The organism is Pseudomonas neuropathica, from assembly GCF_015461835.1.
Lineage (GTDB): Bacteria > Pseudomonadota > Gammaproteobacteria > Pseudomonadales > Pseudomonadaceae > Aquipseudomonas > Aquipseudomonas neuropathica.
Genome location: NZ_JACOPX010000017.1, coordinates 56,412 through 113,260, shown reverse-complemented (window position 1 = coordinate 113,260; position 56,849 = coordinate 56,412). Strand labels below are relative to the sequence as shown.

Genomic DNA, 56,849 nt, shown 5'->3' with positions numbered 1-56,849 from the left:
CGCACAAACGTGCCGATGATCCGCTCGATCACCTGCGGCACTTCCGCGGCACTGAACGACGGGCCGATGACTTTGCCCAAAGCGCTGTTTTTTCCCTGGGCGCCGCCGAGGGTGATCTGATACCACTCGCTGCCGTTCTTATCGACGCCGAGGATGCCGATATTGCCGATGTGGTGATGGCCGCAGGCGTTCATGCAGCCAGAGATGTTCAGGCTGATATCGCCCAGATCATGCAGGTAATCGAGGTTGTCGAAGCGCGCCTGAATCGCCTGGGCGATCGGGATCGACTTGGCGTTGGCCAGTGCACAGAAATCGCCACCGGGGCAGGCAATGATATCGGTGAGCAGGCCGACGTTGGCGCTGCCCAGATCGTGTTTGCACGCCAATTGCCACAGCGCGTAGAGGTCGCTTTTCGCCACGTCGGGGAGGACGATGTTCTGCTCATGGGCAATACGGATCTCGCCAAAACCGAAACGCTGCGACCAGTCGGCGACTGCGAGCATCTGCGCGCCGGTGACATCCCCCGGTGGCGAAGCCATGCCCGGTTTGGTCGACAGCACCACACTGGTGTAACCCGGCACCTTGTGCGGCTGCACATTGCGCGCAACCCAACGGGCGAACGCCGGGCTTTCGGCCAGGCGCGTGCCGAAGTCCAGATCGGTGTCGGCCAGGGTGTGATAGACCGGCGGCACGAAGGCACTGGCGACCCGTTGGTATTCGGCCTCGGTCAACTGCGCCGGGCCGTCCTTGAGGTGTTGCCATTCCTCTTCGACTTCCTTGGCGAACGCCTCGATGCCCAGCGCCTTGACCAGAATCTTGATCCGCGCCTTGTACTTGTTATCGCGCCGGCCATGACGGTTGTACACCCGCAAAACGGCCTCGACGTACGACAGCAAATGCTCCCACGGCAAGCCTTCGCGGATCTGCAAACCGAGAATCGGCGTGCGCCCCAGACCTCCGCCGACGATCACTCGCAGGAGCATCTGCCCGTCGCGTCCGGGGTAAAGGTACAGGCCGATGTCGTGCATCATGATCGCCGCGCGATCCTGCTTCGCCGAACAGATGGCGATCTTGAATTTGCGTGGCAAAAACAGGAATTCCGGGTTGATCGTCGACCACTGCCGCAGGATCTCGGCCAGCGGGCGCGGGTCGATCAGTTCATCTGCCGCCACCCCGGCGAACGCCTCGGTGGTGATGTTGCGCACACAGTTGCCGGACGTCTGGATCGCATGCATGTTGACCTGCGCCAAGCGTTCGAGGATGTCCGGCACCTCGGCCAGTTCGATCCAGTTGAACTGCATGTTTTGCCGCGTGGTGAAGTGGCCGTAGCCACGATCGTAGTCGCTGGCGATGCTCGCCAGCGTGCGCATCTGTTCGGCGCTCAAGGTGCCGTAGGGAATCGCCACCCGCAGCATGTAGGCGTGCTTCTGCATGTACAGGCCGTTTTGCAGACGCAGCGGCAGAAACTCCTCTTCGCTCAGTTCCCCGGCCATGAAGCGTTCGACCTGATCGCGAAATTGCGCAACACGCTCGAACACCAGCGCCCGGTCGTAATCATCGTATTGATACATGCCACTGCCACCTCATCAGGACGCACACAATTCCTGTAGGCCTTCGCCTGCTCGCGATAGCGGTGTGTCAGGCAACTGAGATGTTGACTGACACACCGCTATCGCGAGCAGGCGAAGGCCTACAGATTTTCCCAGACTATGGCCGAACAGCGCAGCACGTTACAGATTCACCTGAGGCGATAAAAACCATATCAGCACGCGGCAGAACGCCGCAGTCAGCCCTTCAATCTGATCCGCACAAATCAAAGATTCCTGAGCCTGTTTTGTTTCTGACGGGGTTTCTACAGTGCAGCTCATGCCAGACCGGGTGGCCTGGCAAGACTTTGCAACCGTGGATGAATTGACCATGAGCACAGCAACAATCGGACAGGCTTACAACTACAAGGTCGTCCGCCAATTCGTCATTGCCACAATTTTCTGGGGTGTGGTGGGCATGGCGATGGGCGTGTTGATCGCCTCGCAACTGGTATGGCCAGAGATGAATCTGGACCTGCCGTGGACCACATTCGGCCGTCTCAGACCGCTGCACACCAGCCTGGTAATTTTCGGTTTCGCCGGCAGCGCGCAATTCGCCGCCAGTTACTACGCGGTGCAGCGCACCTGCCAGGTGCGGCTGTATTCAGACAAACTCGCCGCGTTCACCTTCTGGGGCTGGCAATCGGTGATCGTGATCATGCTGGTCACCCTGCCGCTGGGCTACACCACCACTAAGGAATACGCCGAGATCGAGTTCTCCGGCGCGGTGTGGATGGCCGTGGTCTGGGTCGCTTACGCGATCGTGTTTTTCACCACCGTGGTGCAGCGCAAGACCAAACATATCTACGTTGGCAACTGGTTTTTCGGCGCGTTCATTCTGGTAATCGCCATGCTGCATGTGGTCAATCACCTGTCGATTCCGGTGGACTGGTTCAAATCCTATCCGGTGTACTCCGGCGCCACCGATGCGATGGTGCAGTGGTGGTACGGGCACAACGCGGTGGGCTTCTTCCTGACCACCGGGTTCCTCGGGATGATGTATTACTTCGTGCCGAAACAGGTCAATCGGCCGGTGTATTCGTACCGGTTGTCGATCGTGCATTTCTGGGCGCTGATCACCCTGTACATCTGGGCCGGCCCGCATCATTTGCACTACACCGCACTGCCGGACTGGGCGCAGTCGCTGGGCATGGCCATGTCGCTGATCCTGCTGGCGCCAAGCTGGGGCGGGATGATCAACGGCATGATGACCTTGTCCGGTGCCTGGCATAAGTTGCGCACCGACCCGATCCTGCGCTTCCTGGTGTTGTCGCTGGCGTTCTACGGCATGTCGACCTTCGAAGGGCCAATGATGGCGATCAAAACCGTCAACGCCCTCTCCCACTACACCGACTGGACCATCGGCCACGTCCACGCCGGCGCGTTGGGCTGGGTGGCAATGATCACCTTCGGCGCGACCTATCACATGGTGCCGAAAGTCTTCGGCCGCGAGCAGATGTACAGCACGCCGCTGATCAACCTGCACTTCTGGCTGGCGACCATTGGCACGGTGTTGTACATCGCCTCGATGTGGGTCAACGGCATCACCCAGGGCTTGATGTGGCGGGCGATCAACGAGGACGGCACGCTGACCTATTCGTTTGTCGAGGCGCTGCAGGCCAGTCACCCGGGGTTCATCGTGCGCTTTGCCGGCGGGGTGTTCTTCCTCACGGGCATGTTGCTGATGGCCTATAACGTGTGGCGTACGGTGCGGGTGGCGGACGTGGCGCTAGCCCACCGTGAAGCGCAGATCGCCTGAGGCAGGGAGCCCAACGTGATGGAGATTTTCTTTGATGTGCTGGGCGTGGTGTTTCTGTGGCTGGCGGTGGAGTACTGCTTGCGGCGGGAGACGGCGGACAGTCTGGATGAGGCGAGCATGGTGCCGTTTGCCGATGACCCCGAGGTGGCTCGGCGGGTGGAGCAGGCCACGGGGAAAGCCGTGAAAACAGTGGCGCCGGAGGTGGCGAAGCCGGGGTGGATGAATCTTGATATGTGAGGGGTATCTGTCGGGCTGCCCTCACCCTAGCCCTCTCCCAGAGGGAGAGGGGACTGACCGAGTGGTTTGTTCGAGTTACGCCGATCTGAAATATCGAGTCGAACTCAGGTTTTGAACAACACTCGGTCTGCTCCCTTTCCCCCTCGCCCCCTTGGGGGAGAGGGCTGGGGTGAGGGGGTAGCTCTTGATCTTAACTACGATCGCGAGGAATCAGACTCTGCAACTGCTGGGCAAGGAAATTGGCGTCGAAGGCAAACGTATCCGGATCCTTCAAACCATTGGTCTTGCGCCACTGCCACGTGCCGTCCGACAATCCGACCAGCGAAATGCTGCCATAACGCGCCGCCGTCAGCCCCATCACCGCCAATGAAATCTGCCCGCCACTGCCCATCACATCCGGCACGAACTCCACCGGTTTGCCGGCAATCACAATGCTCAGCTTCTCGGTCTTGAAGGTCGAGGTCTCCACCGGTGTGCTCGGCCCGAACGCGACATAGGCCTCGCGACTCACCTCCAGCAGATTCGGCGCCTGCACGGGTTCCAGCCATTGCTGAATCTCCCCGAACAGCGCGGTAATTCTCGTGGCCCAAGCGGCCGATTGCGTCTCGAACAGTTGCTTCTTGTGCGCTTCGCTCTCGGCGTAATGACGAAGCATCTCGCCCAGTTGTTGTACGTCGTCCATAGCGGTGTTCCTCGGAAAAGGACCTGCAAAGGTCGATAGTGGCAGATACCAGCCCCGGCGTACGTTTAACCTGCACCAGGCCCGATGAAGCACCATGACACTTGCGTGAAAGATCAGCAGTACAGTCATTAGTTGCTGGCATCGACGCCTGAACAAAAGGAAACTCCGGGCAGACCTGAACACTCGACATTGTCATTTGCCTGAGGACATCCAATGCGCACCATCGGCCTGATCGGCGGCATGAGCTGGGAATCCAGCGCCGAATACTATCGACTCATCAATCAGCAAGTCCGTGACCGTCTCGGCCCGCTGCGCTCGGCGCAGTTGCTGATGCACAGCGTCGACTTCGGCCCCGTCGAGCAGGCCCAACACGCCGGGCGCTGGGACGATGCCGCAGCGATTCTGGTGGACGCCGCGCGCAGGCTCGAAGCCGGTGGCGCCGAATGCGTCGTGCTGTGTACCAACACCATGCACAAGGTCGCCGAACAGATACAGGCAGCGATCAGCATTCCGTTTCTGCACATTGCCGAACCGGCCGCTCAGGCGGCTCTGGACATTGATGCCCGCACCGTCGGCCTGCTCGGCACGGCATTCACGATGGAACAGGACTTTCTCAAGCAACGTTTGATTGCCCAGGGTTTGACGGTATTGGTGCCGGACGAAGCCGAGCGCAAGGACGTGCACCGGATCATCTACGACGAACTCTGTGTCGGCGTGATCAGCGATCAGTCGCGAAAAATCTATCAGCGGGTGATCGAATCCCTCACCGCACGCGGCGCGCAGGCGATCATTCTCGGCTGCACGGAAATCGGCATGTTGATCAAACCCGAACACAGCGCCCTGCCCCTGCTCGACACCACCGAACTGCATGCTCAGTCGGCGGTGGCGTTCGCATTGGGCGACTGAGTCAGGGTTTCGGGCGATTGCGCAGACGGGCCATGCTCAGGGTGTCGACCCATTGCCCGTCGCGCACGGCGTAATCACGAAACAGGCCTTCGTCCTCGAAACCGAATTTGCGGTAGAGCGCGATGGCCGCTTCGTTATCGGCATACACCGAGAGTTCGACGCGGTGCAGATTCATCCAGTTGTCGGCGACGTCCAGCGCCGCCGCCAACAGCTTCGACCCCACGCCTTTGCCCTGCCACGCGACCGCGACCCCCATGCCGATGCTGCCGGCGTGGCTGCGACGAACCCGCGAATAGTTTTCCAGCCCCAGATGGCCGATGACCTGGCCCTGATGCAGCGCGACCAGCTTCAACACCCGTTCATTTTCCGCCAGCAGCCGTTGGCGCCAGACGTCGACGGACTGAAACGGCATCTGCAACACCTGCCGGGTGACAGCCCGTTCGTTGTAGAGCGCAGTGACAGCCTCGAGGTGCGATTCGCTGAAGCGTTCGATGTGAATGGCGGCGTTGTGATCGGGCATGGCGGATCCTTCCTGGATCGATGTTTGGCTGACCACTCTAAACCGCACGCAACCCGTCTGGCGAGAGCGAAAATGGCAGGAGTGAACACGCTTGCGAGAGCGATTTTTCAGTCGCCGGCTCATTAAATGACAAGAACATGTGACCGCCTCACTCCCTTACCATCCGTCGGATTTCGGCCCGCACCTGTCAGATCTGACAGGTGCGCAAATCCTTTTAAAGCGCTTTGATTGTTCCTGTCCAAACACAATGCAGGAGCTTGAACATGACGACTAACAATGAGCCGCAAACATCTGCCGTCGCACTAACGCTAACGTCGACCAAAGTTTTGCCCAACGGTATCGAAGTTCGCCAGCTAGAAGCCACATCAGAAAAAGCCGTTGTCATAGGCGATACCAGAGCCAACGGCTCGGGCGCAGAATCGGAAGCAAGATCACTGACCGGGGTTCCCGAACTCGTAGTGGACGTCTCCCCGATCAAATTATATTGGATAACACTGTCGATCGCTGGCACCGGATTACCGTGGACACCGACCGGCGCAATACCTTCTCTATCCCGGACGGTCAGAAAAGCTACAGGTGGTACACCCCCTATCACCTACACATCATCCAGGCCTGAAATTGCAACGGTCAATGGTAATGGCGACATCAGAGGACTCCTCACAGGTACTGCCACGATCACGGTTCAGGATTCAGTGGGTCAAACCAAGGTGATCGATATTACAGTCGACAACCCGAGACGCAGGGTGCTTTGGAATAAAACGCAGATGACCCATGCACAGGCCCTGGCATGGGCAAAAACAAACCCCGGATTTAACCCGTTCTTCCGCGCATCAAACACAATAGACGATTATGACGGATACGAGGATATTCATAATTTTTATGCGGGATTCGAGCCTAACCCTGCTGGATGCGATGGTGTTACGACAAGACAAATCATATGGTATCTCCTGGATGGGTCGATGTGGGGCGGTTGCGTTTCGCCGTCAACTTTGGGCACTTGCATTATTACCGTCCCCGACTGAAAACGCTGGCTGGACGAAGACGCCCCCTGAGAGATCTCCGATTTTTCGTGAACAAAATCAACAAGCTGGAATATTTGAAGAGACCTGCATGAGAAGGTACTGGACGGCGGATCCCGTTGCGGGTTTGAGGCTGGATCTGAGAATTCTACCTTGCGCCCTTTCATTCAGGTTTCGCAGCGGTTGATCGGGCGGTTTCGCTAGCAGGTTAGCTCCTACAGTTTTCCAGGGTGCTCACAAAATCCGGACTCATTACAAATCCCTGTGCGAGCTGGCTTGCCAGCGATGGCGGCGGATCAGTTGATATCAATACCGGTGGCCAGACCGCTTTCGCGAGCACGCTCGCTCCCACAGGAAAATGCGTCAGGACTGAAACCATTCGTGGCGCTCGGAGAAAGTGTGATGAATGAGGTCCGTGAGGGTCAGCACTTCGGCCACATTCTGTGACTCGGCGTTCACCGCCAGCCAAGCCTGCAATTGCATGGGTTCCTCGAACAACCCCGGCAGTGCGATCAGACCACGATCAAACCGGCTCATGTACGCCGGCAACAACCCTATGCACGCGCTGCAACGGATCATCTCCAGCATCAATTCATAAGACTGCATCTGCACCACCCCGGCCAACCGCTGTTCAACCAACTCATTCCACGGACGAAAGCTGTCGATCTGTCGATCATGCTGCCATTGCACGAGCATGAAGTCGGCGAGGTCGTCGGGGGTGTCCGGGCGGGCGGTGACGCGGGAGTAGCGTTTGGCGATGTGTGGCAGGTAGTCAAGGCGCGCCAGCGCTTGCGGGTCGCTGGTGGCGAAGGTCGGGCCGGGGTGTGGGGTTTCGCCGTGGGCGAGCCAGAGGACGATGTCGGCGCTGACCGCACGCAGCGACAGTTCGCTGTCCAGCGCGATGATTTCCAGGCGCACGCTGGCGTTGCGCCGCAGCAGTGCAATCAGGTCGCGGCCGAGGATGTCGTGGAGGATCGATTCGGCGACGGCGAGGCGGATCAATGGTTGCTCGATCACCGGCAGTTTGCGTTCGTTGGCCAGCGCTATCAGTTTGGCCTGTAACTGTTGACCTTCGCGGGTGAGGCTTAGGGCGCTGCCCTGAAAGCTGAACAGGGTGTGTTGCAGTTCTTGTTCGAGCTGGGCCAGTTGTTTGCGCAGCAAGGTCGAGCGCACGTTGAGGCTGCGCGCGGCTTGCATGAAGCAGCCGCAGCGGGCGCTGACGAGGAAGTATTGGGCGACGTCGGCGTCAATCGTCGCGGCGTGTGCGAGCCACGGTTCGCTGTGGTCGTGCGGCCAGTGGTAATCGTGGTTGCCCTGTCGTCCTGCGGGTTCGGTGAATGACATCGATGACTCCCTGTCGATCTTTGTAGTTGTCTTAACGCAGTTCCCTGTAGGAGTGAGCCTGCTCGCGATAGCGGTGTGTCAGTGGACATTTCTTAACCTGACACACCGCTATCGCGAGCAGGCTCACTCCTACAGGGGATTTGTGGTGAAACTGGGATCAGCGTTTTTCCTCGAGGACTTTGTTGAGTTCAGCGCCGTCGATGCTCAGCGTCGCGGTGGTGAGCATGCCGTCAAGATACGCCTGGGCGATTTGTTCCTGGCGTTGCGCACGCAGGGCCTGGGTCAGTTGATCGCGCAGTTCGTCGAGGGTCGCCAGACGCGCCGGTTGTTGCTCGGTGAGTTTGATCACGTGGAACCCGGCGGCGCTCTGGACGGGATCAGAAACCGCGCCAACCTTGAGTCGCGCCACTGCACCACGCACTTCCGGCACCAGTTGCTGCAACGGTTGCAGACCGGTATCGCCACCACGTTCAGCGGTGACGCGATCCTGCGAATATTGTGTCGCCAGTGCAGCAAATTCTGCCGGCGTCGCCTGCGCTTTTTTGCTCAATTCAAGCGCCTGCTTGCGCACCGATTCAAGATTCTGCGGATCATTTACGCCGAGGAAAATCTGACTGACCCGATACAACGCCGGGGTCTGCCAGTTGGCTTTGCCCGCGTCATAAGCCTGCTGCAGTTCAGCGGCACTCGGGTAATCCGCCGGCACCTGGCTGACCGAACGCAAGTAATCACGGAAGACGATCTGCTCAGTCGCCGCCCGGGTCTGCCGCGCAACCTCGGGACGCTGCGCCCAGCCCTGCGCATCGGCCTGCTCGAGCACCGCTTTCTCGGCCAGACGCGTGCGAATCCAGCGCTCCAGCGCCTCACGATTGCCGCGCAGTTGTTCGCGGGTTTCCGCTGGCACCGTCGCCAGCAACGTCTGTAGTTCCGCAGGGGTTACCTGCTGATTACCCAACCGCGCCACCGCCGGCCCCGTTGCAACCGCCGTCACGGACGACGATTGCTGGGCGGCGACCGGGTCACTGCCCGGCCGCACCACCAGCGCCACGGCCACCACCAACAACGCCACCGCTGCGGCGCTGATCACCATGGCAGGCTTTTTCACAGCGCGACTTCCTCTTGCTCGGCGACAGCCGCTTTAGAAGTGGATGCTTGCGCTGCCTGAGTGAAGTCACGCAGATAAACGATAAATTCCTGCAACAGGCGATCCCACAATTCCAGGTTGCCGCGCAGGTGATCGTTGCTCACGCCCGCCGCCACGACCACATCCATTTCCATCACCAGAAACTCGCCCTGCAACGACAACCGCGCAAAACGACGGCTGGCGTTCCACTGCTCGGCCACACCCTGTGGCAACTCACCCTGCACCCGCAGCGCACAGCTGAAAGTGAAATCGACGTAGCTACCCTGCTCCACCGCCGGATTACCAAAACGCACCGCGTAGCCGATACCCTGACTGGCGCTGAGCAACTGGACGATGCCGTTCTGCTCGGTTTCGTTGACGCGATAACCGGCGGCTTGCAGGACTTCGGTCAGGGATTTTGGCGATACGTGGCTGATCAATTGAGTCATTGTTTCTTCCTTGTTTGTCAGTGCGTGAGCGCAGCTTGCGGCGCGTCGAATTGAGTCTTGTAGAGGTCGTCGCCAAACCCCTGGGCCAGTTCATCGAACTTGACCCGGGCACTGCCCGCGAAGGGCTGGCGGATCTTCATCACCTCGGCCACGTCGATGTTTTCGTAGGCAGTGAGGATCTGCTTGGCGACGCCGTACATCTGCTGATTCTTGACTGAACATTGCTGCACTTGTGTGTCACGTTCAGCCAATTGCGCTTGAAGCTTAGACCGTTCTGCTTCTTTGGCACGGGCCAGCACCAGCAACTCGTCATAGGCCTTTTTGAACTTGCCGGTCTGCTCGGCGCTGGCCGCCACTTGCGCCTGCGCCTGGCTGTGCAGGCTCTGTTGCTGCCCGGCCAATTGCTCGGCGAGGCCTTTGGCCTTGGCCAGTTCAGCGCTCAATTGCTTGATTTGCGCCTGCGCAGCCTTGGCTTCGCTTTGCGCCGCCAGTTGCGCGGCGCTGGCCTGGGCCTGCTGACTTTGCAGGGCCTGCAACTGTTGCGTGGTGCTGCGCAATTGCGTGCGCAGGCGTTCTTCCATGCCTTCGGCATTCGCCCCGGTGGCAATCAACATGCCGAGCCCCAGCCATAAAAAGCGGATTTTCATCACCCTCTCCCGGCGCCTTAGAAGCGCGTGTTGATCTCAAGCTGCAAGACGTCGATGTCGAACGGCGCGCCGTACACCGCTTCGGTGCTCATCCAGCGACCGGTGGCGTAAACGTTCTTCGCCAGTCCGTAGTTGCCGCCGATGAAATAACCCTTGGCGTTGGTGCCGCCGAGGTGGAACGACGAGTCGTTGAAGCCATCAGGCAAGGCATCCGGCTGGATGTATTTGTAGCCAGCGAACATGTTCCAGTCGCCCTGCTTTTTCAGGTCAAGGGCGCTGCCGAGGGTGAATTGCACCATCCACGCGTTGGCGCCGCTTTCGATGTCGCCGTTGCTGTCGAGGTTGTTGACGATCTGCCCGGCCGAACGCTTGCGCATGTCGCCTTCGTCGTACGCGAGGTTGTGGATGTAGTTGCCCTGGCTGCGCAGTTTGAAATCTTCTGGCAGGTCGGCATCCCACACCACGTTCAGATCGAGCAGATTGAATTCCGAAGCAAGGCCAACAAACTGAGGCTGCGGCGTGGTCGTCGGGTTGAGCGGGTTCGGCGTGATGTCGCGCAGCAGGAACACGCTGTTGCCCTTTTGCATGAACGCTGCGCGACTGCCATCGCTGTCGCAACCTGGCGCGCCGGCCCACGGTTCGCAAGGGCTGGAACGCTGGCCTTGAATGTCGTCGAAGCGGTAGTACGCCAGTGCGCCTTTCAAACGGTTGTTGCTGTTGATCGCCCACTTGGCGCCGATCTGCGCACCGTACAGCCACTTGTTGTCGCTCTCTTCCTTGTCGAAGCCGTTGCTGCTGGCGGTGTCGTTGGTGTAATCCACCGGGAACGCGCCGACGGTGCCGAACACGCCCCAATCGCGATTGAGTTTGTGGTCGAAAATCGCCGCCACGCCGTCGAAGTTCAAGTCGTTGGAATAGAGCATGTCGGTGGACATGAACGGATTGGCGAAGCGCCCGCCGGTCAGGGTCAATTCATCCGTAGGCTTCCAGTTCAGGTAACCCTGATCGAGCCAGATGTCCTTTTTGGCGAAGCCGCCGCCGAGGCTTTGCGTGGTCGATACCGGGTTGTTGTCCGAGCCGGTGCCGATGCGAATGCCGGCAGTCCATTGCGGCGAGATCTCCGCTTTCATGCCCAGTCGCGCACGGATGCGGAACTGGTTGGTGCGGTCTTCGCGGGTGTTGAGCAGCGGCGGCAAATTGGTGCTGCTGTTCGGGTTTACGTCGTACGGGCCGTTGTTGTTGAGCTTGGCAAAGTCGACGATCTCGTTGCTGTTGCTGTCCGAGTAGTAGCGCGATTCGTCACGCAGACGAATGTCGCCGTCGAAACTGATGCGCGCCGCCCATTCCGGGAAGCTGTTGGGCGCGGCCCAGTTTTCCTGTTTGGCGGTGGCCATGACTTCGGCTTTGACCTGGTCGCGGATCTGGTCGCGCACCGCGGCCGGCACGTATTGCACACGCACGTCACCCGGCGCAGCGACCGGCCCGGCCGCGACTGCGGTTGATGCGGCGGCCTGTTTGGCCTGCGCCGCTTCGTTCTGCGCCTGAGCGATCAGCGCATCAGCCTTGTCCTGTTTCAGAATGCCCTGCTCGACCAGCAAGCGGATCAGATTGATCGTGGCGTTCTCCGAGGGCGCAGGCGCTGCCACGGCCTGACCGACCAGGGTCGCAATGACCATGCCGACCGCCAGGGACAATCGATTCACGTTGGAAATCATCTGCACACAACTCCTTTTGGCAAAGCGTAAATAAGTGAATTAACCCGGACGCCGCCCTTGCAGGGACAGGCGCACAGGCAAGGTGATGGAGGCCGGTGGCCGTTCGCTGAGGGCCGGCGCACCGCGTAACGCGGCCAGCACTTGCGTATCAATTTCGGGGTTACCGCTGGACTTGATCAGCTCGACCCGGGTGATCTCGCCAACGCTGCTCAGCCAGACATCGGCCTGCAGCGAGAACGCGAGGTTGCGCAGCTCGGGGTTCTCGCGCAGCAAGCGCTGGAAGGTGAACGCCAGAAACTGGCTGTACGTCCCCGTGCCCAAGCGCCCGCCGCCGTTACCGGCCATGCCGCCGCCCTTGCCCGCGCCGATGTTGAATGCGTCGTTGCCGGACTGCGCATCGCCGTCCATTTGCATTGGGTTGGCCAGATCGTCCGCCGGCGATGGCGGCGCCTCTTCCTCAGGCTTGACCTCTTCCGGTTCCGGCGTTGGCTCGGGCTCGACGACTTTCTCTTCCACCGGGGTTTCCGGTTCCGGCGGTTTCTCCGGCGGTGGTGGTGGCGGCGGTGGCAACGGAATGATCGTCGGCACCTTCGGCGCTTCGCGGCGGATGCCGCTCATGTCGTTGGCCCACTGCCACAGAAACCACGCGGCGAGCGCGCCGATCAGCAAGCCAGCGCCCCACTTCGCATAACGCAGCGCTGGTTTTTTTACCGGCAGCGGCTCGATCGGGAGTTGTGCGGTCATGACTCAGCCCTGACTCGGTTTGCCGGTCACAAGACCGACCTGGGACAGTTCGAGCCGGCGCAACAGATCCAGCACTTCGATGACTTTCTGGTATTGCACGGTCGCGTCGCCGCGCACGATTACCGGGAAATCCGGGCTCTGCGCTTTCTCGATGCGCAAGCGTTCTTCCAGTTCGGCCAGGGTCACCGGATAAGCATCGAGGAACACCTGGCCGCCGTCGTTGACCGAGATCGCCTTGGTCTTGGCCTCGGACAGCGACACCGAAGCGCTGGCCTTGGGCAGGTTGATCTGGATTCCGGAAACCTGCGCGGTGGCGGTGAGGATGAACATCACCAGCACCACCATCAGCACGTCGACCAGGGGCGTGATGTTGATGCTGTCCACCGCGGCATCGTCATCATCGTCGTGGGAGGCATTTACAGAAGCCATGTCGGTGCTCCTCAGGCCGGTACGGAGTGGTTGGCGTGATGGCCGCGATGCGACGCTTCACTGAACTGGCTCTCGCCGTGCATCTCCGCCAGACGGGTGATGAACTCGTCGACGAACACGCGCATGTCGGCGCTGACTTCTTTGTTGCGGGTGATCAGGCGGTTGTAGCCAAACAACGCCGGGATCGCGACGAACAGGCCCATGGCGGTGGCGAGCAAAGCAGCAGCCATACCGGGAGCGATGGCGTTGATGTTGACGTCGCCGGCCATCGCCGTGCCGAGGAACACCACCATGATCCCCAGCACGGTGCCGAGCAGGCCGATGTACGGGCCGCCGGCGATGGCGTTGGACAGGGTCGAGAGTTTCGAACTCAATTGCTGGTTTTCGCGGGTACGCACACCGTCCATGGAGCAGCGGATGGCTTCGATGGTGGCCGCTGACACCGACGAGGTATCGGCGCCCTGCTCGCGACGGGTGCGGATCTCTTTGACCGCCACCAGGTACAGGCGCCATAGCGAAGAATGCTGCAGGCGTTGGGCGAGTTGCGCGTCGTCGGCGAACATCTCCAGACGCGTGCCGACCTTGGCGAACTGCACGCGGAAGTCTTCGTTGGCGGCAGTGACGCGGCTGAGGCTGCGGTTCTTGCGCAGCATGATGATCCACGACTGGAGCATCATCAGCACCAGCACGGCGATGATCACCCAGGCGTCGATCGGCACCGCGTTGAGCAGGAAACCGAGGCTGCCGAAACCGAAACCGGACTGTTCTTCGTCGACACCGTAAGCCACCAGTTTCGACTCGGCACCTTGCGAAGTCGCGTCGGCCAGCAACAGCGCTGCCGGGCGTGAAACCTTCGACAGGCGCAATTCATCGATAGCACCCACGAACGGCTGGAACGGACCTTCGTGCACGTCAGCGCCGATGGCCATGACCGAGTTGAAGGCCGGCATCGCCTGGGCCAGCGTCGCGCCTTCGCGGCCATTGATGTACAGGGTCACTTTGGCGCCTTCGGCGGTCAGCGCGACGTGTTGCCATTGGCCTGGATTCAGCGCTTGCGTGGCGACGGCACGTTGGCCGTCGATTTCCACGAACGGCACGCCTTGGTTTGCACCGATCAGCAGGCTGTAGGCGCCTTCGCGACGGGCGAGAATCAGTTGCTCGCCATTGGCCTGATCCAGACGCAGCCAGGCACTGAAGGTGAACGCACTGCCAGCGTTGTGTTGCAGCGAAGGACTGGCCGGCAGCAACAGCGGCTGACCGCTGAACTGCAAGGCGCGCCCGACTACGCCGTCAATCGCCGCGCCGGTGGCGCTTTGCGCGGTGTTGCCGTAGGCCGTGGTGTCTTTGGCCGGGGTGCCGGTGGCGCCATCGAAGTGATACAGCGCGGTGTAATTCGGATCAAACGTCAGTTGGCCGTTGCCGGTCGCCGGCGCCTTCTGATTGCCGTAATACATCCAGATGTCCTGGCGCTGAGCGCCCTCGACATTCGGCACATCAACCCAGATCAGCGCCATGCCCATCAGCGCGTCGAAGCTTTCGATCTGGTGGTTGAGCACGGTCTTGTCGTCGGCGGCGACGAAGCGCAGGTCCGAGCCGTCCTCTTTCACGCCGTCGAAGGCGAAGTTGCCGGTGTGCAGGCGCACCAGCAGCGCGGTGCGGCCGAGGGCCTGATTGATCGCTGCACCTTGTGGCGTGGTGTCGACGGCGATCTGTTTGCGGTAGTGCCAGTCGTCCTGCCACCAGGCCTGAGCCGTGGCCGGGAGCACGAAGCCCAGGCAGATAAACAACGAAAGAATGAGGCGCTGCATGAACGTGCTCCTTGTCAGAAAGTGGCTTGAAGGTTGAAGTGCAGGCGCGATTCCTGTTTCGAGGTGTTCGGCCCTTCGAGTAGCGGGTAGCCCCAGTCGAGGCTGCCGGACAGCCATTTGCTCAGGCTGGCGCGGGTGCCGAGGCCGACGCTGGCCAAGGCGTAATTGGCGTCCTGGTCCGGCAGTTCGTCGCGCAGGTAAAGTTGTGCGCCTTCGGCAAAGGCGTAGAAGCGCCAGTCCTGCATCCATGTACCGGCGTACTTGGCCAGCGATGGCGTGCGCAGTTCCTGGCTGAGCAGCAAGCCGTCATCAGCGGTGCGTTCGGCGGCCAGATAGCCGCGCACCGAAGTCGCGCCGCCGGCGGAGAATTGCTCATTGGAAACCAGTGGCCCGGACGCCAACTGGAAAGCGGCTTTGCTTGCGCTCTGCCAGTCGCTGTCGAAGGTCCAGGTGTAATTCGTGTCGCCCTTGAGCACGGCGAAACTCGGTTTGGCGCGGTAGCGTTTGTAGTCGAAATCTTCGTCGGAACTGCCGTAGCCGAAAATGCTGCGGGTCGCGGCAACCAGACTCAGACCCAGGCCGAGCTGGCTTTTTTCGCTGTAGCGATAGCCGTTGTAGGCGAAGGTGAACGGTGCGTATTGCAAAGGGACTTTGTCGCTCTCGCCGGACAGGGTCAGGCGTTCGTCGAAGTCCTTGAAGTCGATGCCGGCGGACAGCGAATTCGACCAGTTGCCGCTGGAGGGCAGCGTGTAGATCGCCGAGACGCCATAGGAGTGGCCCTTGCCGAGCACGTTGCTGCCGCCGATGGTGGCGACGTTGCTGTCGGACTGGTAACCGGAGAACTGCACGCTCCAGCGATCGGTCAGCGGCGCGGTGTAGGAACCCGACCAGACCTTGGCGTTGTCGGTTTCCTGCGGCGCAGTGAAGAACGTCAGGTTGACGCTATGGCCGAGTTGCCAGAGGTTGTTGTAGCCGAGGCTGGTGACGGTGCGCAGCTTTTCGGTGTCGGCGCTGTAATCGTTGTTGAGGCCAACACTGGCGGTCCACGGGTTCTGGTCTTCGACCTGCAAATCGACGTCCATGGTGCCGGGGCGCTGACCTTCGCGCACCAGCGGCATCACTTGCCGGCCCGGGGTTTTGTTGAGCTGCGCCAGTTCGCCCTGGACCTTGGCGAAGTCAGGCACCTCGCCTTCTTTGAGCGCCGGGACGTCGTCGCGGATGTCCAGCGGCGAATAGTGTTTGGCGCCGACCACACGCACCCGGCCGACCTTGGTTTCGCTGACTTGCAGGTAGACGATGCCGTCGGCGACGGCTTGTTCCGGCAACTCGACGAACACCGATTGATAACCGCGCTCCTGATAAGCCTTCTGCAATGCGTCCCGAGCACCTTCGATATCCGTGAGGGCTTTTTGCGGGCCGAGAAACGGGTACACCGCCTCTTCAATCGCGCGTGCATCGAGCACGGTGTTGCCGCGAACGAAGTATTCGTTGACGTCGACCAGACGCTGGGCTGCTGCGTTGCTGGCAGCCTCTTCGGCCAATGCCGGCTGCACGCCCGCCGTCACCAGCAGCCAGCCCCACAGCGCCAGCCGTGACTTGAAAATCGGTTCCACACTACCCCCTGAATTCGCGATGACCTGTTGGCGTTTCGAACGCCGCGTGTATGGCGTCAATTGCTGGCTGTCGAGGCGCAGGCGTGTTTGCCCAGCCACGTGTGCAAAAGCGCGAAGTTCAAGGAGAACTCGGGCATTTGCAGCAACGCGCCGCAGAACACTTCGCCGATGATTTTTTGAATGAGCAGCACCGCACGGGGCTCGTTGAGCAACGTGGCGATGTCGCGACTGAGGGCGTTGAAGCTCCAGACTTTCTGGTTCAGGCCCAGGCCAACGAACCAGCGGAACAGCAGGTTGTAATTGAGCTGTTCATACAGTTGCTGTTCGCTGGGCACCGAATACAGCAGTTGCAGGAGCAGGATGTGCATCACCGTTTGCGCGGGAATCAACATGCCCGGCTCGGCATTGAGGTCGTGCAGGAGTTCGCGGTGGGCCTCGAACAAGTCGTCGATCTGCGGGCGCAGCAACACCAGCGAATGGCCCGGCGGAATGTAGCTGGAGACCTCTTTCAAGGCGCCCTGCCAGTCATCCTGCGAGACGATCCAGACCCACGGCGCGCCGTAGCGATACACCGAAACCGGCTTCTTGCGCGCGGCCTCGACGATCTTCGACAGGCGTTGATCGAGTTCCTGCATGCCCACTTTCGAGTAGCGTTCCATAGTCCCCATTGCCTCACTCCCGGCGTCCCGCCTCGGCTTGTGAAAAGCGCCCCATTGGGCCCCTCAAGCGCGTTACATAGGCATGACCGGACTGGCGATGTGCTACCGAACTTTTGTCATAAAAGCTTCATTACCGGGGGTGGGCAGGCGGGTGTTTTCAGGCATACATAAAAAAATGTGGGAGCGAGCCTGCTCGCGAAGGCGGTGTGTCCGTTGCCATCTAACTGGCAGGCCCTGTAAGGTGCGATCAGCAATAACCGCTGCTCAATTTCATTTCCAAATTAAACTATCACTTTCAAAAGCAAAATAATTTAATGCAGCGCCATCTGCACTTACGACGACTGTCCAGTATGGCGCTACCACCCTGCTTAACTCGTCAGAACTTTTAAAACGACTGTCTTCGACGACAGGACTATAGTTCTTTCAAATCAAACGTTCCGAAAATCCTGACATTTACAGGACCCTGCGGGGGTGGACTGCCGACTAAACGCCCCTTGACATCAATCTCGCCCGAGGCTTGCCGGGGTGAGTCCTGATACTTTACTTTGACAGAACCACTTTCGGGGACGAACTCATAACTATGCCATTCGGAATAATCATGGTATGCAAAACGTTTCAGTTCTTTGACATCGTATTTCGCGATGGCCGTTTTATTGGGGAACTCTATAAAAAGGAACCTTGTCGGCGGCATGTTTCCCGGAGGATCGTCTCTGACCCCAACCTCAAAACCGTCACCCTGTTCCGAAAGATAGATATCAAGCTGTTCGATCTTGCCGTACCCTTCCACTTCTACTTCAAATTTACCCGTAGCTGTTGACTTGGTTTTAACAAGTTTTTTGTAATCGCTGCTCATCGTTCTTCACCTCATTCGACAAAGTATTTTTTACAGCGCAATTTTATTTAAGATCACACTGTCGAATTTATTAATATCCCTAGGCGTGACAAGTTGTCCACTGTCAAACCTGACAGTTGACAAATCAGAAACCGTCTATATGCAGAAAAGAATTAATTCATGAATAAACTGCCCAAACCTCGACAATCCTGCCACCCCGCACCGCCAACAAATCCCCAAACTGCAACAGCACTGCTTCAGTCTGCGTCGGGCGCAGGAAGACTTGATCTTCTATCGTCAGGCCGACGGCGTTGGAGCCATTGACCATCTCTTGATTGGAGCTGCGTCCGTAGACGCTGTTGCTCTGTAAACCCTGGGGAGATTCGAACTCGGCCATCCAGTTACCGCCGTAGATGAAATAGGTCTGGCGCTGATTCTGGTCCCACCACGAAAACATCTTCGACTTGTCATCCAGCGCCGGAATATTCACCGCACCGGTGCTCTTTAAAACAGGCGTGGCGATGTAAGTCGCGGGCACATGCTCGGTCAGCGACGGCAAATCGTAGTGCGTCGGTTTGAGCATCGCCGTGCCCACGGAAACCTCGGTACTCAGTTTCTCGTTTTCGTGAATGCGGTAACTGGGGCTGCCAGCAGTGTTCAGGCACAAACCGTCATGCCACAACGCGGGAAAATGCTGCCGGGTGAAATCGACGCAACGCTGATAAATCACCATGACCTTGGCGAACAGTTCCTCCGGTGAGCCGAGAATCCCCGGCACGCCCATGCCCACGAACGGGTCGTAACCCATGAACCCGGCAAATTCCAGATGCTGCGGGTTGGCGCTGATCAGCGTGAGCATCTGCCCAACGACATTCACATCACTGACCCCGCCACGATGCAGACCGACGTCCAGTTCGATGTTGATGCGCATCCGCGTGCCCAAACCCTGCGCCAGCGCAAGGTATTGCTGCAAACGCTCCGGCCCGTCGAGCAGCCATTGCAGTTGCTTTTCGGGATCGAACGGACCTTTGTGGGTTTGGTAGAACAGCTCTGTCGAACGCACCGGCAATGGCTTGCCGAGCAGGATGTCGGACTTTGGAAAAACCTGCGCATCGTGATTGAGAAACGGCTGATGAAACGACATCAGCCTCTGCGTTCCGGCACGCTGTGCGATGTAGCTCAAAAGTCCCGGTGCTGGCAGCGACTTCTCCACCAGACGCAATTGTTTGCCGCCGCGCTTGACCGACTGCATCACCACATCAATGTTGTGATCGAGCCGATCCAGGTCGATCAGCAGCACCGGGCGCATAGGCCCCTTTTCCTTCAATTCCTGGTTCAGCGCCCGGAAGTATTCGCTGTACGGCGCGCCGCGATCGCCCGGGCGCAACCACGCGCCGACACCGACCAACAGAGCACCGACACCCAACGTACCGAGCAGAAATTTGCGCCGATCAATGGCCATCAGCTCACCCCCAATATCGACGCCAGATGCGCATTGAGAAAGCGTCCGCTCGGATCAAGCGCCTGACGCACGTCGACAAACTCGCGCCAGCGCGGATACAGCGGTTGCAGGTTCTTCGCGTTGAGCGTGTGCAACTTGCCCCAGTGTGGCCGGCCGTTGTACTTCCAGAAAATCGGTTCGACCGCCGCGAAGAAGTTGTGATGATCCATCTGATAATGCTGGTGTACCGAGATCGAACAGCTGTCGCGGCCCTCGAACATACTCAGCGGAATGTCGTCAGCCTTGACGTAGCGGTACTCGATGGGAAACCAGGTGCGCAGATCCTTATCCTGAATCAGCTTGAGAATCTCACGCAGGCACGCCGGGCCGTGTTCGGCGGGCACCGAGTATTCCATTTCGTTGAACCGCACCGTTCGCACATTGGCGTAAATGTCGAACGAGTCGCCGACGCGATCATCGAAACTGGCCAGATGCCGCAGGCTGTTGAGCAGCGTGCGGCGCAGGTCGGGGAAGTCGCTGCCGTACTTGTCGATCTTCTCGATCAGGGTGACGAACGCGTTGCCGCCCTCTTCTTCCGGGCTGATCGGCGGCGTCGCCGGGTCGTCGGTTTCGTTGAGGGCGATGGACAAGGCGTAGTCGGAATGCGTGACGACGAGCATTTCCCAGTGTTGGTTTTCACTTGTGTTCTTTTCGAGGTCCTCGAGCAACTCTTCGGTCTTGGCGATCCATTGGCGTTCGCGCAAGCGGTATGCCGGGCGGTTTTGCAGGCGAATTTTCGTGGCGACACCGAGCGCACCGAGGGAGACGCGGGCGGCGTTGAACACCTCGGGATGGCGCTGGCTGTCGCAGTCCAGCACCTCGCCATTGGCCGTGACCAATTGCAGGCCGCAGACATGCGCCGAGTAGGACTGGAAGTTCTTACCGGTGCCGTGGGTCGAAGTGGCAATGGCTCCAGCAAGGGTCTGGTAATCGATGTCAGCCATGTTTTGCAGGGCCTGGCCGATGTCTTTCAGCGGTACGCCCATGCGTGACATCGGTGTGCCGGCGGCAAACTCGGCTTGCAGGGTGTTCGCATCGTGATCAAGCAGACCGTTGAAATAGCTCAGCGACAACAGCGTGCCGTCGGTGGGCACCAATGCACTAAAAGAATGCGCCGAGCCGACCGGGCGAATCTTGCCCTGTGCCTGTTTGATGACGGCTGTCAGTTCATCGAGATTCTTTGGCGCCAGTCGCGCCGCCGGCAGGCAACTCTGCCCGCCCGACCAGTTGCGCCACGGAATCAGCCGTGGCGCGCGCAGCAATTGACCCAACGCCGGATGACTCGCCAACGCACTGAACGCGCCGACGATGCTTGCCCGTTGCAACAACTGACGCCGTGTCAGATCCATCGTCATGCCGGGCACCTTATTGTGGGAGCGGCTGGTCGGCCATGAAGCCGATCAATTGCAGGAATTGTTCTTCCGAGCACTCGACGCACTGGCCCATCGGCGGCATGCCGTTATAGCCGTTGATGGCGTGATCGAGCAGCGTGTCGGTGCCCTGCTGGATGCGCGGCTCCCAGGCTTTGCGATCACCGGTGAGTGGTGCGTTGGCGGCGGGATTGGCGTGGCAGAGCTGGCAGCTGTTGGCGTAGATCTGCGCCAGTGCCGGGTCTTTGGGGATGGCGTTGCTGGTGACTGAGGGCTTCGGGTCTTCGCCGCAGCCAGGCAGAGCCATGACCAACGCCAGTATTAGAGTGAGTCGGATTGCCCGCATAACGGCCTCGCTTATTGTTGTGTTCACACCTTAAGGCAGCGGCTGCAACGGGTTGAGGGCATTGCCGGACAGTGAGGGGGGCAAACGGGGCCAGCTCTCCCCCCCCGATGCTCGTTCCCACGCAGAGCGTGGGAACGATCATCAAGCCAGTCCGCTCTGCTGTGCGCCTTTGCGTGACATTCGGGTGACATTTGCGGGTTTAAATTCCGGCGCATTCAGGCGTATAACCTGTGAAGGCTTTTTGATCTGCATACGGACATCAACACGGGGTAGCGACATGACCACAGCAAACATCCTTGGCAACCTGTTCCCTTCTGTCGGCGACATCCCGGAAAAATACCGCCTCGACGCTCAGGTCGAGCAACGCGAATACCTGGTCGACGGCCAGTTGCGCCGCTGGGACGGCCCGCTCGCCACGGTGCGCAGTCCGGTTTATCTGAAGGGCGACAACGGCGACGAACAAGTCATCCTCGGCAGCACGCCATTGCTCGACGCCGACACCGCGCTCACTGCCCTCGACGCCGCCGTGCGTGCCTATGACCGGGGCCAGGGCCTGTGGCCGACCATGCGCGTGGCCGAACGCATCCAGCACGTCGAAGCCTTCCTCGGCCGCATGCGTCAGCAACGTGACGCAGTGGTGAAGCTGCTGATGTGGGAAATCGGCAAGAACCTCAAGGACTCGGAAAAAGAGTTCGACCGCACCTGCGACTACATCGTCGACACCATCAATGCGCTCAAGGAACTCGACCGCCGTTCCAGCCGTTTCGAGCTGGAACAGGACACCCTCGGGCAGATCCGCCGCGTACCGCTCGGCGTCGCCCTGTGCATGGGCCCTTACAACTATCCGCTGAACGAAACCTTCACTACGCTGATTCCGGCGCTGATCATGGGCAACACCGTGGTGTTCAAACCGGCCAAGCTCGGCGTGCTGCTGATCCGTCCGCTGCTCGAAGCGTTCCGCGACAGCTTCCCCACCGGCGTTATCAACGTCATCTACGGCAGCGGCCGCGAAACCGTCAGCGCGCTGATGGCCAGCGGCAAGATCGACATCTTCGCCTTCATCGGCACCAACAAAGCCGCCAGCGACCTGAAAAAACTCCACCCAAAACCACACCGTTTGCGCGCGGCGCTGGGCCTGGATGCGAAAAATCCGGGCATCGTCTTGCCGGAAGTCGATCTCGACAATGCCGTCAGCGAGGCTGTCACCGGTTCGCTGTCGTTCAACGGCCAGCGCTGCACCGCACTGAAAATCCTCTTTGTCCACGAAGACGTGGTCGACAGCTTTATCGAGAAATTCAACGCCAAACTGGCCACACTGAAGCCGGGCATGCCGTGGGACAGCGGCGTGTCGCTGACGCCGCTGCCGGAGTCGGGCAAGGTCGATTATCTGCACGGCCTGGTGGCGGATGCGCGCAGTAAAGGCGCCGAAGTGGTCAACCCCAATGGCGGCGAATCGCGCGAATCGTTCTTCTACCCGGCAGTGCTGTACCCGGTGAACCCGCAGATGCGCGTCTATCAGGAGGAGCAGTTCGGCCCGGTGGTGCCGATCGTGCCGTACCGTCACCTCGATACCGTGATCGATTACGTGCTGGAGTCGGACTTCGGCCAGCAACTGAGCATCTTCGGCACCAACCCGGTGGCGGTCGGTCGTCTGGTCGACACCTTTGCCAACCAGGTCGGGCGGATCAACCTCAACGCGCAGTGCCAGCGCGGCCCGGACACTTACCCGTTCAATGGTCGCAAGAACTCGGCGGAAGGTACGCTCTCGGTACACGATGCATTACGGGTGTTCTCGATCCGTACGCTGGTGGCGACCAAGTTCCAGGACAGCAACAAGGATCTGATCAGCGAGATCATTCGCGGGCGTGATTCGAGCTTCCTGACCACCGATTACATCTTCTGATCCGCTGTCACGCGGATCGTGAATAAGCAAGAAGGCGACCGCATGCGGCTCTGATCCAAAGTCGCCAAGCGCCCGGCAAATCAGTGTCTACACTGATCCCAGCACTGTGCTGGATGCCGGGAGCTTGACCATGCTGGATTACTTTGCGCTAGGGGTTTTGGTGTTTGCCGGGCTCGTGCTGTTTTACGGGATCATCGTGTTGCACGACATTCCCTATGAAATTGCCGTCCATCGAAACCATCCGCATCAGGATGCAATCCATGCCACTGGCTGGGTCAGTCTGTTCACACTGCATGCGCTCTGGCCTTTCCTGTGGATCTGGGCGATGGCCTATCGAGAAGATCGCGGCTGGGGCTTCGGTGACGGTAAATCCGTGCAAAACCATGTCGTTCGCCTGGAGCAACAGGTGGTCGAACTGCAAGGACGCCTCGAGCGACTCGAAGCGCTGAATGCCACTGCTCCCCACAACGGGGAGGGCTGAACACCATGGATTTGCTCCTTATCCTGACTTATGCCGCGATCTGCGTCGCAGTGTTCAAGATCTTCCGTATCCCGCTGAACAAATGGACGGTGCCCACCGCCGTACTGGGCGGCATCCTGATGATCGGCGCCTTGATTTTCACCATGAACTACAACCACCCCTACTCCGAGGTGGCGCGCACTTACTTCGTTTCCGTGCCGGTCATCCCCATCGTCAGCGGCCAGGTGATCGACGTGCCGGTGAAGGGGAACGAACCGCTGGAAAAAGGCGATGTGTTGTTTCGCATCGACCCCACACCGTTTGAAAACCGGGTGAAGTCGCTTAAGGCGCAACTGATCGCCGCCAAGGGTGATCGCTACCGCATCACCGAATTGATCCGGCGCAACTTCGGTACCCAGCGTGAACTGGACGCCGCCATCGCCCGCACCGACGATCTGCAGGCGCAACTCGACAACGCTCAGTTCGAGCTGGACAACACCACCGTTCGCGCGCCAAGCAAAGGCTTCGTCACCCATGTTTCGCTACGGCCGGGAATGATGGCGAGCAAGTTGCCGCTGCGTCCGTCGATGGTGTTCATTCCAGAAGAGGGCCAATACTTTGCCGCGTGGATGCGCCAGAACAGCCTGCTGCGCCTGACCGTCGGCGATGAAGCAGAAGTCGCGTTCGATGGCATTCCCGGCAAGGTGTTCGCCGGCCGGGTAAAAAACGTCATCGGGGTGATTGCCGAAGGTCAGGTGCAACCCTCCGGCACGCTGATCGGCTACACCGATTCGCCGCCGGCCGGGCGTGTGCCGGTGATCATCGAAATCACCGATCCGGCCTTCGCTCAATACAGCAAGATGATGCCGGGCGGTGCTTACGGGCAGGCCGCGTTGTACAGTCAGCACTTCCATCACATTGGCACGATGCGCAAAATCCTCCTGCGTATGGCAGCATGGATGAATTACATTTTTCCTTTCCATTGACCTGAAACCCAATCACGAGAGGCCCGCACTGAGTACTTACAGCACCCATCGACTTCCGCCCTTGCTGCGCCGTGTCCTGCGTCCGTTGCTTGATCCTTATCGACGTTACCGGCAAGCGCGGCTGATCCATGCGGTGCGCGTTGCCCTCGGCTTGCTGGCGACGATCCTGCTGACCACCGGCATCAATCTGCCCCACGGTGAATGGGCCTCGGTGACCATGCTGGTGGTGATCGGTGGTTTACAGCACCACGGCAACATCGGCAAAAAAGCCGCCGAACGCGCCACCGGCACGTTGATCGGTGCTGGCGTCGGTTTGCTGCTGGTGGCGCAACAGGCGTGGCTCGGCATGCCGTGGCTGACGTATTTTGCGATGGCGGTGGTCTGTGGGTTCTTCTCTTATCACGCGATTGGCAAGGGGGGTTATACGGCCCTGCTCTCAGCGATCACCGTGTTCATTGTCGCCGGGCATGGCGACAACCCGATCACCGATGGCTTATGGCGCGGGGTCGATATCTTGATTGGTATTGCGCTGGCGCTGGCCTTCTCGTTCGCCCTGCCGCTTTACGCGGTGTATTCGTGGCGCTACAACCTTGCCGATGCCCTGCGCGACTGCGCCACGGTGTATGGGCGAATCATCGGCGGCCAACCCGTCAGCGCTGACGAGCATTTGAAGCTGATGGGGCGACTCGGCGCAGTGATGGTGCAATTGCGCTCGCTGATGCCGTCGGTGTCCAAGGAAGTGAAGATTTCCATGACCGAACTTGATGCCATCCAGCGCAACCTGCGCATGTGCATCAGCACACTGGAAATTCTCGGCAACACGCGACCGGATGCCAATGACCCAGAGGCCATGGCTCACCTGCAATCAGCGTTGAAAACCGAGCATCGGCAGATTCGCGTGCAACTGATCGGCATGGCCCGGGCGTTGAAAACCGGCGCATCGCAGCGTCTGGACAGGCCGGTGGAGTTACCGGAGGCAAACCTCGACGCGCCGGTTTACAGCGCGCTGGATGGCTATCGTTTGTTGACCCGGCAACTGGCGGCGAACGTTGCCGAGATGCGCCAGCGCCTGGCGAAAACCGCACCGCGCTGGAACATCTGAGGGTTACTGCGCAGCCAGCCGCCGGGACTTCAGGCCCCAGCCTTGTTGCATACCGGCGGCGGCCAACAGAATCGCCGCCACGCCGAGCCATTGCAGAATTTCCAGACGATGACCGAACGCGAACCAGTCGACGAAGATCGCCGCAATCGGGTAGATAAACGACAGCGCGCCGGTCAATGCGGTCGGCAATTTCTGGATGGCGCCATACAGCAGCACATACATCAGACCGGTGTGAACGATGCCCAATGTGACCAGGCTGGCCCAGGCACTCGGCGCTTGCGGCAATGCGCTGAAATGCGCAAATGGCGCCAGCAACAGAACCCCGGTGCAGACCTGAATCAGCGCGATCAAATGCGGTGGCGTGCCGGTCAGGCGCTTGATGATCAACGCGGCAATCGCATAGAGAAACGCCGCACCCAAGGCCAGCGCAATGCCCATCAGATAGTCATTGCCGCTTTCACTCTGGGTACCATGGGCACTGACAATCGCCAACATGCCCATGAACGAAATCGCCAGCCAGAACAGCTTTTGCAAGGTGATTTTCTCGCCGAGAAACAGCGCCGCCAAACCGACCAGCATGAACGGCTGCACGTTGTACACCGCCGTGCCGATGGCAATCGAAGCCCTTGAATAGGAGGCAAACAACAACACCCAGTTACCGACAATCGCCAGCCCGCTGAGCACCGCGAGCAGGAAGGTGGTACGGGTCAGAATGCCCGGGCGCAGGAAACCGAATACCGCGCAGATCAACAGCAAGGTGCCGGCGCCGAACACGCAGCGCCAGAACACCACGTCCAGCACCGGCTGGCCGGATACCAGCACGAACCAGCCGATCGTCCCGGATATGAGCATGGCGGCAGTCATTTCGAATGAGCCGCGCCGCAGGGTCTTGTCCATCATCAATCTCCTCAACAATTGAACAAAGTATGCCAAGGCGTCCCGGCGGCGCTCCAGAGCAAAAAGCAGGCTAAACTCGCTATCTGCCTTTTTTATCGCGGGTGGTTTTCGTCAATCACCTAATACTGGAGATTTTTATGACTGACGATATTGACCAGATCCTCATCGGCGCATTGATGGAGGATTCGCGGCGTTCGCTCAAGGCGCTGGCGCAGATCAGCGGCTTGTCGTCGCCGAGTGTGGGCGAACGCTTGCGCCGGCTGGAGGAACGCGGTGTGCTCAGGGGCTACACCGTGGAAATCGATCCGAAGTTTTTTGGCTATCAGTTGCAGGCAATCGTCCGGGTTCGGCCGCTGCCGGGACAACTGCAGGAGGTGGAGCGGCAGATTCTGGCGATTCCCGAGTTCACCGAGTGCGACAAGGTCACCGGCGAGGACTGCTTCATCGCTCGCCTGCATGTGCGCTCGATGGAACAACTGGACACCCTGCTCGACCGCCTCAATACCCTTGCGGAAACCAATACTGCGATCGTCAAGAAGACGCCGGTCAAGCGCCGTTTGCCACCGATGGCCTAAGTGCTTTTTCAACACGTTTGACGTAGATTGAGGTTTTTCCGACGAAGGATTGGCGGTATGAAGGTTCAGGCAATGATGCTGAGCGCATTGGTGTTGAGTGGTTGCGGGACAGTGCAAACGGTCATGCGCGACGACCAGGTCGCCGTGGACGATTTGAGATCGAACAAATCCTATTGCGGGGCGGTGCCGAGAATCTACAGCGGCGTGATGTATGACTTCTGCAGTCTGCATGCGCCGATAGACCAAGGTAACAAGTACAATGCCGCCCTGCCCGGCTGGGCGATTGATGCTGTGGCGTCCGGGGTGCTCGACACGTTGTTGTTGCCTTACACCATTTACAAACAGCAGACTGATGGCAGCATCCTGATCAACTGAAAAAAGCCTGCGCACACCGAAACGTGCGCAGGCTTTTCGCTGCTTACTCCAGCAGTTGCTGCAGGCTCGGGTCACGAATGACTTTCTGCAATGGCTTCGGCGTGGCGTTGTTGGTGGAATTGAGCATTTTCAGTTTCACGTCCGACGCTTTGCTGCACGCGTTCTTGCCGTCAGCGTAGATGCCGCTCATGTCGCATTTCCACTCGAAGTAATTCACCAGACCACCGGACAACTGCAGGCTGTAGTCAGTGCTTTGAGTGCCCGGCGTGAAAGCATGGCCGGCCGGAATGTTCTGGAACCACTTCATCCATTCAGGCGAACCCGGCTTCGGCGCATTGGCCTGGAACGTTGGATTCATGATCGCCACTTGCGGCGTTTCGGCGGTCGCATGACAGCTCAGGCAGGAACTGTTGGGGTTGTCCACCGGACCATTGAGGCGACCGTTCCAGCCCAGATGAGTGGGTGGCAACTCCTGGGTCTTGGCGTTGATCGCGGTCTGTTGCAACGCGGGGTTGATCTTGGTCTGCGTCGGTTGCGGGTTGGTGAAGTCGTTGCCGATTTCTTCCGGATCGTTGCCCCACATGATCCCTACCGGGACGAGGTTGTCCCAGCCAGGCTTGCCGGTTTTCGCGCCGTTGTACTGAAAGGTGCCGAAGATCCAGCCGGTGGCGCTCATGCGCTTATCGCGCACGGCGATGTCCATCTGGATCAAGGCGACATCCTTGACCTTGCGATTGGCCGAGGTGAACGTCTCGGTGACGTAGCCCTTCCACAACACCGGGTTCACCAGGAACGGCACGGTGCTGCGATCGATATCGGCGAACAGAGCTTTGCAGACTACGGTGCCGTCGGGGAAGCTGTTGGGCGCCGATGTGTATTTCGGATCAGGGTTGTTCGGGTCTTTCCAGACCTCTCCGATGGTATAGGCACCGATGTCGTTATAGATGCCCACCGCGTATGTCTGGCCAGTAGCGGTCTGCGTGGGGGCGAGTTGCTTGACCTGGATCTGCGCCTCTTTGGTCAGGCCGTGAATCCCTTCGCGTCCCAGCGGGCCGTAGTGCTGCCACGGCATGTGATACCACTGACGTTTTTTATTGTTCTGCACGTACCAATCAGCCTCGACGTTGCCTTCAAGGCAATAGGTTTTGACTTCCTCCATGTACGCACGCCAAGTCTCAAAATTGTTATCTGGCTTGGTCGGTAGATTCTTGAAAAAACCGGGGAGTGGTACTTTCGGCGCTGTTGCCGGGTAATTCTGGCTCAACTCAAACAGTGGGCCTGTGTATTGGCTGGAAGGTGGTTGATAACCGAAGTCAGGATAGACGCCGGCGAGGGTTGACGCGCTGAACAGCGCGGTGGTGACGGCCAGTACAGCCAGTTTTCCTTGGGGCTGGTTCATCGATGATCTCCTTGATTGGGACAACGCCTGCAATGGCAGGGCCTCCATTATTTTTTTCTGGTATCAGGGCCCCGGTCGTTCGCCGGGATACGGTCACGGTGCATGGCATTTGGCGTGGTTCACCTCCCGGTTTTCACTGGACGAACGAATACAGTCGCTCTCGACCAAAAGGCCTGGCGATCAACAGCAAGGGAAGTGAATGCGAGGGACGCAGGAATTAAACGAGGGGTGCTGGTTACCGACTCCTGTCGATCAGGCTACTGCTCTTCCTTGGTAATTAGGTGTAGGTGATTTCCAAAAAGACGCCACTATTTTCAGATCATTTTGTAAGTAAAAGGCCACTACGCTTTTCGGCGAGCAACAAAAAACCCGCCGAAGCGGGTTTTTTGTTGAAACGACTAACGATCAGTCGTCGCGGCTCATGATGCCGAAGATCTGCAACAGGCTGATGAACAGGTTGTAGATCGATACATACAGGCTGATGGTCGCCATGATGTAGTTGCGCTCACCACCGTGGATGATGGCGCTGGTCTGGAACAGGATGCACACCGAAGAGAACAGCACGAAACCTGCGCTGATCGCCAGTTGCAGGCCGCTGATCTGGAAGAAGAAGCTCGCCAGCGTTGCACCCAGCAACACGAAGAAACCAGCGGTGATGAAACCGCCGAGGAAGCTCATGTCCTTGCGGGTAATCAGCACGTAGGCCGACAGACCACCAAACACCAGCGCAGTCATCGCGAACGCCGAGCTGACCACTTCAGCGCCGCCCTGCATGCCCAGGTAACGGTTGAGGATCGGGCCGAGCAGGAAACCCATGAAACCGGTCAGCGCAAAAGCGGACACCAGGCCCCAAGCGGAGTCACGGAGTTTGTTGGTGAGGAAGAACAGCCCGTAGAAGCCGATCAGCACCACGAAAATGTTCGGGTAGCCAACGCGCATCTGCTGAGCAACGAAAGCCATGACGCCGCTGAATGCGAGGGTCAGAGCCAGTAGGCCGTAAGTGTTGCGCAGGACGCGGCTAACCTCTAGCTGCTCAGCCTGCACGCTGTTATTAACTGCGTAATCCTGTTCGCGCATGGCGACACTCCTGTTGGTTTGAAACGTTCAGTCGCAAAGATCATAACAGACGCTCTGTAACAAGCCATGCAGAGAGTTTGACAGTGTGTTTCATTCAGGTATTATGGCGCCCGCAACGCAACGGAGGTGTGGCCGAGTGGTTTAAGGCAACGGTCTTGAAAACCGTCGACTGTAACAGGTCCATGAGTTCGAATCCCATCGCCTCCGCCATATTTGATACGACGAAGCCCTGATTATTCAGGGCTTTGTCGTTTCTGAAACTCGCAGCTCTTGGCCATCCCTCTCTTGATCGTTTCCGCATCTTTTCGGTCATTTCCGCAACCCTACTCTTCCGACATCACTTGTTCGACCTTGACATGATGGGAGATGTGGCCGTCTTCAACAGGCAACTTTCGGCCAAAAGCGATCGGTGAGGTACTGCGCGAGTCCAATCCGCTGCAACTGCCGCGCCTGATCGACGGCCAATAAGGGGGTTCACAGATGGCGGCGTCCTGATTTGACGCCGCCTCAGGTCATTACACGACCACGTTCAACAGCAACACCACAATCAAACCGACTACGGCGACGATCGATTGCACTACCGAAATAGTCTTGGTGGCTTCGCCCATCGTCATGCCAAAGGATTCCTTCACCATCCAGAAACCTGCATGGTTGGCGTAGTTAAAGAACAGCGAGCCGCAGCCAATGGACAAGGCCAGCAGCGGCAGGTTGAGGCTGGGATCAGCACCGGCAAGCGGCGCCAGCAAGCCGGCAGCCCCCACGATACCTACCGTGGCGGAACCGGTAGACACCGAGAGCAACATGGCGATCAACCAACCGAGGATCAGCGGGGGGAACGCCGACTGCTGAGTCAGGTGCACAATCGCATCGCCCACCTTGGCGCTGGTCAGCAGTTCCTGAAAGGCACCGCCGCCGGCGATGATCATGATGATCGAGGCGATTGGCTTGAGGCTCTTGCCCAGCGATTCTCGCAATTGCCCCGCATCGCCGCCGCGCGCGAGTACCAGACTGGCCCCGGCGAACAGCACGCCCAGCAGCATCGCTATCAGCGGATTGCCGAGGAAACCGGCAATTTTCAGCAGCGCATTGTCCTTGGCCAATACCATCTCGGCGACGGCATGGACCAGCATCAGGATCGCCGGCAGCAAGGCTGCCAGCACGCCAAGGTATACGCTAGGGCCTGGTTTATCGTCGGCTTTTTCAGCCAGGGTGAACTGATCCAGCAACACCTGATCGGGCCGAGTGCTCATGCGCGGGGAAATGAATGCGCCATAAAGTGGGCCGCCTAAAATCATGGCCGGGATAGCCGCCAGGAAACCATAGAGCATGGTCGGCCCGACTGAGGTTTTCAGCGCGGCGATGGCCGTCAATGGGCCAGGATGCGGCGGGACCATACCGTGCATGGCGGCCAGTGCGGCAATCACCGGAACGCCCACATAGACATACGCTGAACCCTTGAAGCGTGCCTGACTTTCCAGCTTGCGCGCCACGCTGAAGATCAGCGGCAGCATGATCACCAGGCCGACCTCGAAAAACATCGGAATGCCAATCACAAACGCGACCATCATCATCGCCCACGGAATCATCCGATCCGATGTGCGCTTGAGGATGACCGCAGCAATCTGCTCGGTGACGCCGGCGTCAGCAAGAATTTTGCCGAGCATCGCCCCCAGCGCGATGACCACCCCCACTGCCCCCAGTGTCTTGCCGGCGCCGGTGATCAAGTGGGAGACGATGCCATCTGGCTCCATACCGGTTGCAAAGCCTACGCCGACGGAAACTACCAGCAAAGCCAGCAGCGGGTGCATTTTGAGGCGCGAGACGATCAGCGCTACCAGCACCAGGACGCTGATCAATGCGGTCAGTAACAGATCTATATCTAAGGGAGTCATGAAAGGTTCTCGATTGGGCTGGTGCCCAAATTCTTGTATGTGGGTGAGATGAATGGCATCTGCAACGGCTAAGTTTCAGCGTTCGACGTTCTAAAAACCGAATAACCTTCGAGGCGCTTGCACCAGCAGCGAGTCGCTGGCTTGCGCCGAAAGTTCCAAGGCTTGCAACTGGTCGACGACGGTGGCGAAACCGATGCTTTGCTCATGCTGCGTATGCGGCCAGTCGCTGCCCCATACCAACTGGCGGAGACCGAAGCTTTGTTCCAGCAGCGGTAATGCCCTTCGAGCGCAATCGATGTTCTGTTGTGGCGTACCTCCCAAACGATAGATGCCCGAGACCTTGATCCAGATCCGACCTTTCGATCCGGCCTCAAGCAACTCGCCAAACCCTGGCTGATCGAGACCCGCATTCGCGTCCGGCCGCCCAAAGTGATCGATTACCAACTTCACGCCGAACGGCGTCAATTGCTGGATCAGGCCCGGCAGATCCTTGACTTCCCGGTGCAACTCCACATGCCAGTCGAGATCAGCGATATCGCTGAAAAACCCTTGCCAGGCACTGTCACGAAAATCAGGTAACGCCTTGCCGATCAGGTTCAAGCGCACGCCGACCACGCCCAGTCGAGCCATGTCATTCAAAGTAGAACGACTGACGCTTGGCTCCAGCACCACCACACCGCGCAACTGCTGCGGCGCTTGCTTCAACGCCGCCAACAGGTAGCTATTGTCGGTGCCAAGGAAACTTGGTTGCACCAATACACCGTGACTCAGACCATGCGTTTGCAAATGCTCAAGGTACTGGTCGAGCGTGGCGTCGTACTCAGGGGTGTAGCGCCGTGCACCGATCAGATGCAGATCACGGTTGAACACATGGGCATGGGAGTCGATGCCGGTGATCGACTTAGGGCGGGTATCTGACATGGGTTTTATCTACTGAAGGTTAGGATCATCACGCCCGAGCGCGTTGATTGCCGCTGATACCGGCCGAAACGGAGGTGACATTGGCTTCAAGGTCACTGCCCCGGGTTTCAGGCAGGCAAAGTGCGGCAAGCACCGCCACGCCGTAGGCGATCCCGGCATCGATACCAATCGCCGAACCCAGCGACATGGAGTCACTCATGTGCCCGACCAGGAATGGAAATACAGCGGACAGCACTCGGCCAAAGTTGTAGCAAAAGCCAACGCCGGCACCGCGTACATCGGCAGGGTAAAGTTCGTTGAAGAGCGCTCCCAGACTGGCCGGAATACCGGCGGCGAAGAACCCCAATGGGAACCCCAGGAACAACATCTGCGTATTGGTCAGCGGCAAAAATACGTAGCACTGCACCGTGACCACGCAGCACAAGGCAAACAGCACAATGTTTTTACGACGGCCAATGCGATCGATCAAATAGCCGCTGGCCACACAACCACACCAGAAGGCGAAGATGATCACCGCCAGATACCCGCCCGAGTTCAGCACAGAGAGATTGCGCTCGGTCTTGAGGAAGGTCGGCAACCAGGTCATTACCGCGTGATAGCCACCGTGCGCGCCCAGTCCCAGCAGCCCGCCAAACAGGGTCACACGAATCAGTTCCGGGCGAAAAATGCCGGCGAGCGACTTGAAGAAACTCTGCGGGATCGCGTTGTCTTTTTGCAGACGCTGGAAGCTGTCCGGCTCCTCGACGTTTCGGCGTACCCAGATGATCAGCAACGACGGCAGCAACCCGACAAGGAACATCACCCGCCAGGCCATGTCTTGTGGCACAAAGGTGTAGATCAGCGTGAACACCCCGACCGCCAGGCCCCAACCCACCGCCCAGGCACTTTGCACAGTGCCCATGACCTTGCCGCGATACTGCGGATTGATCGTCTCGGCCATCAACACCGCGCCGGCCGCCCACTCCCCGCCGATCCCGAAACCCTGCAGCGCTTTGACGATCAACAGCTGATTGAAGCCGGTGACAAAGGCCGAGAGAAAGGTGAAGAACGAGAACCACAAAATCATCCACTGCAACGTGCGCACACGGCCATAGCGGTCAGACAGCGTCCCACCGACCCAGCCACCGAGTGCCGAGGTGACGAGGGTAACGCCGCTGATCAATCCGGCATCGCCCTTTGTCAGCGCGAACGCGGCGATCAGCGCCGGAATCGCCAGACCGAACATTTGTACTTCCAACGCGTCGAGCGACCATCCGCCGAAGCAGGCCCAAAACGTTTTGCGCTCCCGAGGAGTGACTTGGCGATACCAGCTGAACATGATTCTTATCCTTATAGGTGTTACGCAAGGCAGCCGACAGCCAACCGCACCGCGACAGGGTCAGCTTTGGCAAACAAACAGAAATCGGGCGGCGATCTAGCCGCCGCAGAACGCTCCGCTACGCAGGCAGACGTCAGCGAATATCCACGCTGTAGCGGAAGTGCTCGGCGTGGCCGCGCGAGCGACGCCATTCCAGCGGGCTACCCGCGTAATCGCGGGCCAGACGCTCGATCACGATCACCGGGCTGTTGACCGCTACCTGGAGCAATCGGGCATGCACGTCATTCACCGATTCAGCGGTCAGCGTTTCTTCGGCCGATGCAACAACCTGTCCGCACACTTCTTCGTAGATCGGATACAGCAGCGGCCCTTCGCGACTGAGGTCGATCTCCAGCAGCGCCTGAAACCGCTGGCGGGGCAACCAGATTTCCTCGGCGAGTACCGGCTTAACATCGAGCAGACGCACACGGACAATACGAATGACCGGCGCATCGGCGGGCAACCCCAGTGCTTGCGCTACGGCCGAAGGTGCGGCAACGGGCTCGATCGAGAGGATGCGACTCTCCGGGACCTGGCGCTCACCGGAAACAGTCTGGAATCGGAAGAAACGGAACAATGAGGATTGAAACTGCGCCCGGCGAATGAACGTCCCTCGCCCTTGCTGACGCTCCAGAATGCCCTCACTGACCAACGCATCAATCGCCTTGCGCACCGTGCCGGTGGACAGTTGGTATTCCGCAGAAAGCGCCGCTTCAGTAGGTATCGCCTCCCCCGGACGCCAGCGATTCTTGGCGATCTGCTCAGCCAATTGGTCACGCAGGCGTTGATACAGCGGCAGTCGGGCATCACTGGATAAAGAATTCATCGACTTTATTCACCTTGTTATCTAGTCATCTATATGAATCTTGCGACGAGTATTTGCCCAGATAACTTGCCTGTCAAGGAGGGGCTTTTCGTCCTGCTGACGAATGGCTGCCCCACTGCCCTTCTCATAGACATGCGGGTTTTCGCCGGCAATGTCAGATTCTGGCCGAATGCGGACGGTCAGGAGTGACAGCTATCGGCCAAAAGCAGTCGCTCAGGAGAGACCGTTTTCGACCCATAACTGACATTGGCGACAGGCAGAAAACGGCCAAAAAGCAGCCACTCCGTGCGCCTACAAATGCAGGGTCGATTCACAAATTTTCGAGAGTAAATTCGACATGGATAAACTCTCGTGTCGCGCTATGGTTCATTGATGCTCGATTCGGCTACCCATTGAGGCAGAGGAATGGATTTCACTCATAGCTTCATGCAGGTTTGGGATGCTCTTCGCTGGCTTATCCCGCCTTTGTTGCTAATCGGTCTACTGAAATCGCGCTGGGCCAAAGGTCACATGGGCGAGCTCCTAGTACGGCTGGTTGCCAGATGTCGGCTGGACAACCGGACTTACCGTCGCATGCACAACATCACACTGAATACGATCGATGGCACCACCCAAATTGACCATGTATTCCTGTCTCCCTACGGCATCTTCGTTGTGGAGACCAAGAACAAAAGTGGCTGGATATTCGGTAGCGAAAGGCAATCGCAGTGGACACAGAAGTTATATAAAAATACATACACGTTCCAAAACCCACTGCGGCAGAACCACAAACATCTCAAGGCTCTGCAGACCACTCTCGGCGTAGAACCGGAACATCTGCACTCGGTTGTCACTTTTGTTGGCGCAAGCACCTTCAAATCTGAGATGCCCGCCAATGTCACCCAGGGTAGTGGCTTCATTCGTTACATAAAGTCATTCAAGCAGCCGGTATTCACTGAGGCTGAAGTAGAAGCGCTTGTGCAAGCTCTGCGAAGCAGCCGGCGCCCGCCAGGTCTGGCCACCCACCGTGAACATGTGCAAAACCTCAAGCGCCGCAATGATCCAACAGCCGAGCGCAAGTGCCCAAAATGCGGCAGTGCATTGCTCATTCGCACCGTGAAGTCCGGCCCGAATGCGGGGAAACGGTTCTGGGGCTGTTCGGCGTTTCCCAAGTGCCGAGTGACGCAGAGGCTCTAGTGGATGCATGAAAATGGGGCGGCAGGCATGGCCGGTTTCGGCCAAGAGCAGCCATTGAGTCCAACAACTGCAACAAAATTTGACTATTCTCTGTGTTTTCAGGGAATTTAGAGCAGAATCAGCTTAACGGCGCTTGAATACGACAACAGCAAACTTGTACCCAAGCGCCGAAAGAAACTACCACTTCAAAGAAATACCTTGAATCTTGAAATCAAATTGCTGATTTAAATTTTTGGCTAACTTCTTCTAGCGAGTTATGCAGTTCAACTCTAGTATCATCTAGACCCTCAACGACATCTGCCAAGATACTTTTACACTCCGAGTAGTTCGCGGAAAGTTCTTTTTTGCGACGAGAACTGAGCCCCTCAGCGGTATAATTTGAAAATACTGAGTTCGCTGCCTCAGCAAGCCGATAATAATTAATACTTCTAATATCGCCGGCCTTTATCGCCTTCTGCATGGCCTTCAAACCAGTGTAATCCTCACGTTCCTGAGAGCAAACTTTCCATAACGCGTCAAGTACGCTGATAGATAGATCCTTAAGCTCCTGCTTAAGCGCGCCGTGGCTTTTCCTAAATGCCTTTGATACATCATCATATGCACCGGCTAGGAGTTCCAATTGTCGTGCGGCAGACCCGACCAGATAGGAAAGCAGAAGTTTAGCTTCGGCCGATCTTCTAAACCACTTCGTACTACTTAGCTTTCCATCAATTATTGCAAGCCGACAAACATCTACGAGTTCGGATTTGTTACCTACCCGAGCCTCAACTTGAAACCAAAGATCAAATAATAATTCTTTTCTTTGCCCATGCAAATATGCATCTTTGAAAGCACTTCGTACGGAATTTATTTCGGCCCCAGGATCAAAAGACTCTATCTGCGCTATCGCCAATAAAAGATCTGGGTTGTTTTTGTACTGCTGCTTTCGCAACAACGACTTGATGGTCGCGCGAGCCTTTAAAAAATCCTGCTCTTTAAGTAAGGCGACAGATTGACGAATTGCTTCTCCGACTGACACCTGACTACTCTGAGAAGCGTTGGCTCTTAAGGCCTGCGCTCTGCCTTTTACATACCCAAGATAGCGATCAGCATTAGTCACAACCTCATCTTTGAGTGACAAAGTCAAATTCACGATAGATTGAGAGCATTTGAAGCGAGGTTCCGATTCAATAAATGACGCAGATTGCAGAAGAAATAGTCGCCCCAGCTCTAAAATAGCATCTTCAATTAGCAGTTGCTCCAATTCCGTATAGTGCCGAAGTTCAGCTAGGGAACAAGAGCCAATAAAAGAGATCGTAAGTAGAATCTTCCTTGCTTCAGGACTTAACTGATGGATTTCTCGGCGAAGAGCCGCACTCCGAACCGCTTCACCCTTTTTGCCTTGCCACTCAGCTATCGCTTTCTCTATAGAGTATCCAACACGGCATAAGCGGAGGATAGATTCAGTAAATAAGGGCGATCCTTCAGACGCCTCTTCTAACTTCCTTATGGACTTCGAAGTAATACCTTCAAACCCCATAGATGATTTCAGCTCATCGATATAATTAACATACTCCTCTCCCGACAAGCCAGGTACTTCTATCGCGGTATCAGATGAATAGCTTACATTCGAGCGCGTGGTTAGTAATATTTTTGAATTACTCCCACCGATCTCACGAGCAGTTTCCATGATTCTCTTCTGCTCATCCACGTCAGTTGAATCAACATCATCAACTACAATAAACGACGGATAGGTTTGCAAATTCTGCCTGGCGATTCTTTTTAGCTGATTGACAGAAACATCCTCCAGCTCGGAATCTATAGTCCCTGTTTTTTGACAAATAGCAACTAAAAGAGTTTCAAGGTTAGAATAATGAGTTTCCGGAGTACCAATAAACCCATCCATGCCTGCCTTAAACTGCTGAGTCTTGGCGGTCAACCAAATTATTTGATCGAACAGTGGAGCTCCAGTTGACGCTATCAATTGACAAAATTCATAAGCAATAGAAGTTTTACCTTTCCCCCCTTCCCCAGCCAAAACCTTCGCGTATTGAAACTCATCAGACAACCAAGCCCACAGTTTTTGAATTATTTCTACGCGCCCAACAAAATTTGGACAAACAAAATTTCGATCGGGAAGGTTATGATCAAGAAGATTTATTTTCTTAACAAATCGCCCCTCCAACAGCGCAAGTAAATCACGGCCGCTTGTCAGGAACTCAAAATCAGCATGAGTTACGGCTTGTTTACACTCATCTCCGGAGCGATACAGCGTTGCCCCCTCGCTAAATATCTGTTTATTTTTTGCATCATCTGCCCTTTTACTAGCAGATATCGTATGTAGCTGCTCTGGCCTCTTAGGCACATGAAGTAGCCCTATGACGACCGAAGGAGAACCATATGAAATCTCAATGATACTTATATCTAGACGACGACCAAAATACTTATCAAGTTGCCCCTTGAGTTTCTGTACGTTCAATCCGTTTGGCTCGACCCCTACAAGCTCAAATCTCTGATCTTTCTCTACCTCCTTCACACCGTAAACGATGTAGCCACCGTAGGTATTATAGAAGCTTGCAATGGAACGGACGGTCTTTGAGTAATCATGCGCGCTATCTTCATAAGCTTCCTTATAATCCCAAAGCTCACATTCGATCGGTACGGGGATAAAGTTAGGAATTATAAGATTCAAAACCGATTCAGACAAAGTCCCCGCCATAACCTTGGTATAAACTTCCTTTTTTAGCTCCGTTACATTCATGCTTATTCCTTGTACAGGCTGATAGGGATATAACTACCTAGAGTAACTATTAATAATGCTTCTCTGATATAAGGCTAGGGAACTTATCCTTTTCCTTACCCCGTTGCACGCTCACCGATACGGGCCGTAGAGGCGTAACGCTACTATGCATAAATCCACCTCTGCCACTGTAATTTCATCCATGCTGGATGCTTGGACAGGGAGAGGACATTTGGTTAACTGCTCTAGTTCTCTGAAACGTCTCTGATTCCCTAATACTTTTGAACGATTCCGTTTTGACCACAAACGGCCACATATGAATGACCGCTTCTGGCCGTTCTCTGCCGATCATGGTTACAACGCGTGCTGGTCAAACCCGATGCAATCGGTGGTCAGATCGAATGCAAATGACTGGTCAAGTCGAATGCAAACGGGTGGTCAAGTGGAGTGCAATTCCGCAGGCTGCCATTCTGGAGCTTTCGAACTGGGTTGAGCAGCTAGGGTCAGATGACGTCGCGGACAATGTACATGGAGCGCTGGACACCATCGACCGGAGTGAGGAATTCATCAAGAGATACTCGCCGTACTCATAGCGCCGACTAAACACATGCTTGTCATTAGCCGGGAGTGTGCTTTCGGCTAGGAGCGTAAGAAAAATGCCCCCTCTTCACTGAAGGGGGCAGATCTGAATGTTGTGATGCGTGGCGCTCAAGTCAGTGAGGATTCGCGTAACACGGAATCAAATCCAGCGACGTCTCGCACAGACAAGAAGAACGTGTCATTTCCAGTATAGAAACTGCGTTGGTAGCTTCATCGTCGGCGCCCACTGCTCCGGAACATTTTCAATTGCTGTTTTAAGGACATCGAACTTCACCGTATGGAAGGTCCCATCCTTAGGGTCGATAAAGGTGACATCAGGATTCGGTGCGCCTAACGTCGATATGCTCGTAACCACGATGATGTGACCGAACCAACTGGCGGCACCTTCCTTTAGCACGATACCCGCCCATACGGGCCCTTTCGTTAGCATAGTCTGCCACTGCGCCAGCGTCGGGTTGTTTGGCGGGTTGACAGTCAGACCTAACGCACCTGCAAATCTATTAACATCATCCCCTGGCAACCCCTGATACTCGCAATTTTCACCGGGTACGACCGCCTGTACACGTGTTACGAAATCCGCCCCTGCGGCTTGTGCAGCAGATAACTCCGTGTACGGGATTCCATCCCTCGCGGACAACATCATTGCCGCGCTGGCTGCCCAGCATGTACAGGGGCTCATCTGCTGTACTGGCATGGCGGCGCCGGAATACGCCACCGACGCGAACCCTAACGAGCTCAAGGCCGTAACGGCTGACGCAACGCGTAGTGCCGTGAAAATCATCATGTCTGGTCCTTATTTTGGTTAAAAACCTACGTGGATTCCGCCGAGATTTACTGAAACATGTCCATCACCGATCTTGACGCCTGCGATTGGCGTACTGACGCTTACGCCGCTACTTCCAACAGTTATGTTTGGTGTTGCTACATTGAGACCCGCCGCCAATCCCCCTGCTGCTGCCACGGCAAGGTCCTCCGCAGCTCGACCGGCCTGGCTTAGGCCCGTGGTCAACTCGTTATTAAGTTTTTCCAGTGCCTTGCCGCCCTCGCGCAACAAACTCTCGGTAAGCGCGATGGTCCCATTGGTAACGTCCAGATGAACGTTGATGACTTGCGCCACAACCGAGTTCGGGCCGATGTCCTGACCCAATACGTTCTTGGAAAACTTTCTCAGTTCATTGCCATCACCGAAGCACTTTCCTTCTGCAAATTTATAACCCTTACAGTTCATATATTCCTTCAGCGTCAATTGCCCACCGACACACGCAGCGTAGCCAGGGCCGGTCGTAGCCGTAACCGCACATGACAGCGCGATTTGCTGCTCCGGCGTGAGGCCTGGCGTCACCGCGCAAATTGCAGTTCCTCGCGGATCACCACCAGAGCTGGCTGCACACCGAAGAACTAAACCGGCATCTCCACTCACGTTTTGAAATGCCGCGCACGCCAACCCTTTCTTGTAGTCGCCGCCGCTTTGCACCATGCAACTCAGAGCAGCTCGTGTGCTTGGATCAGCGTTTTCCTGCGCCATGCAAAGGCTAATGGTCATTGCGTCACCGCCGGCATCGATGCACTCTTTGGCTTTCAAGAGCTTCGCCACGTTCGGGTCCGAAACGCATGAACTGATCTGCTTCGCACTAGTCACTTTCATCGCACAGTTGAGCGCTTTCGCCGTCGCGGGATCCATGGCTTTTTGTGCAGCGCACATCATGCGCTGCGTTCCATCCTCCCCGGCCTTGAGTAGGCACTGCGCAATCTGCGCTTCCTTGGAGTTGGCGCCCAAAGCGATGTCCAAACATTCGGTGATAACGCTGTCTCTCTTGGCTCCGACCATCGTTTGGGCGCAACCGAGAACGTCTTTAACCTTTTGGTCTGGGAACTGGGCCTGGCTCAAGCACGTCACCATAGACGCAGCATCGGATCGGTTTGCATTCGCACAATTGAAAGCAGCTTTCTGGTAAGCGGGGAATTGTATATTTGCGTTAATGAGACGCGGCAGGTCTGCGCTGACAGCCAACTTCTTCACATTCAGACGCTCGGCTAGTAGCGCGACATTGAAATTCATTTTGTCTCCAAACACCGGCCTGCACAGGTCCCCCTTCAGGCAATCGTCGAGCGACTTTTCGTCAATGATTTTGTAGCCAGAACACGATGCGATATCAGTTACTTTAGTTTTGCCCTGGAACTTCGCGCACTCCAGTATCCGTACGCGCGCAAGCTCGTCACTGACATTGAGCGCCTGATCGGATTTTCCCCATGCCATACGCACGGCAGCATTTGGGGAAGACAACACGTCGGCCATACGCACAATATCGTTGGAACTGAGCCCTGCGAGCGCAGCGGTCACCGGCTGTATCAGTTCACTTTTGGCTGCGCGAGCTTTTGCACGCAGCTCCTCAACGCGTCGACTGAGATTGGCTTGGACATCGCTGCTAGAAAGAGTGATTGCGGTTGGCAGTGTGGGCAGAGTCAGTTTCGCATCAAAAGCACCGACCTCACCTGTAATCGCGACCATGCTCCAGTCTTTTATCTTGTCGAGGCGCTGTGCGCGCTCATAAAGGTCTGCAATTTTCTGGAATCGCTCTAAACCCCTTGCCTTGCTGAAAGGGCACTCGGGTGAGCCGATTACGCATGGAGTACTAGTTAGTCCAATGGAGACTACAGGGATTGCCATATTCTTCACGGCGTGACACACCGCTAACTTTTGAACCACCGCCTGCTGGAACAGGGCGAAGGCTGATTGTGTTGATGCCTTTGCAGCCTCTTGGCGACGCTTCATTTCAGCGTTACGCGCACCAATGTCCGCAGGCAAGGATAGCAGCATGTCTGAAGAAGATTGGACATAGGAGTCGAGCAGCGTACGCAGCCCCTTTACGTCCTCAGAGAACCCTACGCTGCACTCTTCCAGTGCCTCACGAGCATCTGAGTCGGTTGGCGTTACGGTAACCATAGCTACAACCAAGCGGTAGCCAACGTTTCGATTCTGTTTGTCAGTACCAACGGACACGATGCCCAAAGTACCCGTGTTCGCAATCGTCATTGTCGGGCCCTGCACCAACTCCGCTATTGGCACCTTTTTCTGCTGATCCAGCTGCTGCGACATCAGAGCCATGTTAATTCCAGGTACATCAATTGAATTTATAAAACCAGCTGAAGAACTTTGGCTAGCAAACATTAGAAGTGCGCCGACAGAAAAACCGAGTGCCCTATCGCGAAAGTTCATATCTTCTCTCCCCACGTTACGCGCTGACCTATAGATACAGCGTCCGCTCCCCGGAGATACCGTATGTCGACCCAAACTACGTCCTCTGACGAGAAGTGGGTCAATGCCTACAACTTGGTTTTTTCTGGGGCGATTAGTTAATAATCTATAGTCGACATTCTGGAAAAAACTAGTGCGCTGAAGAATTGAGCATTGATTGAATTGCCCCTGGTTCTGTAGACACAAATGACTGGCTGCTATTGGCCGAAAGCAGCCGTTCGCTAAAGCCTGTCGCCTCCCTCGCCACTCCGCCGCGCCCTGATAACTGTATATAAATACAGCGCACAGCAAGACGCTCCCGTGGACTCTTCCGACATCGAAAACACTTACATACTGGCTTCGCTGCCCGACGCCCCTCGAAAGCTTCCGGAAGCAGCCGGAAGCAGCTCAGGCTATACGAAAATGAATTCGAGGAACTGAACCGGCAGCTTCTCCAAGAACGGGAACGAATATTTAAATTGGTTGAGATGCACACCGAAGATGTTCTTCATCGGGATGGGGATGGCAACTTTGCGTGAATAGGCAGCAAAAAACGCCCTGCTCCGCCGCTCGGTCTTTTGAACGCTAACATCGTGGGCATGATCGATGATTTTCGTTAAGCAGGCACAAGCCAAACTCAGAGAGTTGCTCTGTGATGCAGGAGAGGCACATCGCCAACTCGGAATGAGACGGTCAGTCGCATACCGAGGCAATGGGTCCAAAAATGAGATCAGGTAATCAACTGATCACTGCGCCTTTCGGGCCGCTTGCAATCAGCGCAGCACCGCAGGCGGTTTTCATGCCGTCGAGGGCGATGGGCGTGCCATCGACGGTGTAGGTGCTGCTGCCCTCAGCAATCGGGAAAATCCCCTTGCACAACGGGCAACTGACCTTGTGACCGACACCGGCAATCGGCTTGCCGTTAAGATCGGTCTGAGAAAAGGCTTCGAGCACCTTGCCACCGTGGGTGGTGGAGTCGCCCAAGCGAATGGCGTCTTTCATGTTGTCACTCCTTTGACTAGTAAGTTGGATGCCGCTACTCGGCCATCCAGACGTCTTCATACCCGCCAGTGTCGATAATGAATTTTGCGCCGGTGGGCAGGCACAGATAATTCACCACTTGCGGCAGTATTTCGTCTAAATGGTGAGCATGAAGGGGCTTGTAGAAATCATGCGCTTTTGAATACTCACCGCAGTGTATGAACCAACTCACAGTCCCTCCTTCGGGCAGCTCAACTCTGCTGCCATAAATAGGGGACCGGCCTAGAGTCTGCAGGGCTACGGCAACCATGACCTCAGGCGCAAGCACCGCCATTCCGTACTTCTCACAAATATTTATCTGAAGTTGATTCGGACGAAACTCAATACGTTCGTTCACAGCAGCTCCCGAAAAATTCATTGCAACCCTAACTCGCCGGTTTACTGGCGAGAACCTCTAGCTATCTAGCCACCAATTAAGCAGAGTTTCGTCCTCTACATCATCGATATTTTTGTAGATGTTAGCGTAGTACCATTGAACCCCGGTCTGTTCATGGAAGGTATTAAAAAATTTTGCAATCCTATCCATTCCATTTCTTGCGGGAATGGCTAATGACAAATTCCCTCTATATACGCCGTCCAAGGTACCGTTGAGCTCGTTCGCGACATCCGCCTCAAGTGTCTTAAGCCGCTCTGGCGAAATGTGTTTGGAGTAGATATGGATACAAAAATTGCCCCCTCTCTTCAAGACCTCAGCGTGTGTTTGAGGATTTTTCAATGAAACTATATCTCCTCTTGCTAGATTCAAAGCCAAGCCAGGGGAAAACAGAAGCTCATACGTATGCTCATCAATTTTGCGAGCCGGCAGCTCTTCAAATACCGGACCTTTTGAGTTTTTTCCGGCATACACACGAATAATTACTGTTGATTGCTCATCGAGCATAGGGTACTCCAGAACTTCCACGCTCAACACACGAAACCCCTTGTTTGAGATGGCCACCTTTTTACTGGGAACAGACTACGCTTCATTAATTATACAAGCGCAGCCCACCTCCGAAAACTTTCTTTATCCCGACCTGTCTCCATGATCCAATTTAGGGTTACTCAATCAATTAGCTAGTAGTGGTAAAGAGGCCAATGACAGACACTCACCTATACGAGATGAATCAATATGTGAGTGCTGCAGACAAGCATCCTCATATGCAATATTTTCCCCATCAGCAATATCAGACAAATATTTGTCGATCGCGAAAAAATCACAATCTGAGGGAATATCCACTGCAAACAGCGACATTTCCTGACTAACTGAACACGAAGCACCCAACTGATGAAGATGAGCGATTATTTTACTTTTCTCTTCAGTATCACTGGCAAAAACTCTGACAGTCGAATGGCCACCCCGTTTTGCGACACGCACAGCTATCATCTCATCGCCACTGGACTTTACCTGCACGAAATCTCCCTTACTCACGCCATAAACGTAATAGGGAGTATTGTCTAAGATATAGGTGCCATCACCGACATAGACGCCCCAAATCGACTCAGCGGATACAGGAGGATAATCATCCTCGTCAGGCGTTAGCTCAAAGACAATCTTGTGAAAAATATCGTTCATATTTTATACGCTCAAGGTGGGGAGCCGCCTAGACGGTTGAGTGTTTTGTAATCCGGCTTGATTGAATCTGAAGCTTCGCGATTACAACGGCGACATAGAATCTGGGTATTACCCTCATCGTTTGCACCTCCCAATGAATCAGGTTGGATATGATCGAATTGTCGTTCATTCGGTGGCGGAGTTACACCCCTCTGGCTCTTTTGACCAGGAACTACTGTGACCAAGCACTTCTCACATGATTCCACTCCGTGAAATTGCTTGTTCTCGATAGCTACCTTGGTTTTCACCGACTTAGGAATACGCGCTAGACCTAATGGGTCGATCCATTGCACGGGATTTGGTGCATATTCGTAGGCGTTCAATCCCCCTGCGAGACCGATCGGATCTTGATTTATAAAACGTCCGACCAAAGGATCGTAATAACGATATCTATTGTAATGCAGGCCTGTCTCATGATCGTGATACTGCCCCTGGAACCGTATCGGGTTCATCACATCATGCTGCCGCGCCCACTCCGAACGCTGCTCCGTCACCTGTCCCCAAGCCTTGTATTGCGCGGTCCAGGCCATGTTGCCTTGCGAGTCCGTCAATTCCTGCGGCGTGCCGAGGTGATCACATTGGTACCAGGCCAGCGCATCAAACGGTAATGCCGTTGCCTTGTGATTCCACACAGGATCTTCATCAAGGCTGTATTCACCGCTGTAATCCGGCAAACCGATCAGCTCGATTGGCGCATGCCGTACAGCCTGAGCGATCGGGACGAAGGTGTCTGGCTCGAAGACATAATGAACCGTGCGACCCGGCTCACCATCGCTCTGCTCCGGGCTGCTTTCCCAAGCGAGATTGTCGCCATCCCAACCGTACAAGGTGAAGCCGCAGCCGAGTTCGCGCTGTTTACGAGCGTGCTCGTTTTTGTTCCAAAGGGAACCTGCTTCCGGACGCTGCTTGTAGTGCGCACGAGAGTTTTTGTGCAGGCGACGTCCCAGAGCGTCGTAGGCGAAATCTACGCTCAGACGCGGGTCTTCAAAATGCACCAATCGATCAAACAGATCCCAACGCAGATCGCTGCGTTGGCCGTTGTGCCAGCGCTGGATCTGGTTGCCGCGTTCGTCGTAGTCGTAATGCGTGCCGACATATTCGCGCAGCAGATTGTCGACCAGTTTGCTGCGCTGTGGCGTCAGACCCAGTGGTCGGCGAATTTCTGTCTCCTTGTCGTCGAGCAGGTTGCCGGCCGGGTCGAAGGCAAAGGTTTCCACGCCTTGACGAGTCACGGCGCTGAGCAGTCGACCAACAGGATCGTAGCGATAGGCGAGTGGGCCGCGGCGGCTGTCGTTGATGTTAGTCAGTTGACCGGCCGCGTCGTAGGAGTATTCGCGTTTGAGCAGCGTGGATTTGTCGTCCCTGCGTCCCAGCAATTGCTCCTGCAAGCGACCAACCGGATCCCAGCTTTGGGTTTGCACCAGGTGGTTGCCTTGATGGCGGGCGACTTCGCGGTGCAGGTCGTCGCGCTCGTAGCCAACCAGTTCATGATCGTCCAGTCGTAGACCCAGCAAGTGGCCACTGCCGTAGGTCAACCAACTGACACGGTGGCCATCTGGACGGGTCGTGGCAATACACTGGTTTAGTACGTCGTATTCGTGCCGCCAGACCGCGACCATCGGGCTGTCCAACCCCAGATAGTGTTGGTGCTCGCGCAGAATATTTCCTGCCGGATCATAAAACCATTGCAGGCGGCTGTCGGCGTTGTTGGCCAGCACCATGTTGCCGTTGCCATCGTAGGCGAAGGTTTCGCTTTGCGACTGGTCACCCAAGGTGGCGCGACGCTCGGTCAAGCGGCCCATCGGGTCGAAGCTCAACGAGATTACGCGTTGGCCATTGATCGATTGGGCCAGGCGACCCGTCAGAGGGTCGTACTGATAACGCGTGCTGCGCCCGTCAAAGCCGCGTTCTTCCAGCAGGCGTCCGACCGGATCGTAGTGAAAGTGCGCGCGTTGTTCGTTTTCGTTTTCCAGGGCCGTCAGCCGTCCGAGACGGTCCCAACGATAGCGCAGTGTTTGTTCCGCGGCGTCGACACGCTCGGTGATCAAACCGGCAGCGCTGTAGCTCCACGTGGTGCAGCGATCGAGACCGTCGGCATACGTCAATAACCGACCTTCGGCGTCGTGTTCGAAGCGCTCTTCGGTCTTGTCCGGGTGCTTGATCAACACCAGTTGGCCGGCCTTGTATTCGTATTCGGTGGCGTTGCCGGCGGCGTCGGTGAAGCAGATCATCTGCCCGAGTTCGTTGTAGTCCCAGGCGCTGGTTTTGCCCGAGCAATCGACGTACTCGACCAGTTGCCCGGCGTCGTTGTAGTCGAGGGTTTTTTCGTTGCCGTTGGCGTCCTTGATCGCGGTGGGCTGGCCGGATTTGTTGTAGGCGTATTCGGTTTTGTTGCCCAGCGGATCGAGCGCTTCGACCAGGTTGCCTTGGTCGTCATAGGCGCGCTGCCATTGCCCGCCCTCGGCGTCGCTGATCTTGATCAGCAGGTCCTGATCGTCGTAGGCGTAATGCATCACCGTGTGATCGGCGCGGATGTGTTCGAGCAGGTTGCTGCGTTCATCGTAGCTGTAGCGATCGGTGCTGCCGTCGGCATTGACGCGGCGCACGATGTTTTTGGCCTCGTCGCGGAAGAACCATTCCGAACGCTCATCGACGTAACGAATGCGATAGGTGTAGCCAAGGATGTCGTAGTAGTGCCAGGTCTCGTTGCCGAGCGCGTCGGTGACGTAGGTCAGACGGATGTTTTCGTCCCACTCCAGACGCGTGTCGAAGCTGCCGTCGTCGGCCCATTCGTGGATGGCTTTGGCCTTGGCGCCCGAACCGTCCCACTGCAGATTCATGCCGCGGCCGGTGCGGTCGGTGTAGCGGGTGATCAGGTGATGCTGGAACTGATACGACCAGACTGCGCCGTTCTCGTCTTGCGCCTGAGTCAGGTCGCCATAGGCGTCGTATTGGTATGCGCAAAGTTGTCGCAACGGTTCGCCGTCAACGATCTGCCAGAGGCCGATAAACCGGCCGTGATTGTCGATCATTGTGCCGAGGTGCAAGTGCACCTTGCTGGTGTCGTTTTCCTGATAGGTGATCAGATCCGAGAGCACCGATTGTTCGCCGTGCCGATGCTCGTAATGCAGCATGATCCCGGCGCCGTTGCGCAGCGAAATGTTGGTCAGTACATAGCGCTGGCCACGGCGGACGTAGGTTTCCTTGCGTTCGAAACCGTGGCACAGCAATAGCTGATCTTCGCTGGCACGAACGAGGGTGATATTTTCGATGGCGTCGTAATGAAACAGACCGACTTTGGGCAGCGAATAGCTGTGGTCACGGCCGTCGGCGCCGTAGAAGGTCAGGCCATCGTCCACGCAGTCGAAACGCGTAGTGAACTCGCTGATCCAACGGGCGCCGAGTTCGCTCTGATCGTAGGCGTCGAGGCGTGAGTTGTAAGTTCGGGTCCACTCGATCGGGAAGGGGCCGGGCAGGCTGAAATCGGTATGGCTGAAGCTTTCCGAACCCAAGGCGAAATTGATGCTGAAGTTCGTGGCACATTCACAAGGGCCTTTCTTTGGATTGGGCGCGCCTTTCGCCGGTGCCTGTTGGCCGTGGGCGGCCAACTGCCCCTCAGATGCCGTACGCTTCGCCTGTCCGGTCTTCTCCGGATGGACGGCGGCGTTCTGGCCATGGGCATTGCGCTTGCGCCACAACGTCACGGCGCTGGAAAGAATCAGCAGCAACCAACCGATGGAGTTCTGAACGGACTCATCGTCCAGCTTGCTCAACTGGGTGCGCAGCTCAGGACCCATCGCCCGCAGTTTCGCGGTTTCCGTGGCAACCCGCTTCTTCACCTCATCGGGCAGCAGGTGATCGGCCGCACTGTTGGCCAAGCCTTTGCCTGCGGCCTTATAAGCGCTGCACGCGGCGCCGAAGATGTTGCCGAACGATGCAAGGGGATCATTCTTGAATTGATCGACCGCCGCACTCGCTTGTGCGCCAGCCGCGTTTAGGTCGCCCTTGGCATCAAGCTTGCCATTGGCCACCGTCTCGAGGCCTTTGGCAATCTCGTTGACAACGTCTTCACCCAGCTTGCCGGCGTCCGCCAGAATGCCCGGCAGCTTGCCTTTGGCCTGTTCAACAAAATCATCCAGCGTGCCGATAATCGAGGCGTTCAGGTGACCTACCAGCACCTCGATCACGGAGGTGCTGAGCAACAACTTGCTGCTGGCCCTCATCTCCTGACGCACCAGAAACAGCGTCGGACGCAGGGTCATCCGGGCTGCCGCCATCGCCGGTGGCAGCGGCAAAACACCGATCAGGTTGATGCCCAGACTGGCCCACGCGAGCAGGTCGCGCTTCTGTGCGTTCGACAGCGTGACGATGTCACCCAGCGCATCGACCAGCGCCATGATGTTGCCCACCACGGGTAACGCGCCGGCGACGTTCTTGATCCGGTCGAGGGTGACCACCCCGCCACTGGCCGATTGCAGCCAGGCATCGAAGGTCGCCGCACCGCTGGCGACGTCCTGAATGTCGATGGCATTCAGGGGAACAATGGCAACCTGAGGTTTCCACAAACCATAACAAATCCTAAGCAAGGGATATCCTCAGCATTCGCTCAATACGACGCCAAAGTCATCGCTAGACACCTGAGCCGCCTCGTTAAGCCGTTGGCGCAGCGCAGCGGTCAGTTGCCGCTCCACCTCCCATGGATCCGACAACGCGGCCAGCTGCGGCGCCAATTGCGGCGACAGGCTCATCAGCGATTGATTGAGCGAACGCGCGGTTTCATACGCGGCCTTCTGCACAAAGCTGACTTCCACCAGCTCCCCCTGCGCCTTGCGAAACTCCATCTCCGCCATTCGCGCCAGGTAATGCTCGCGATGCGCTCGTGCTTTCTGAAAGTCCGGAGTCTGCCCCTGAACAGGGTCAACGGGCGGCGGCGCAGCCATGTTAGTCGGCTCGGATTTGGCTGCGACGTGACTGTACACATCACGCTGAAGCCGGTCCTGTTGGTGGCGAGCAGCGACGGCAGCCTTACTTGGGTCGGCGGTATCGCGGATCAACGCTTCGGTGGCCAGCACGTCGACCTGCTTACCATTGGGCGACAGGACCAGCCGCCCGTTTTCCTTAAGCCAGGTGATGTAGCTCGGTGATCGGCCGATGTGCGCAGCGAAGGCGCTCTTTGACAGGTACGTAGCTGTGCTCATAAGCCCTCCTTTTCAGCGGCTTTTCAATGAATCCTTTCAAGATTTCAGTGGATTGAAATTTCAGTAAGCTGGCAGACCTCCCACTAACACGATCCCGCGGGTTTCCGACCCCGTACCCTTCGAAAGTCCCCAGGGGCCCCGGCGGTTTTCTGCCCTGCCCGGTCTGTCGAGCCGGCATCCGAGTGCTATGACCTGCCCCCATCCCGTTGGAAAGACGGACATCCCTGCGAAGGTTTCAGCTAGAGAGAATCCGCGAGTTCGATAACCCGTGTAGGGGGCGGCCGTCGGGGAGAACCTAGAAAAATTGCCTCTCACTGCCCTGCCCCCCCTAGGTGCGGTCAGTCGATGCCGACTCGGAAACGCCCAATCGTTTGGCGGCCCAGCGTTCGTAAAGTCCTATGGCGACATCCGCGCCGGCCATTGCGGTCAGGCAACCCAGGGCGCCCGCCGTCCAGATCGAAAGGCCAGCGCCGAACAGCAACATCATCGCTGACACGCCGCACACGATGCAGGCACCGGAGCGAAGTGCGAGGCGGCGCAGTAACGCCCAGCCTCGTGCCCCATCCTTGTCAGCGCGCCACATCTCGCCGGACACGCCGCCAACCAATGACAGGACAATCACCAACCAGAGCGGCATCTCTGCCAGTGCCTGTTGCTCGTTCGTCATTGCCCTGCCCCTTAAACAAAAAGACCCGGCGCAATGGCCGGGTCAGGTGGTGGGTGGCCTGCCGCGCTTTTCGGTCGCACCCATCGAAGATGGCCCCTTTTTACAGGTCGATTCTGGTGGCAGCAAGACCGTTTTAATGCCATCCGGTGAATGTGTGGATGACGCCCGGTGAACGGCTGGCGAATGTCGGTGAATATCTATCCCGGCTGTCTTTTGCTTTTCCTGCGTCCCATGCGTCCCACCTCTTCAAAACTAGGTGGGACGTCCGAAAGCCCCGCAGATTGGGGCTTTGCCCCACCGTCCTACTTTTATCTCTCTTTTCTCGTGTATAGAGAGAATATTTAAAAACACGCGTGCGCGTGAACACGCGCATTGATGCCCGCTACGCATACACGGGCGGGAGGCATGAAAAAGGTGGGACGGTGGGACAGCCCAACAACGACGGGGCCTGCGCCCGTCCCACCACCGCAAAAAGCGGTGGGACGGAGGCAGGCCGGTGGGACGGCGTGAGCCAGAGGGATGCCCACGATCAAGCCGCTTCCCCCAGGAGGAAGTGCTCGACCACGATGTGAGCGTCATGCAGGCGCTGGTAGTAGAGGTTGCGTGTGCAGCCACTGCGTGCCAGACGTGCAGCGAGAGGTGCGTCGGGCTGGAAGTAATGCACCTTGACGACCGTCATCAACTCGGGATCGAGGCGTTTCTTGACGATGCGCTCGATGTCCAGGGAGGCTTCCAGTGGCACCCTGCTCCCGCGCCTGCCGCGCACAAGCTGACCACCGCTCTCCATCATCATGGCGACCATGTTGCCGCCCGAGTAACCAGCGGCCACCTCATCGCTGTGCAGCTCCTGCGCCCATTGCTTGAACTGCTGCGCGAGCCACTTCATCACCCGCACGTCATCAATGTCGGCCCACTCGCCGGTACCACCGCCATAGGGCGCCGCACGCAGTTTGACGATCTTCGAGCTGAAGGCGCAGTAGCTGATCACCCCGGCCCAGCGTTCGTCGTTGGCCAGGATCAATTCGACGTTCTGCATGTGCGCGATCAGGGCGCCGCTCTCGCTGCGGGCGAGTTGATCTTTCCAACCACCAGCAGCGGGTGGGCGCACCACAGCGAGGACTTGTCGACGCACTGCGTCGAGACCTTCGGCGACGTGCAGGTCGTTGAAGTCAGTCCACTTGTCGTGGCGCTCGACCGAGAAGATCGGCGCAACAACCTGGGCACCGACGATCAGCGCGGCGTTGCTGGCCTTCTCTTCGCCCGGGTTCCAGGCATCGCCGTTGGGCTTGGTGGTTTTCCAGTCGTCATCGCGGCAGATAATCAGCGGGCATGGCCCCGAGCTTGTTGAGAGCAGCGACGATGGATCTGCACTCCGCTAGTCCCGCAGTTCGTCTCCCGGCTTCGTAATTGCTTATACGTGCTTGGGTCCACCCCAAAGCGACTACTAAATCCCGCTGCTTGACGCCTGCCTTCTCTCGATGGTGAGCAATTAAGTTCATAACGTTCTCCAATAATCCGACGCCATCTTAATCACGATACGCAGACATTTCAACACGCAAAGTGATGATAAAGAATTTCAGTGCGTGGTAAAAAAAGCACATGAACACATTAGGCTTACGAATCAAGCAATACCGCAAAGCTAAAGGCATGAGCCAGCAAGCTCTTGCATACGCTTGCGGGTGGGAATCGCAATCTCGCATAGGAAACTATGAGAAAGGCGCTCGCCAACCCAACCTTCAAGATCTAGAGAAAATCTCGGCAGCGCTTGGGGTGTCCTTCCCCGACTTAGTAGCAGGACGAGACCGCTCAGAAATTGAGTCATATCCCGACGTCATCCAAGGCCGAGTGCGATCCGAAGATCGCTTGGTCGCGCAATACGGACGCTCGCGAGATAAGGGGCAACCTGTTAGTAGCAATATCGGCTGGGCTAAGGATGGAAAAGTACCGGTGTTAGGAAACGCTCAATTAGGAAATGAAGGTTTTTTCGAGGCGCTTGATTTCCCGCCTGGACACGGCGATGGCTACTTAAATATTCATAGCGACGACCCCGATGCATATGGTCTGCGAGTTACTGGCGACAGCATGATGCCGCGCATAAAAAACGGCGAATTCGTACTCATAGAGCCCAACAAAAATTTCTACAGCGGAGATGAGGTTATGGTTCGTACGTCCTCGGGGCGGACCATGATCAAAGAATTTATTTACCTGCGTGATGGGATGTACAGGCTGGATAGCGTCAATACAGATCACGAGAGCATCCACTTACCAGAACAAGAGGTCGAAGAAATTCACCTCGTAGGCGGGATTCTCAAATCATCACGGTTTCTTCATAGCGCCGCCACGCCATAAGCACAATATGTGTTGACACGAATAAGCACGTTGCGTGATATTTGCCTCACTCTTTACCACAGAGCGAGGCAATACCTATGCGCACCACCGCAACCTTGCATGTCCATCCGGCATGCGTCAGCAATCGCAAACTGATCGAACAGCTGCAGCTCGCCACGGGCTGTCTGGTCATCATTCATAACAGCAAACCCAAGCTTGTCGCCAAGACCTGCCAGCCCTCTCCTATCGATCCAAACGGTGGAGGGAACGCGGCATGATCAAGTACAAGATCGACAACCGCACCCTGCAGTTGCTCAACGCCCAGGTCAACCTGACCGAGACCTTCAACCATGTCCTGCGCACAGCACCGAAGCGTGAATGTCTGGCATTCCGTCTCAAGGCTGAACGCGGCACCGTGGAAAGCACTTTTGTAGTGGAACTGGGCAGCGAACGCCACACGCTGACTCTGCAGAACGACAAGAGGATGCACCTCAAACTGGCCGACTTTATCGAAGAGATTGCCAACGGCCCGTTCGACACGAGCAACTCCAGCGACCTGGTGCATCTCCCACATACCGATCGTCAATACGGCCGCTTTGAAGTCCAGGACAAGCAGCGCGTGTTCGAACTGGTGCACACCGGCGGCGTGCTGAGCCTCGACATGGGCCTCGAACTTCCCCTGCATGTGGCCCTGCATCGCACTCATACGCGCCGCGGCGTCACCGCCATCTTGAGCATTGGCAACAAGAATCCGCATACGCGCTGCTTCACCCTGTACGACCCCGATGCCGAGATCTGCGCAAGGCTCATTGAGTCCATCAACCACCTTGCTGCAGCGGCCACTCCTGCTGCGCATGCTGCTTGAGGGACCTTTATGGAACGCACCCTCGCCCAAGCAGCCGCTCAACTCGGCCTCACTCGCCCCAAACTGATCGCTCTCATGCGGGAAAAAGGTTTGCTCAAGGGAAACCTGCCGACGGACCCGAAGCGCTACAAAGCGTACCTGCGGGTCAAGGACAGCCCCTGGTACGACGAGAAGTACGGCCTGCAATACAGTCAGTCGACCCGGGTCAAGCAAGCCGGCCTCCGCTGGCTGGCCGAGCAGTTGGACATTGATCTTCCTGCCATCCCGGCAGATCGCCGTGACTTGGCCTAGGAAGTACGCCCGCCAGATCGTTGCCATGCGAACACGCGAGGAGCGCAACGCCGCGCTCCTCGAAGTGCCCGAACATCTGCGCGAGCTGACCAGACGCCACTGCCTGAACGCCTGGAACCACCCGGCACGACAACAACGCAAGGAGGCTCGACAAGGCCATGAGTAACGCTGCACAGAATCCGCTTCGCCTGCATCCGGCGCCCGAATCGGCCACCGTCGAACTGCTGTATCGAATCTTCGGTGACGTCCTGATCCCACTGGAAAAAGTCCGCGAGCAGTACTTTCGCAATCTCAACGAGCAATCGTTCGTGACGGAGATCAACAGCGGCCGCATCCAGCTTCCCATAACCACGCTGGACACCAGCCGCAAGGCCCTCAAATACGCCCACATCCGGCACGTCGCCTCACTGATCGATATCCGCGCCTACAAAGCCGACGAGAGCATGCAACGCCAACAGGGCGAACCCATACAAGCAGAAGCGAATTTAGAAAGGAATAAACATGGAAATTCATAGCGAAACTCTTGCCGAGGACGAGCTGGTCGCAATTACCGGATATCAACGACCTTCATTGCAACTGGACTGGCTCAATCGAAATGGCTGGAAATACGTACTTACAGGTGCAAGACGACCCGTTGTTGGTCGCGTGTACGCACGAATGAAACTGTCCGGTGTGAAGCCTTCATCTGACAATATTGCGGCTGAAGCCTGGTCGCTAGATCTTTCACGCGTGGGGTGAAAATGCGACCAAGAAAGGCTGCAAATCGGGATCTGCCACCTCGAATGATCAGGCGGGTTAGGTCAATGAAAAACGGCTCAGAGTGGGTCGGGTACTACTACGACGGGAGAGATGATCAGGGGAAGAGGAAGGAAATTCCGTTGGGTGGCGACTTGGATGTCGCCAAGGCGGAATGGGCAAAACTCGATTGCAAGCCAATTCCGCAAAATAACACCCTTCTGGGAAAAGTTTTCGACCGATACGAAGCTGAGATCATTCCGGCGAAAAAACCTAGAACCCAAAAGGACAACTTGCTTTCACTGACGCAACTCAGGAAAGCATTCAGTGAAGCGCCCATCAATGCGGTGACACCACAGGTGATAGCCCAGTACCGCGACAAACGGACCGGGAAGGTTCGGGCGAATCGCGAGATCTCACTGCTCTCGCACATCTATAACATTGCCAGGGAATGGGGTATCACTGACAAGGAGAACCCAGCCTCCGGTGTGCGCAAGAACAAAGAGACACCACGTGACTTTTACGCTGATGCCACGATCTGGAATGCCGTCTACGGTGTTGCCGTGCCAGAACTCAAAGACGCCATGGACCTGGCCTATCTTACGGGCCAACGCCCTGCTGATGTCCTATCCATGCGCGCTACGGATATCACCGACAGCTTTCTGCAGGTTGCCCAGGGCAAGACCTCGAAAAAGCTCCGCATCCGGCTCGATGCCGGCGAGATCATTAACGGTTTGGGTGAGCTGATAGAAAAGCTGCTCGCACAGCGGAAGGCGCGCGCAGTGCGAAACCCGTACTTGATCATTACGGAGGATGGTCGCCGCGTGACCGCGCCAATGCTTCGCCTACGGTTCGACGATGCACGCAATGTTGCTATCGCGAAAGCTCTAGAGGACGAAGATGCGCAACTCGCTTCAAGCATCCGACAGTTCCAGTTCAGGGATATCCGGCCGAAGGCAGCCAGTGAGATTGACGATCTTGGTCATGCCAGCCGACTGCTTGGGCATACCGATAAACGCATAACAGAAACAGTTTATCGACGCGTCGGCGAGATCGTGAAACCCACACGATGAACCCAACATAATCGGTCAAATTCGCTCAGGAGTGCTCTAACCGCTCACCTAGAACTTAAGAGCTGCTCTCCGCGACATGCAGCTCTCGGCCAATAGCTCCCAGTTGTATCCGGCAGCAACCGGCCAGAAGCGGACGTTTGAGGAGAGCGGTAGCTTCCAGCCAAAAGCATTCACTCGGCTGGATCTTTCGACCCTTTATGGTCCCCCGGGTCTGCGAGATAAAGCCATTTCTTAGCGTCCGAGTGAGGCTGCCCATAATAGAGACTTCTAC

General features: G+C 57.1%; 54 protein-coding genes, 1 tRNA gene and 1 pseudogene (1 of these 56 only partly in view). 20 read left to right on the top strand and 36 right to left on the bottom strand.

Annotated elements, in window-relative coordinates:
- On the bottom strand, nucleotides 1-1,571 hold the 5' portion of the coding sequence (locus H8F23_RS23610) for a nitrite/sulfite reductase (protein WP_194935970.1). It extends 103 nt beyond the left edge of the window; 1,571 of the gene's 1,674 nt are visible here — the first part of the coding sequence; it begins with the start codon at nucleotides 1,569-1,571; its stop codon lies off the left edge, out of view.
- A 346-nt stretch (nucleotides 1,572-1,917) separates the two neighbouring features.
- Between H8F23_RS23610 and ccoN the strand changes: the two genes are divergently transcribed.
- A complete protein-coding gene (ccoN, locus tag H8F23_RS23605) occupies nucleotides 1,918-3,345 on the top strand; it encodes a cytochrome-c oxidase, cbb3-type subunit I (RefSeq protein ID WP_194935969.1) in 1,428 nt (475 codons plus the stop codon).
- 18 nt (nucleotides 3,346-3,363) lie between these two features.
- A complete protein-coding gene (locus H8F23_RS23600) occupies nucleotides 3,364-3,582 on the top strand; it encodes a cbb3-type cytochrome c oxidase subunit 3 (RefSeq protein WP_194935968.1) in 219 nt (72 codons plus the stop codon).
- A gap of 190 nt (nucleotides 3,583-3,772) precedes the next feature.
- Here H8F23_RS23600 and H8F23_RS23595 read toward each other — a convergent pair whose 3' ends face one another.
- Nucleotides 3,773-4,264: a hypothetical protein gene (locus tag H8F23_RS23595; RefSeq protein WP_194935967.1), complete on the bottom strand. Its 492-nt coding sequence runs from the start codon at nucleotides 4,262-4,264 to the stop codon at nucleotides 3,773-3,775.
- A gap of 213 nt (nucleotides 4,265-4,477) precedes the next feature.
- Between H8F23_RS23595 and H8F23_RS23590 the strand changes: the two genes are divergently transcribed.
- Nucleotides 4,478-5,170 carry an aspartate/glutamate racemase family protein gene (locus H8F23_RS23590; protein ID WP_194935966.1) on the top strand — a complete coding sequence of 231 codons (693 nt, stop codon included), beginning with the start codon at nucleotides 4,478-4,480 and terminating at the stop codon, nucleotides 5,168-5,170.
- A gap of 1 nt (nucleotide 5,171) precedes the next feature.
- Here H8F23_RS23590 and H8F23_RS23585 read toward each other — a convergent pair whose 3' ends face one another.
- Entirely contained in the window at nucleotides 5,172-5,690 is a 519-nt protein-coding gene (locus tag H8F23_RS23585; protein ID WP_194935965.1) for a GNAT family N-acetyltransferase, read from the bottom strand.
- 263 nt (nucleotides 5,691-5,953) lie between these two features.
- Between H8F23_RS23585 and H8F23_RS23580 the strand changes: the two genes are divergently transcribed.
- Nucleotides 5,954-6,712, top strand: a complete 759-nt coding sequence (locus H8F23_RS23580) for an Ig-like domain-containing protein (protein WP_194935964.1) — start codon at nucleotides 5,954-5,956, stop codon at nucleotides 6,710-6,712.
- Nucleotides 6,713-7,072: 360 nt separating this feature from the next.
- Here the strand turns inward: H8F23_RS23580 and H8F23_RS23575 are convergent, their stop codons facing one another.
- From H8F23_RS23575 to H8F23_RS23510, 14 genes are all read right to left on the bottom strand, one after another.
- Entirely contained in the window at nucleotides 7,073-8,053 is a 981-nt protein-coding gene (locus tag H8F23_RS23575) for a LysR family transcriptional regulator (protein ID WP_194935963.1), read from the bottom strand.
- A gap of 157 nt (nucleotides 8,054-8,210) precedes the next feature.
- Complete coding sequence (locus tag H8F23_RS23570) at nucleotides 8,211-9,158, bottom strand: peptidylprolyl isomerase (RefSeq protein WP_194935962.1); 948 nt, start codon at nucleotides 9,156-9,158, stop codon at nucleotides 8,211-8,213.
- The gene (locus H8F23_RS23565) at nucleotides 9,155-9,625 is read right to left on the bottom strand and encodes a YbjN domain-containing protein (RefSeq protein WP_116254711.1); all 471 of its coding nucleotides are present in this window, start codon (nucleotides 9,623-9,625) and stop codon (nucleotides 9,155-9,157) included. Before H8F23_RS23565 ends, H8F23_RS23570 begins: the two co-directional genes overlap by 4 nt.
- Nucleotides 9,626-9,642: 17 nt before the next feature.
- Entirely contained in the window at nucleotides 9,643-10,272 is a 630-nt protein-coding gene (locus tag H8F23_RS23560) for a DNA repair protein (RefSeq protein ID WP_194935961.1), read from the bottom strand.
- Nucleotides 10,273-10,289: 17 nt separating this feature from the next.
- Nucleotides 10,290-11,987, bottom strand: coding sequence for a putative porin (locus H8F23_RS23555; protein ID WP_108224805.1), 1,698 nt, complete (start codon nucleotides 11,985-11,987; stop codon nucleotides 10,290-10,292).
- Between the two features lie 39 nt (nucleotides 11,988-12,026).
- On the bottom strand, nucleotides 12,027-12,731 hold the full coding sequence (locus H8F23_RS23550) for an energy transducer TonB family protein (RefSeq protein ID WP_194935960.1): 705 nt from the start codon (nucleotides 12,729-12,731) through the stop codon (nucleotides 12,027-12,029).
- A gap of 3 nt (nucleotides 12,732-12,734) precedes the next feature.
- Nucleotides 12,735-13,160 carry an ExbD/TolR family protein gene (locus H8F23_RS23545; protein WP_003201710.1) on the bottom strand — a complete coding sequence of 142 codons (426 nt, stop codon included), beginning with the start codon at nucleotides 13,158-13,160 and terminating at the stop codon, nucleotides 12,735-12,737.
- A gap of 11 nt (nucleotides 13,161-13,171) precedes the next feature.
- Complete coding sequence (locus tag H8F23_RS23540) at nucleotides 13,172-14,968, bottom strand: DUF2341 domain-containing protein (RefSeq protein ID WP_194935959.1); 1,797 nt, start codon at nucleotides 14,966-14,968, stop codon at nucleotides 13,172-13,174.
- Nucleotides 14,969-14,982: 14 nt separating this feature from the next.
- Nucleotides 14,983-16,581 (bottom strand): ShlB/FhaC/HecB family hemolysin secretion/activation protein, encoded by a 1,599-nt coding sequence (locus tag H8F23_RS23535; RefSeq protein ID WP_194935958.1) that lies wholly within the window; start codon nucleotides 16,579-16,581, stop codon nucleotides 14,983-14,985.
- 56 nt (nucleotides 16,582-16,637) lie between these two features.
- Complete coding sequence (locus tag H8F23_RS29375; protein ID WP_194935957.1) at nucleotides 16,638-17,249, bottom strand: transposase; 612 nt, start codon at nucleotides 17,247-17,249, stop codon at nucleotides 16,638-16,640.
- A 403-nt stretch (nucleotides 17,250-17,652) separates the two neighbouring features.
- Nucleotides 17,653-18,093 (bottom strand): hypothetical protein, encoded by a 441-nt coding sequence (locus H8F23_RS23525; RefSeq protein ID WP_194935956.1) that lies wholly within the window; start codon nucleotides 18,091-18,093, stop codon nucleotides 17,653-17,655.
- Between the two features lie 157 nt (nucleotides 18,094-18,250).
- On the bottom strand, nucleotides 18,251-19,459 hold the full coding sequence (locus H8F23_RS23520; RefSeq protein ID WP_194936006.1) for a DSD1 family PLP-dependent enzyme: 1,209 nt from the start codon (nucleotides 19,457-19,459) through the stop codon (nucleotides 18,251-18,253).
- Between the two features lie 74 nt (nucleotides 19,460-19,533).
- Nucleotides 19,534-20,862 carry a D-arabinono-1,4-lactone oxidase gene (locus H8F23_RS23515; RefSeq protein WP_194936005.1) on the bottom strand — a complete coding sequence of 443 codons (1,329 nt, stop codon included), beginning with the start codon at nucleotides 20,860-20,862 and terminating at the stop codon, nucleotides 19,534-19,536.
- Nucleotides 20,863-20,938: 76 nt separating this feature from the next.
- Entirely contained in the window at nucleotides 20,939-21,289 is a 351-nt protein-coding gene (locus tag H8F23_RS23510; RefSeq protein WP_194935955.1) for a c-type cytochrome, read from the bottom strand.
- A 277-nt stretch (nucleotides 21,290-21,566) separates the two neighbouring features.
- On the opposite strand from H8F23_RS23510, the gene H8F23_RS23505 reads away from it, so the two are divergent.
- The 4 genes from H8F23_RS23505 (at nucleotide 21,567) to H8F23_RS23490 (ending at nucleotide 25,740) form a co-directional block, all read left to right on the top strand.
- Complete coding sequence (locus tag H8F23_RS23505) at nucleotides 21,567-23,192, top strand: NADP-dependent glyceraldehyde-3-phosphate dehydrogenase (protein WP_194935954.1); 1,626 nt, start codon at nucleotides 21,567-21,569, stop codon at nucleotides 23,190-23,192.
- A gap of 130 nt (nucleotides 23,193-23,322) precedes the next feature.
- Nucleotides 23,323-23,673, top strand: coding sequence for a DUF3302 domain-containing protein (locus H8F23_RS23500; protein WP_194935953.1), 351 nt, complete (start codon nucleotides 23,323-23,325; stop codon nucleotides 23,671-23,673).
- A 5-nt stretch (nucleotides 23,674-23,678) separates the two neighbouring features.
- Nucleotides 23,679-24,638 carry an HlyD family secretion protein gene (locus H8F23_RS23495; RefSeq protein WP_194935952.1) on the top strand — a complete coding sequence of 320 codons (960 nt, stop codon included), beginning with the start codon at nucleotides 23,679-23,681 and terminating at the stop codon, nucleotides 24,636-24,638.
- A 61-nt stretch (nucleotides 24,639-24,699) separates the two neighbouring features.
- A complete protein-coding gene (locus tag H8F23_RS23490; protein WP_194935951.1) occupies nucleotides 24,700-25,740 on the top strand; it encodes an FUSC family protein in 1,041 nt (346 codons plus the stop codon).
- Nucleotides 25,741-25,743: 3 nt separating this feature from the next.
- Here the strand turns inward: H8F23_RS23490 and H8F23_RS23485 are convergent, their stop codons facing one another.
- A complete protein-coding gene (locus H8F23_RS23485) occupies nucleotides 25,744-26,637 on the bottom strand; it encodes a DMT family transporter (protein ID WP_194935950.1) in 894 nt (297 codons plus the stop codon).
- Between the two features lie 137 nt (nucleotides 26,638-26,774).
- Between H8F23_RS23485 and H8F23_RS23480 the strand changes: the two genes are divergently transcribed.
- Both H8F23_RS23480 and H8F23_RS23475 read left to right on the top strand, forming a co-directional pair.
- Nucleotides 26,775-27,212, top strand: coding sequence for an Lrp/AsnC family transcriptional regulator (locus tag H8F23_RS23480; protein WP_194935949.1), 438 nt, complete (start codon nucleotides 26,775-26,777; stop codon nucleotides 27,210-27,212).
- A gap of 57 nt (nucleotides 27,213-27,269) precedes the next feature.
- Nucleotides 27,270-27,587 carry a YceK/YidQ family lipoprotein gene (locus tag H8F23_RS23475; protein WP_093433076.1) on the top strand — a complete coding sequence of 106 codons (318 nt, stop codon included), beginning with the start codon at nucleotides 27,270-27,272 and terminating at the stop codon, nucleotides 27,585-27,587.
- A 43-nt stretch (nucleotides 27,588-27,630) separates the two neighbouring features.
- Here H8F23_RS23475 and H8F23_RS23470 read toward each other — a convergent pair whose 3' ends face one another.
- On the bottom strand, nucleotides 27,631-28,986 hold the full coding sequence (locus H8F23_RS23470; protein WP_194935948.1) for a hypothetical protein: 1,356 nt from the start codon (nucleotides 28,984-28,986) through the stop codon (nucleotides 27,631-27,633).
- A 405-nt stretch (nucleotides 28,987-29,391) separates the two neighbouring features.
- Entirely contained in the window at nucleotides 29,392-30,063 is a 672-nt protein-coding gene (locus tag H8F23_RS23465; protein ID WP_008081508.1) for a Bax inhibitor-1/YccA family protein, read from the bottom strand.
- A gap of 122 nt (nucleotides 30,064-30,185) precedes the next feature.
- On the opposite strand from H8F23_RS23465, the gene H8F23_RS23460 reads away from it, so the two are divergent.
- Nucleotides 30,186-30,273, top strand: a tRNA-Ser gene (locus H8F23_RS23460).
- 305 nt (nucleotides 30,274-30,578) lie between these two features.
- Here the strand turns inward: H8F23_RS23460 and H8F23_RS23455 are convergent.
- From H8F23_RS23455 to H8F23_RS23440, 4 genes are all read right to left on the bottom strand, one after another.
- Complete coding sequence (locus tag H8F23_RS23455) at nucleotides 30,579-31,955, bottom strand: GntP family permease (protein ID WP_194935947.1); 1,377 nt, start codon at nucleotides 31,953-31,955, stop codon at nucleotides 30,579-30,581.
- A 90-nt stretch (nucleotides 31,956-32,045) separates the two neighbouring features.
- Nucleotides 32,046-32,876 carry an amidohydrolase family protein gene (locus H8F23_RS23450; protein WP_194935946.1) on the bottom strand — a complete coding sequence of 277 codons (831 nt, stop codon included), beginning with the start codon at nucleotides 32,874-32,876 and terminating at the stop codon, nucleotides 32,046-32,048.
- Nucleotides 32,877-32,904: 28 nt separating this feature from the next.
- Nucleotides 32,905-34,194 carry an MFS transporter gene (locus tag H8F23_RS23445; RefSeq protein ID WP_194935945.1) on the bottom strand — a complete coding sequence of 430 codons (1,290 nt, stop codon included), beginning with the start codon at nucleotides 34,192-34,194 and terminating at the stop codon, nucleotides 32,905-32,907.
- A 133-nt stretch (nucleotides 34,195-34,327) separates the two neighbouring features.
- Nucleotides 34,328-35,059 (bottom strand): GntR family transcriptional regulator, encoded by a 732-nt coding sequence (locus tag H8F23_RS23440; protein ID WP_194935944.1) that lies wholly within the window; start codon nucleotides 35,057-35,059, stop codon nucleotides 34,328-34,330.
- Nucleotides 35,060-35,464: 405 nt separating this feature from the next.
- On the opposite strand from H8F23_RS23440, the gene H8F23_RS23435 reads away from it, so the two are divergent.
- Entirely contained in the window at nucleotides 35,465-36,235 is a 771-nt protein-coding gene (locus tag H8F23_RS23435) for a nuclease-related domain-containing protein (protein ID WP_194935943.1), read from the top strand.
- 211 nt (nucleotides 36,236-36,446) lie between these two features.
- Here H8F23_RS23435 and H8F23_RS23430 read toward each other — a convergent pair whose 3' ends face one another.
- Nucleotides 36,447-38,975: an ATP-binding protein gene (locus H8F23_RS23430; RefSeq protein ID WP_194935942.1), complete on the bottom strand. Its 2,529-nt coding sequence runs from the start codon at nucleotides 38,973-38,975 to the stop codon at nucleotides 36,447-36,449.
- Between the two features lie 437 nt (nucleotides 38,976-39,412).
- On the opposite strand from H8F23_RS23430, the pseudogene H8F23_RS28975 reads away from it, so the two are divergent.
- Nucleotides 39,413-39,597: pseudogene (locus H8F23_RS28975) on the top strand (hypothetical protein); the annotation flags it as partial.
- A gap of 135 nt (nucleotides 39,598-39,732) precedes the next feature.
- Here H8F23_RS28975 and H8F23_RS23425 read toward each other — a convergent pair.
- The 11 genes from H8F23_RS23425 to H8F23_RS23370 all read right to left on the bottom strand — a co-directional run bounded on the left by H8F23_RS23425 (nucleotide 39,733) and on the right by H8F23_RS23370 (nucleotide 52,785).
- The gene (locus H8F23_RS23425) at nucleotides 39,733-40,338 is read right to left on the bottom strand and encodes a papain-like cysteine protease family protein (RefSeq protein WP_194935941.1); all 606 of its coding nucleotides are present in this window, start codon (nucleotides 40,336-40,338) and stop codon (nucleotides 39,733-39,735) included.
- Nucleotides 40,339-40,356: 18 nt separating this feature from the next.
- Nucleotides 40,357-42,771, bottom strand: a complete 2,415-nt coding sequence (locus H8F23_RS23420) for a hypothetical protein (RefSeq protein WP_194935940.1) — start codon at nucleotides 42,769-42,771, stop codon at nucleotides 40,357-40,359.
- A 756-nt stretch (nucleotides 42,772-43,527) separates the two neighbouring features.
- Nucleotides 43,528-43,791, bottom strand: a complete 264-nt coding sequence (locus H8F23_RS23415) for a PAAR domain-containing protein (protein WP_077572604.1) — start codon at nucleotides 43,789-43,791, stop codon at nucleotides 43,528-43,530.
- Between the two features lie 34 nt (nucleotides 43,792-43,825).
- Nucleotides 43,826-44,167 carry an immunity protein Imm33 domain-containing protein gene (locus tag H8F23_RS23410; protein ID WP_456107227.1) on the bottom strand — a complete coding sequence of 114 codons (342 nt, stop codon included), beginning with the start codon at nucleotides 44,165-44,167 and terminating at the stop codon, nucleotides 43,826-43,828.
- Between the two features lie 57 nt (nucleotides 44,168-44,224).
- Nucleotides 44,225-44,710, bottom strand: coding sequence for a DUF4265 domain-containing protein (locus H8F23_RS23405; protein WP_194935939.1), 486 nt, complete (start codon nucleotides 44,708-44,710; stop codon nucleotides 44,225-44,227).
- A gap of 165 nt (nucleotides 44,711-44,875) precedes the next feature.
- On the bottom strand, nucleotides 44,876-45,382 hold the full coding sequence (locus H8F23_RS23400; RefSeq protein WP_194935938.1) for a DUF4265 domain-containing protein: 507 nt from the start codon (nucleotides 45,380-45,382) through the stop codon (nucleotides 44,876-44,878).
- 11 nt (nucleotides 45,383-45,393) lie between these two features.
- Entirely contained in the window at nucleotides 45,394-49,998 is a 4,605-nt protein-coding gene (locus H8F23_RS23395; protein ID WP_324187897.1) for an RHS repeat-associated core domain-containing protein, read from the bottom strand.
- Nucleotides 49,999-50,016: 18 nt separating this feature from the next.
- Nucleotides 50,017-50,619 carry a terminase small subunit gene (locus H8F23_RS23390; RefSeq protein ID WP_194935936.1) on the bottom strand — a complete coding sequence of 201 codons (603 nt, stop codon included), beginning with the start codon at nucleotides 50,617-50,619 and terminating at the stop codon, nucleotides 50,017-50,019.
- A gap of 328 nt (nucleotides 50,620-50,947) precedes the next feature.
- The gene (locus H8F23_RS23385) at nucleotides 50,948-51,286 is read right to left on the bottom strand and encodes a phage holin family protein (RefSeq protein WP_194935935.1); all 339 of its coding nucleotides are present in this window, start codon (nucleotides 51,284-51,286) and stop codon (nucleotides 50,948-50,950) included.
- Nucleotides 51,287-51,815: 529 nt separating this feature from the next.
- On the bottom strand, nucleotides 51,816-52,172 hold the full coding sequence (locus H8F23_RS23380; RefSeq protein WP_194936003.1) for a PA0613 family protein: 357 nt from the start codon (nucleotides 52,170-52,172) through the stop codon (nucleotides 51,816-51,818).
- 418 nt (nucleotides 52,173-52,590) lie between these two features.
- Nucleotides 52,591-52,785: a helix-turn-helix domain-containing protein gene (locus H8F23_RS23370; RefSeq protein WP_194935934.1), complete on the bottom strand. Its 195-nt coding sequence runs from the start codon at nucleotides 52,783-52,785 to the stop codon at nucleotides 52,591-52,593.
- Nucleotides 52,786-52,885: 100 nt separating this feature from the next.
- Between H8F23_RS23370 and H8F23_RS23365 the strand changes: the two genes are divergently transcribed.
- From H8F23_RS23365 to H8F23_RS23335, 7 genes are all read left to right on the top strand, one after another.
- Nucleotides 52,886-53,635 carry an XRE family transcriptional regulator gene (locus H8F23_RS23365; protein WP_194935933.1) on the top strand — a complete coding sequence of 250 codons (750 nt, stop codon included), beginning with the start codon at nucleotides 52,886-52,888 and terminating at the stop codon, nucleotides 53,633-53,635.
- Between the two features lie 77 nt (nucleotides 53,636-53,712).
- Nucleotides 53,713-53,892: a hypothetical protein gene (locus H8F23_RS23360; protein WP_194935932.1), complete on the top strand. Its 180-nt coding sequence runs from the start codon at nucleotides 53,713-53,715 to the stop codon at nucleotides 53,890-53,892.
- Complete coding sequence (locus H8F23_RS23355; RefSeq protein WP_194935931.1) at nucleotides 53,889-54,479, top strand: hypothetical protein; 591 nt, start codon at nucleotides 53,889-53,891, stop codon at nucleotides 54,477-54,479. Before H8F23_RS23360 ends, H8F23_RS23355 begins: the two co-directional genes overlap by 4 nt.
- A 9-nt stretch (nucleotides 54,480-54,488) precedes the next feature.
- Complete coding sequence (locus H8F23_RS23350) at nucleotides 54,489-54,770, top strand: phage antirepressor KilAC domain-containing protein (RefSeq protein ID WP_137216844.1); 282 nt, start codon at nucleotides 54,489-54,491, stop codon at nucleotides 54,768-54,770.
- 158 nt (nucleotides 54,771-54,928) lie between these two features.
- Entirely contained in the window at nucleotides 54,929-55,285 is a 357-nt protein-coding gene (locus H8F23_RS23345; protein WP_116254739.1) for a pyocin activator PrtN family protein, read from the top strand.
- A complete protein-coding gene (locus H8F23_RS23340) occupies nucleotides 55,272-55,508 on the top strand; it encodes a DUF4224 domain-containing protein (RefSeq protein ID WP_116254740.1) in 237 nt (78 codons plus the stop codon). Before H8F23_RS23345 ends, H8F23_RS23340 begins: the two co-directional genes overlap by 14 nt.
- 2 nt (nucleotides 55,509-55,510) lie before the next feature.
- Nucleotides 55,511-56,578, top strand: coding sequence for a tyrosine-type recombinase/integrase (locus H8F23_RS23335; protein ID WP_194935930.1), 1,068 nt, complete (start codon nucleotides 55,511-55,513; stop codon nucleotides 56,576-56,578).
- Nucleotides 56,579-56,849 lie beyond the last annotated feature (271 nt).

Bases quoted from the DNA above. Each gene is read 5' to 3' on its own strand.
- ccoN (WP_194935969.1), top strand. From the start codon at position 1,918: ATGAGCACAGCAACAATCGGACAGGCTTACAACTACAAGGTCGTCCGC.
- H8F23_RS23600 (WP_194935968.1), top strand. From the start codon at position 3,364: ATGGAGATTTTCTTTGATGTGCTGGGCGTGGTGTTTCTGTGGCTGGCG.
- H8F23_RS23595 (WP_194935967.1), bottom strand. From the start codon at position 4,264: ATGGACGACGTACAACAACTGGGCGAGATGCTTCGTCATTACGCCGAG.
- H8F23_RS23590 (WP_194935966.1), top strand. From the start codon at position 4,478: ATGCGCACCATCGGCCTGATCGGCGGCATGAGCTGGGAATCCAGCGCC.
- H8F23_RS23585 (WP_194935965.1), bottom strand. From the start codon at position 5,690: ATGCCCGATCACAACGCCGCCATTCACATCGAACGCTTCAGCGAATCG.
- H8F23_RS23580 (WP_194935964.1), top strand. From the start codon at position 5,954: ATGACGACTAACAATGAGCCGCAAACATCTGCCGTCGCACTAACGCTA.
- H8F23_RS23575 (WP_194935963.1), bottom strand. From the start codon at position 8,053: ATGTCATTCACCGAACCCGCAGGACGACAGGGCAACCACGATTACCAC.
- H8F23_RS23565 (WP_116254711.1), bottom strand. From the start codon at position 9,625: ATGACTCAATTGATCAGCCACGTATCGCCAAAATCCCTGACCGAAGTC.
- H8F23_RS23560 (WP_194935961.1), bottom strand. From the start codon at position 10,272: ATGAAAATCCGCTTTTTATGGCTGGGGCTCGGCATGTTGATTGCCACC.
- H8F23_RS23555 (WP_108224805.1), bottom strand. From the start codon at position 11,987: ATGATTTCCAACGTGAATCGATTGTCCCTGGCGGTCGGCATGGTCATT.
- H8F23_RS23550 (WP_194935960.1), bottom strand. From the start codon at position 12,731: ATGACCGCACAACTCCCGATCGAGCCGCTGCCGGTAAAAAAACCAGCG.
- H8F23_RS23545 (WP_003201710.1), bottom strand. From the start codon at position 13,160: ATGGCTTCTGTAAATGCCTCCCACGACGATGATGACGATGCCGCGGTG.
- H8F23_RS23540 (WP_194935959.1), bottom strand. From the start codon at position 14,968: ATGCAGCGCCTCATTCTTTCGTTGTTTATCTGCCTGGGCTTCGTGCTC.
- H8F23_RS29375 (WP_194935957.1), bottom strand. From the start codon at position 17,249: ATGGGGACTATGGAACGCTACTCGAAAGTGGGCATGCAGGAACTCGAT.
- H8F23_RS23525 (WP_194935956.1), bottom strand. From the start codon at position 18,093: ATGAGCAGCGATTACAAAAAACTTGTTAAAACCAAGTCAACAGCTACG.
- H8F23_RS23510 (WP_194935955.1), bottom strand. From the start codon at position 21,289: ATGCGGGCAATCCGACTCACTCTAATACTGGCGTTGGTCATGGCTCTG.
- H8F23_RS23505 (WP_194935954.1), top strand. From the start codon at position 21,567: ATGACCACAGCAAACATCCTTGGCAACCTGTTCCCTTCTGTCGGCGAC.
- H8F23_RS23500 (WP_194935953.1), top strand. From the start codon at position 23,323: ATGCTGGATTACTTTGCGCTAGGGGTTTTGGTGTTTGCCGGGCTCGTG.
- H8F23_RS23495 (WP_194935952.1), top strand. From the start codon at position 23,679: ATGGATTTGCTCCTTATCCTGACTTATGCCGCGATCTGCGTCGCAGTG.
- H8F23_RS23485 (WP_194935950.1), bottom strand. From the start codon at position 26,637: ATGGACAAGACCCTGCGGCGCGGCTCATTCGAAATGACTGCCGCCATG.
- H8F23_RS23480 (WP_194935949.1), top strand. From the start codon at position 26,775: ATGACTGACGATATTGACCAGATCCTCATCGGCGCATTGATGGAGGAT.
- H8F23_RS23475 (WP_093433076.1), top strand. From the start codon at position 27,270: ATGAAGGTTCAGGCAATGATGCTGAGCGCATTGGTGTTGAGTGGTTGC.
- H8F23_RS23470 (WP_194935948.1), bottom strand. From the start codon at position 28,986: ATGAACCAGCCCCAAGGAAAACTGGCTGTACTGGCCGTCACCACCGCG.
- H8F23_RS23465 (WP_008081508.1), bottom strand. From the start codon at position 30,063: ATGCGCGAACAGGATTACGCAGTTAATAACAGCGTGCAGGCTGAGCAG.
- H8F23_RS23455 (WP_194935947.1), bottom strand. From the start codon at position 31,955: ATGACTCCCTTAGATATAGATCTGTTACTGACCGCATTGATCAGCGTC.
- H8F23_RS23450 (WP_194935946.1), bottom strand. From the start codon at position 32,876: ATGTCAGATACCCGCCCTAAGTCGATCACCGGCATCGACTCCCATGCC.
- H8F23_RS23445 (WP_194935945.1), bottom strand. From the start codon at position 34,194: ATGTTCAGCTGGTATCGCCAAGTCACTCCTCGGGAGCGCAAAACGTTT.
- H8F23_RS23440 (WP_194935944.1), bottom strand. From the start codon at position 35,059: ATGAATTCTTTATCCAGTGATGCCCGACTGCCGCTGTATCAACGCCTG.
- H8F23_RS23435 (WP_194935943.1), top strand. From the start codon at position 35,465: ATGGATTTCACTCATAGCTTCATGCAGGTTTGGGATGCTCTTCGCTGG.
- H8F23_RS23430 (WP_194935942.1), bottom strand. From the start codon at position 38,975: ATGAATGTAACGGAGCTAAAAAAGGAAGTTTATACCAAGGTTATGGCG.
- H8F23_RS23425 (WP_194935941.1), bottom strand. From the start codon at position 40,338: ATGATGATTTTCACGGCACTACGCGTTGCGTCAGCCGTTACGGCCTTG.
- H8F23_RS23420 (WP_194935940.1), bottom strand. From the start codon at position 42,771: ATGAACTTTCGCGATAGGGCACTCGGTTTTTCTGTCGGCGCACTTCTA.
- H8F23_RS23415 (WP_077572604.1), bottom strand. From the start codon at position 43,791: ATGAAAGACGCCATTCGCTTGGGCGACTCCACCACCCACGGTGGCAAG.
- H8F23_RS23405 (WP_194935939.1), bottom strand. From the start codon at position 44,710: ATGCTCGATGAGCAATCAACAGTAATTATTCGTGTGTATGCCGGAAAA.
- H8F23_RS23400 (WP_194935938.1), bottom strand. From the start codon at position 45,382: ATGAACGATATTTTTCACAAGATTGTCTTTGAGCTAACGCCTGACGAG.
- H8F23_RS23390 (WP_194935936.1), bottom strand. From the start codon at position 50,619: ATGAGCACAGCTACGTACCTGTCAAAGAGCGCCTTCGCTGCGCACATC.
- H8F23_RS23385 (WP_194935935.1), bottom strand. From the start codon at position 51,286: ATGACGAACGAGCAACAGGCACTGGCAGAGATGCCGCTCTGGTTGGTG.
- H8F23_RS23380 (WP_194936003.1), bottom strand. From the start codon at position 52,172: ATGAAGTGGCTCGCGCAGCAGTTCAAGCAATGGGCGCAGGAGCTGCAC.
- H8F23_RS23370 (WP_194935934.1), bottom strand. From the start codon at position 52,785: ATGAACTTAATTGCTCACCATCGAGAGAAGGCAGGCGTCAAGCAGCGG.
- H8F23_RS23365 (WP_194935933.1), top strand. From the start codon at position 52,886: ATGAACACATTAGGCTTACGAATCAAGCAATACCGCAAAGCTAAAGGC.
- H8F23_RS23360 (WP_194935932.1), top strand. From the start codon at position 53,713: ATGCGCACCACCGCAACCTTGCATGTCCATCCGGCATGCGTCAGCAAT.
- H8F23_RS23355 (WP_194935931.1), top strand. From the start codon at position 53,889: ATGATCAAGTACAAGATCGACAACCGCACCCTGCAGTTGCTCAACGCC.
- H8F23_RS23350 (WP_137216844.1), top strand. From the start codon at position 54,489: ATGGAACGCACCCTCGCCCAAGCAGCCGCTCAACTCGGCCTCACTCGC.
- H8F23_RS23345 (WP_116254739.1), top strand. From the start codon at position 54,929: ATGAGTAACGCTGCACAGAATCCGCTTCGCCTGCATCCGGCGCCCGAA.
- H8F23_RS23340 (WP_116254740.1), top strand. From the start codon at position 55,272: ATGGAAATTCATAGCGAAACTCTTGCCGAGGACGAGCTGGTCGCAATT.
- H8F23_RS23335 (WP_194935930.1), top strand. From the start codon at position 55,511: ATGCGACCAAGAAAGGCTGCAAATCGGGATCTGCCACCTCGAATGATC.